Source organism: Methanocorpusculum vombati (genome assembly GCF_026891935.1).
GTDB classification, from domain to species: Archaea; Halobacteriota; Methanomicrobia; order Methanomicrobiales; family Methanocorpusculaceae; genus Methanocorpusculum; species Methanocorpusculum vombati.
The window spans coordinates 1-55,055 of the sequence record NZ_JAPTGC010000009.1; the positions used below are offsets into that span (position 1 = coordinate 1).

Consider the following 55,055-nt stretch of genomic DNA (forward strand, 5'->3'; position numbering starts at 1 on the left):
CGTCACCGGTGTGGTAGTCACCCTGGATGATCGGCCATCCGCTTGCTGGTGATTTTTTATCTGCCATGTAGCTCACATCCCAATTAATGCAAATGCAATCAGGCCGGCAATAAACAGTCCGACAGCCAGACCATACCAGAGTGAGGTAACGGAACCTGCATAGAGCAGGGTCTTCTCACGTCCGGGATAGCTGTTCAGGAAGTTTCCTTCTCCGGAAAGCATTCCGACGAGATCATCTGCAATCTTTTCAAGTTCAGCAACCTGATCAATGACCGGCTGGTAGGAAACACCTGCGGTCGTGACAATGCCTGCGATAGGGTCAGCTACGAGGCCAAATTCAGGTAATACTAATACATATCCCATTCTTGATTCCTCCGAAAGCTTATTCCTCCGCATCGCTGAACGGCTTTGCGTCGAGCCATGCTGCTGCATCGCGCTTGGATAAGGCGAAGTATTTCTTGTAGGACCAGTACCATCCGATGAGTGCAATGACCAGAGAGATCCAGGCTGCAACGAAGGAAACGAATGCAAAGGAAATAACTGCCATGACAATCATGGAAAGGAACCCGCACTCAATCGTGAGCATGTTGGTTCTGTCCTGTTTCTCTCCCGGACCAAGGCAGGCGTTGAACGGATGCTGAAGTGCAATTGCACCAAGCATGAACGAAACTGCAATGATACCGGTAGCGATATAGGAAAGAGTATGGAGCTCAAGCGTGAGTCCTAAGACCGGAATGGTATAGGTCGTAAGCTGGTCGAATCCGAGGCCGCCGATTGCAACAACGGTCAGACCCATAAGGGCGAGACAGCCGACTGCTGCAAGTTCTGCGATACTGCGGGTCATGACCGGGATCTTCATGTTCAGGACAGAGTTGGAGATCCATCCAAGAATGAGACCAACGATCAGTGCAATGATTAATCCTGCGATCGGCACGATGAACGGGCTGAACACAGCGAGCTTTGCGGCAAACAGCATAGCAATAACACCAGAACCGAACGCAAGCATACCTGCGGACGGAACTCCGGTACCGATACCGTAGCTGCAGAGTTTTTTGATTGTGCTGTTACCCCAGATCAGGGCACCAACAGCTGCAATTCCACCGAAGAATGCAAGGTAATCATAACCTGCATAGGATCCGGCGACTGCGATGTAAAGGGAAACCAGTGCAAGGACAAGACCAATAGCCATGACCTTGTTGTGTGGAATGCCATCGTGTGATGCTTCAACTTTTACTGACATTTTTTACACCTCAAAGAATTGCCACCGCCAGAAGTGCAACAAGACCGCAGATACCGCTTGCGCAGATAGCTGCAATGATTGCACGGGGGAAACGCTTGAACTTCGGGTCGTGCGGACCTTCAATGGTTCCGGTAATATTGTATGCAGAAAGCACTGCGATAACAAGGAACATACCGATTGCAAAGATGCCTGCAAGTCCCACTGCAAGAGAACTGAAATCCTCCATGTTGGCAGCCGAGAAGCTTGCGTTGTAGAACTCGAGAAGCTCAATGTAGATGAGTGTTCCGCCAAGACCACCGAACAGACCACCGATAACACCGCCAACGTAGGAGATGAACGGAAGTCCGTGACCTTCGGTTCCCTGGGATTTGTACTCAGCCTGAGAGTCACCGGTGATCGGGTCTTTTGCGACCTTACCGGATGCTGCGGGAATACCCATGCCATAGACATAGGAGATGTTCACCATCAGACAGGTGATTGCCATCATTAAACCGCCGCCGATTGCACCACCGGCGAGAGCGACTCCAAAGCCTAAACTTGCTGCCCATGCTCCTCCGAACAGTCCTGCGAGACCTGCACCGGTCGCAAGCATTGCGACACCGGTTGCAATACCCGGAGACTGTCCCATTGCTGCCGGCGCACCGCCGACCGGGACGAAGTGGACACCAAATGCAATCAGAGCTGCACCGACAATGATACCGACAAGCGTGGTAACCGGGAGCATTGCTCCGCCGGCAAGATAGCCGGAACTACCAAGGAAGTAGGCTGCGCCGATAAAGATGACTGCAAGGATGATTGCGATAACGGATGCAACAGGCTGGAATGCTCCGGCGTTGCCCGCTGGTTTTGCTGCAATTGCGCTCATAGTTAGGCCTCCGCAGTGTAGGGTCCGTAGTTCTTGCGTGCCCACTTCTCCACATAGCGGTCAATGAACGCGAAGACAAGGATAATGGCAACACCAACAGCGACTGCGCCCCATCCATTCAGGGTGTGCTCAAAGAGCACGGTACGCCACAGTTCAAAGAACACAATCAGACCAAAACACAGACCGGATGCCGGTCCGCCGAGTTTTGCGGTGAAGAAACCGTTGTCGATTGAACTTCTCTGACCAGCCTCTGCGTAACGAACAATGTTACCGGATGCAGAGATCGGGACACCAGCACCGAACTTCTGGTTCTGGTACTGACGCTCCTTACCATAGTACGGGTTTCCGGTTGCAGAACCTGCTGCACCAAGAGCAAGACCCCATACAATACCGAGAAGCGGAAGTGCGAACGGGTGGTTGAGCACAGTTGCCATCAGGTAACATGCAGTTACCGTGGTGAAAATTGCAACAAATGCGTGACCCATGGTCACAGTCGTTACTGACTTTAACACATCAATAAAGACCGGCTGTCCGAACTTGGAAAGACTTGCAGTTCTTCCAAGGTATGCAGTGGTAGCATAGATACCCTGCACAAAGGTTGCGAGAACTGTACCAAAGATGATTGCCAGTACTGCGTTGACATGCAACATAATGAATGCCCATGCAATACCGCAAGCAAGGGTTACCCACAGGGTGTATGCTGGGGGCTCACCGGATACTGCTTTGTTGTAGATACGGTGAGTATAGCCCATCTGAGGTGCAAGCTGGACCTGAGAGTTCGGGTCACCCTGTGATCCGATGTTGGACTCAGTATCCTCGGCTGCACCTGCAACCGCTGCGAGAGCTCCCGCAAGGGCAGTTACTCCAATGCCGATTATAATTTCTTGCATGTAAGATTCTCCCTTGAGTTTGCGTGCACAAGTTGTACAACTCGTGCTGCACCTGATCACCCCACGGTGTCAGGGCCAACGTTTCCTTTGCGGAAACGAAAGTATTGTTCCAGTGAATGCTGCCCCAAAGGGCATACAACGGACTGAAACGAAGGATGCGTCTCAAGTAGCCGCACGATTCATATCGTGCAGACGTCTCAGGAGTCATAGAAGACTCGTGGACAATTCACGATCATTCACACGTGAAATGACGTGAACGTTCGAATAACGTTACCACTCTAAAGAATGGAGTACAAAGTGTGGACAATTACTTGTTTGCAGGGGAGGTATATTAATGTATACGAAAATCGTCGAAGAGCTGTTCTTTGATCGATGATTTCAGCCTGATTTTAGGCCAATTGCACCAAATAATTTGCATTACAGACGACCCACTTTTCAAACACAAGTGAATGTTACCTCATCTAAAATTATCTGATGTCATAAGACCCCTATAAGACCTTTGTTGTCGGACAAAAACCCGGGGTGCGGCAGAAAAAGAAGCGGAAATGTACCGTTGGGATTATATAGATTGTGTTTCTCAGCCGAAAAACACCAGACCATTCGCGCGGTCGGATGAATTTTACAACAACGAAAAAAAAAGAAAATGGGTTTATCACCCTGGACAGATTTACTGTGCCGGGATGATGAGCGAGCGCTCGCCTGCTGGCATGAACTCGCGGATAGCTCCCTTTGCGAACTCCTTTCTCGGGTTTGCAAAGTCGAACTTGAGTGCCGGGTCTGCGAAGCAGATCTTGATAAGCGGGGACAGTGCCCATGCATCGCCGCGGCCAATGTGGGCAGATGCAACAATTGCTGCGTACTCGCCCTGGTGACCGACGTTCATTGCATAGTTCGGGTAGTTCGGTCCACGGAACTCACCAATACAACCCTCGTCAGGTCTGATGGAGAGCGAGTTTGCGGAACCGCACTGGTCCTGCAGATCGTAGCCGAAGAATCCAAGTCTGGACCATCCGTCCTTGTGCATAAGCATGGACAGATACCAGGCATTGAGACCAGCGTTGGAGTTACCGGTTGCAATGGAAGTGGTGGTACCGCATGCTGCTGCAAGAACTGCTGCACGCTGGGAACCGCCGAAGTGGTCTTCCATCATGGTCGGGAACTGCTCGTACTGCTCCATACCGTAGAGGTTGACTTCAGTACCGATGTCGTTAACGACTTCCTGGGTCGGCTTGACTTTGTCGTTTGCGTTCGGGTTCTTCACATCGACCTTGTACTTGTCGTGGATGTAGTCCATACCGTGGTAGACAAAGTCGTCGAGGATGTTATCGGTGTATGCTGCGGTTGCGTACTGGGTGAAACCGACACCACCGGACATGTAAGAACCAAGCCAGATCTGGTCGAACAGAACTGCTCCTGCACCGACAACTTCAAGGGTTGCCTTTGCCGGGTCGTTCGGGTTGACACGGTCTGCCTGAATCATATCGGCAAAGTTGCCGAACAGAATTCCTCCGGGCTCATTCGGACCACGTGCACGGCGTGCCGGCAGGTGGGATGCCATGTTGATAACACCAGCGTGCTTTGCTGCAAAGGACAGGTCAGCGACTGCTGCTTCACCAGCACACATGCGGTATGCTGCAATGAAGGACATACCGATCTGCATTGCAGACCAGCGGGAGGTTGTTCCACCATCGCAGGTACGACCAACGATGGTCGGCATGTGGACGCACTGCCACAGGGACTTGCCGACTGCTGCCTGAAGGGCTTCTGCCTGCTTCTTCGGGAAGAGCTTCTCAACGTCAATGACGTACTGGGACTCGATAGAGTCTGCAAGCTCCTGGTCACCGGTGAAGACACGGACGTAACAGTCATCGGTTAAAGCCGGGTGGGTCTCAACCATGTGTTCCTGAACGACTGCTCCTCCGGGCATTGCGTGGTTGACAATGTGGAGATACTCGGAGATAGTCTCCGGCGTAACTTCCTTGCCGAGACGCTTCTGCAGGGTGGAGTGTGCCATATCCATGGACACGATTACGGTTCTGCGGATATCATCCCAGAACTGCTGCATTGCTGCATTGTTTACGAAGTGCAGATCATCACCCTCAACGAAGGTTCCGGTTCCGGAAACTTCGTAGGTCATGAGCTGACGCTGACCCATCGGGACACCTGCAAGGTGGCAGTGGTCCGGGTCGTACATGGAGATTCCTCTCTTTGCAACGATTGCCTCGTTTTCTTTGAGGAATTCGGTCTTACGTGCAGACTGGTGAATACCGTTGAACTTGTAGAATTCAGTGGTGGTGGACTCAACATCCTGCTTGGGGAACTTCTGCTTGAGTGCTTCAAGGAAAAGTTTCTGGGTCTTCTCTACTTTTGCCATTGTATTCAGGCCTCCTTGGGCATAAATCCGTACTTGGTACGAAGTGCGTGGATACGCTGGACGTATTTAACGTACTCCTCATCACTGCGGAATGCAGTTCCGACAAGGGAGTGGAACATGGTGGTGTTCTCCTTGAGCCATGCTGCGTCCATCGGCTTGCCGACTGCAACCTTACGGTCGAGCGGGTTTCCGACCTGATCCTTCACGTACTTGACGATACCGTCAGTGTCAAGGATACAGCGCTGTACTGCATCGAACATCATGCCGTTCTCTGCGAGACGCAGGGAGTGGCCGTGCACAGTTGCACCGCGGATACCGCAGGTAGCCGGGTCAAAGAGGTTGGTCTCAACGAGCTCACGTGCGTATCCTTCAAGGTCACGCTCACGGCACTCGATGATCTGACGGCCGGACAGAGTTCCCGGGTCGATGCCGCGGAAGCGGTACATCTCAAGGTAGGTTCTCTGGTACGGCTGACACGGTGCGTTCAGCATCGAGTCTGCAAACTGGATGTAGCGGACACGGTCACCTGCTTTTGCTCCCTCAGTCGGTTTGACAATCTTTCTGATCGGGCAGTCAGGTTCTCCCTGCTCTGCAAGTGGCGGGTGTGCGGACGGGTATGCCTGTCCTGGTGCACGGTGTCCCATAATAAGGATGAGGTCCTCATCGGTGACGCTGCGAATCTTTTCGAGCTTCACGTTCGGGTTCATCTGATTGCGGCGGTTTGCTGCAACCTTGGACGTTCCCGGTCCATACTGTGGTGTATATGCCATAGTTTGTTCACCTTAATGTGTATGTTCCTGATACCGAGGATTCATGAGTTTCATGGACTCCCATCTCAGGATTTTTAATTATTCGTAGTACTTCATGAATGACATCAGCCATCGCAACACGACTCGGAGTCTGACCCCGGGTGATTCCGGTGACAATCCCCATGACGGTCCCTTTCGTTCTGATTTTATCAGGTTTTGGCATGACGTATGCGGTCTTCACACCTTCCCGTGCGAAATCCTCAAAATCAACCGGTGCCTGACAGACAACAACGGCGTTGACATTGCATTCCTGCAGGATCTTCCGGGATTTGTGGATGACGTGGGATCGGATGTTTCCGTGGTGAAGAACGGCAACTTTGTGACGTTCTATCTGTTCAATTTCGCGATCTAATATGCCGAAGTTGGAACCGAGTGCAACACCGCCGATTTCTGCGTCCGGCGGGACTCCGCTGCCTGCGTTCAGCACCAAGGTACTTACGCTGTATTCTATCCCCTGCTGCCGCAGTGCTGACGTGATATCGCAGACAGGTTTTGTTATATGTCTCCGGCCGGGAGACATTCCCACGATGATGACGTCAGGATTTTTACATTCAGAGATGGTTCCCCTCTGAGCAAGAGAGCCCCCCTTGCCCATACCCATACTCTGTCTGCAGTCGACCAGCTGTGTTACACGTCCAAGAGGCATTTATCTGTTCCCCTGAAGGATGATCGGGCGTTGTTTGCTCTTGGGATCGGCCATGCCGAGTATACGTTCGTCCTCGACAATACCATATTTTGCATAATCGGTTGTTGTCATATTAGAACGCATATAGATGCCCTCGGTGATCCCGTACGGGAATTTATCGGCAAAGACCTCATCACATACCGCTTTGATATCAGGAATCAGAGACGAATCTTCCAGTTCAAGGAGGATTGTTCCCACCTGAACACCGAGCATGTACTCTTCGCCGCAGACCTGAATGGACCTGCGGTAGGTGGTCGGATTGGCAGTGCCGCGGGCCGGACCATACGGTACGGTTGCGGGAATGCTCGGACCGTTTAAGACTAAACGGCGGATTCCGCCCACGTGAAAGAGCCTGTCAAGAAGAATCTCGACAGTCTCGGGATTCAGAAATCGCATCGGGACGATTCTCAGTTGTGGATATGTTGGTTCTGTCATTCTTTGACCTATCCGTCGTAACGGAAGTTTCTACAAGGCTTAAACTGCCTTTGCAATTGCCTGGATCGGGCGGGCGAACTCTTCGATCTGACCGAAGGTGTCACCGTAAACTTTTGCGGTGCCCTCCGGGGAGAACATCTGAGTACCTGCATCAAGTGCACATGCTGCAACGATACAGGGCATACCGACACCTGCTGCGTGACGGGTCACGACGTGGTTGCCGTTGAAGATACCCGGTCCGCCTCCACCGTAGATGGAGTGGCTGAAGAAGGAGAAACCGACTGCGACACCCATGGTTCTTCCGAAGTCAGAGCCCGGGAGACCGGTTTCGTGCTCAAGAAGGTCGTTGAAGTACAGCAGAGTCGAAGAGACTGCCTGTGCGAAACGTCCTGCACCACAGTTGACCATGGTTGCTGCGAGCGTTCCTGCGGATGCGTATGCATTCCACATCATCGGGTCCTTGGTTTCGTATGCTTTGAAGGTTGCGCTGCCAGCACCCTGGGTGATGACTTTGTCCTCAACTGCACGCTCGACAAGGGACTGGACGACGGTACCAACGGTTCCGGTCTGGCCGTTTGACTTGACAAGGTCGTAGACGATGTTGTTTGCATTCAGACCCTGGTAGGCGTAGAGCAGAAGCTGTGCACGCTCGAACGGGCCGATTGCGGATCCCATCTCGAACTGACCTGCCTGCTCGAAGGTGGAGGCGAGTGCTGCACCCTGCATTGCGTTGCGGTGGGTCATCATAACAGACTGGTTTGCCGGAATGTTACGAAGTGCGTATCCGAGAGACTCGTTGTTCTGCGGGATGGACATGATCATGGAGCAAGCTCCGCCTGCCATATCCATGGTAACCGGGTAGGAACCGAATGCTGCTGCCTTGACAGTGTTTGCGTTAAACATGTCGATGTTGAACTGCTCAACTACTGCGTAGGTGGTTGCTGCTGCAACGGAAGTAAGTGCTGCATCATAGGTTGCTGCACTTGCGATACGTGCGGACGGAACCTTGACTAAGAGAAGTTTTCCGCCGTTGAAGCGCTTGACCTCGGTGTCGTCGCCTGCGGTTACAGAGACGTACTCTTTGATCTTTGCTTCGATTGCATCAACGTTGCCGACGATGTCGAGGTCGAGTTCACGGCCGAGGATCTGCTGGTGTTTGCCGATCTTTCCGGTCTTGAGTCCGTCCTGCATGCCGCCGAGGTTGACTGCGACGGTTCTCTTGGTGTCGTCAATGATCTTCTTTACTGCCGGGTTGACCAGCGGGCTGATCTTCTCGAGTGCGACGTTGCTCTTGAGGAGCTTGCCGTTGTCGTCATAGAGATCAATGACATCCTTGTATTTTGCCATAATTTTTTCCTCTGAATAATGTTGTTCATTGGCTCTGCGCCGCATGGACTTCATGCGCCGCGTAATTTTCCGTTACTTTCACTGAATAACACTGGAAATTGCTAATAGAGAATTGTTGTTTGGGTCAGTGACGGTTGTTTTGGCACAATTGCGCAAACGGTTTTGAGTGTTACTCAAAGAACGTTCACACGTCCCCCTCTCGGGACATTGAAATGTATCTTTGTGTCTGGATATAAGTATTCTCTTTAACAGGAGAGAAGAACGGTATTCGCTTTGTTTGCGGTATTGGGGCAGTAATTTCGAAATTGGTAAATAGATTCAGAAATTTTTCGGGAAAGTTTTGGTCAAGTATGACGAGGAGTTGAGACAGGTAATACTTTGTGCGTTCAAGTGAGAGGGCAGTGATAACTCATGGTGCGCTCTCATGATTTGCGGTTTGTTTGACCGCGCACGGGAAAAAAGAGATTTATTTCCGGTACAGGACAAGTCCTGCAAGGAGGGACAGAGGAACAAGAAGAACCGGCAGGGGAGACTGGGTTGGAACAGGTGTCTGCGTCCCGGTGGTTGGTTCTGATGTTGTTTCGGTTGTTGCCGGAGTGGTTCCCGCAGTGGTCGGCGGGACAGTAGTCGCAACAGTGGTGACGGTAGTTGTAGGAGGAACGGTTGTTTTGGTCGGGGTCGGGTTGAAGGTGATGGTCAGTCCCGGGTCGGTGACATCAGTATAGTCCATCGTGATAGAGTTGGATTTTTGTGCGTAGTTGCGGAAGGATGCAGGTTCGCTCCACTCCGCATAGATGGTGGTGGTCTTGCCCAGATCTTTTGGCCGGAAGGACTGGGTTGTCAGAACCTGGGCACTATTGACAGGAATATCAGCAAAGTTGCTGCCCGAAACATACGTGGTCTCAGAACCGTCCGCACCCTGAAAAACGACGTTCACTTTGGCACCAAGACCGCTCGGACCAACATGCGGTGCATTGATCTTGACCTGATAATACTCCGTGTCAAGGAATCCCCACTGCTGCACAGAAGAGACACCGTCTTTTGCAAGAACAATGTCGATGGAGAGTTCCGGATAGTAGATCATGACCGTGCCGAGTTTGGTTCCCGAACTATCGACGGCATCCCACGAACCGGTATAACTGCCGACGGATGCGGCGAGCAGTTCAAAATTGGATGCATCCTGAACCACAATGGTGTTGAGAACGTTGTTGTTCGGATTGTACTGCAGCTGCGCGGTACCGACAAGATCACCAGTGAAGTTTATCCCGTTCTCGTACACAAAGAGCGTACTGCCGGAAGAAACACCGCGGGCTGCTGCCGGGGAAGCGACAAGGCTGACGGCAAGAAGACCAATCAGCAGGATCAGAAGAATGCGTTTTTGTTGCATGGAACATCCCTCAAAAGTATAGTGTGTATGTGGGTTGTAGGGACATAGATTGTTTGCGGAGAAAACGATCAGGTGAAGGAAATTTTATTCGCATAGATCAGCGTCTCGGCCCCGTCCTGAAAGTGGCCGGTGATCAGAATAAAATGCTGGCCGGTCACACCCTTGGCAAGACCGGCGTAGAGGAGAGAAGCAGACCTGTCCCCGACGGATACCTGGCGTGTATCCTGACCGGCAGGAATTTCGACACCATCAATGTGCAGCGTTACAGAAGTAAGAGACGCTGCATCGTACTCCGGGTAGATGCTGACAACAACATCATTTCCCGAGAGCATCATCTGAACGTTAACCTTCCTTTCGTCTTCAAGGGAAACAACGGTCTCCGTCAAAACATAGATGCCGACACCCACCAGAAGCAGAATAATGCAAATGACTGCCAGAATAACAAGAACTACAGATCCACCGCGGGAACCGGGAGACATATAATATGCCGCGGATGCAGCATGGTTTGTCATAGGAAAACCCCTGCAGAACTTACGAACCGCACAGCTGAATGACCCGTTTGACATCCGCACAGAGAAGAAGAGTACATGCACCAGCTCCTACCGTGCGGGAAAAAACAGTAATTCCACACCATTCATGCGAGGTCTGCGGGGGGGGGGGCAAAAACCAAAATTTGAGCTTTAAATTTAAAAAGAATGCACAATGTGACGATTTTTCATTTACACCCATCCACTGACAATATCTCTCGTACACCACATCGACCCCCCACACCGGACAGAAAAATCTGACAAGTAAGTCGTAGTATATATTCCGCTGGACTATCATTTAAAGAATAGTACTGTGACCGTGACGGGACCAGTACGGGCGAACGCCTTATGCCAACCAACAGCCAACATACATACTCACATGCTCCGGTTTGCAATCCTCGGCCATAAGGCCACAACATCTCCAGACTTTTCCTTAAACGACATGCCGGGAGGTGCAGGAAGAATGGATGTTTTATGCCGCTGCATCAACAGCTCCTTCTTCCTCAGTCACGATCTCCGCCGCAATACAGAATGCTATCTGATCCTCGAGGGAGCCGAGCCGCACAAGACGCTCCGGTTCTCCGGCGAAACGATCCGGTCGCTGAACCCTGATGAGCGGAGTGCTGGCGCACTGATTAAGAAAGGATTGAGTACTCCTGCAGAACCGGAGTTCCGGAAAGCCGCCGATGGAATTGCAATCCGATCAGGAGGGCTTGCGGAGCTTTTACAGGAGTTTTCGTTTGCGGTTCTTGATGAGAACGGCAAAGACATCCGCGATGCAGAGACATTACCGGAGAATTTTATCCTGAGCGATCACATGAACTTCACCGAGGACGAAGAAGCATTACTCAAAGATCTTCCACGTTACTCGGTCGGGCCCCGTGTGCTGCATGCAGACCACACCATTACGGTGATCTTAAATGAGTTTGATCGGAGGGAGAGATCATGACGGACATTCTTGAAACGGTTCATCAGATTCTGGAGTACGGCGACATCTGCGACCACTGTCTGGGAAGACTGTTCGCAAAACGATCGTTTGGTTTAACCAACGAACAGCGGGGACATGCACTGCGGGTTGCCCATGCGCTTGCCTACAACATTCCGTTTGTCCCCTACGAGAAAGGTACCTGCTGGATCTGCAACGATCTCTTCGACAGCGTCCCTGCATGGGCAGAAAAAGCAGCGGCCGCCATGCAGGATATTGAGTACTCCACATTTGTGATCGGTACCCGTGTCCCCCCGATGATGACAGAGTCCGAAGAGATGATCTGGTCGGACCTGTCCCTCGAACATCCCGAACCGATCAAATCCGAGATGAACCGTGAGGTCGGCAAAGCAGTATCCGCCCTTACCGGAAAAAAGGGAGACCCGAAAAATCCGGAACTCACCGCCGTGCTGAACATCGCCGATGACTGCGTGGAACTGCAAATTGCATCCGTCTACTTCTACGGCAGGTATCTCAAGTATGAACGGGGAATCCCGCAGACACACTGGGACTGCCGCGCATGCCGGGGAAAAGGCTGTGAAAAGTGTAACTTCACCGGCAAACAGTACCCGACCTCAGTCGAAGAACTGATTGCAGAGATGCCAAAACAGATGTTTGCCGCAGAAAACGGAGTCTTACACGGATCCGGCAGAGAAGACATTGATGCCCTGATGATCGGTACCGGCAGACCATTTGTTATGGAGATGCAGAATCCGAAAATCCGAAACATAGATCTGCGGGAACTGGAATCTGCGATTAATGCATCCGCCGCACCCCGTGTCCAGGTAAAACTGGAACGCTGGTCTGACAAAAAAACGGTGGAAATGCTTAAATCACACAAAGGGCATAAAACATACAGGATTCTGGTCGATATAGACGACAGTATCTCTCTTGAAACAGTCCGGAATGCGGTATCAAAGCTGAAAGGAGCTTTGATTCACCAGCGCACGCCTGAACGCGTAGCTCACCGCAGGGCGGATCTTGTCAGAGATAGAACAGTCGTTGATATCGAGTGTCTCGGAATAGAGGATTCCCTCTACCGCATCGAGGTTGTGGGAGAAGGCGGACTCTATATCAAAGAACTCGTATCAGGAGACGGGGGCCGAACAACCCCGAGTCTCGCTGAAATCCTCGCCGTCCCCGCCAAAGTTGTCGCGTTAGACGTGGTGCAGGTCGACGGAATTAATAACGGAGATGAGTAAAAATGGCAAAACATAACGGTATTAAGAAACGGACACGGTATAAGCTTCAGAAAGGTCTTCGTGAGCGCGGAATGCCGAACGTAACCTCGGTCATCCAGCACTTTGAAGAGGGGCAGAAGGTTCACATCGTCATTGAGCCAAGTGTGCAGAAGGGCATGCCGCACCCGCGTTTCCACGGCAAGACCGGCACGGTTCTTGGCCAGCGCGGTCGCGCCTGGCTTCTTGAGATCAAAGACGGCAATGCAACCAAAGTGGTCATCTCCCGTCCGCAGCACCTCAAGGCACAGAAATATTAACCCCCAAATACTAATTTTACATTTACTTCAGGAGTCACAGGCATGAAAGTGAAAAAAGTTATCAGCGAAGAAATGATGTCGCTGCCGGAGCTTCGCGAGGTGCTGATCTCAATTCGTGACCAGCGTGCCGGCGGAGACGGTGAGACGGAAACGTCTGCACGGACGATGTCGTACGAGCTGCGCAAGAGTATCGATCATGCCGACAGTCTCGGAAAGTGCGATCCTGCAACCGCAAACGTCATTATTGACGAGTTGAACGGTCTTGAGAAGATAAGACCGGAGATCGCCTACCGGATTGTCAATATCATGCCGGAAAGCCGCGACGAACTTCGCGCCATCTACGCAAAGGAACGGTACACGCTTCTTCCGGAAGATCTGGATCAGATCCTTGATATACTCCGCCAGCATGCGTGAGTGAGGTGCAAGTTATGCCTCCAAAAACCGAGAGAGCCGACAAAAAGGAAGTCGAAGCTGTTGTACTGGATTTTCTTCAGTGGGGATATGCGGATGACAAACGCCCCTTAAACCAGCGGGAGCCGATTATCCTCGCGGTCGGCACCGACCAGTTTAAACTGCTGGAGCTGATTCCCAAACGCAACTTTGCCATCAATCTGCATGACAAGGTGTACATCGGTGACGGCGAGCGGAAGATTGTCGAGCGGGTGAAGCGCCGGATCTCCTATGATGAACTGACCAATACCGCAAAAGGCGAACTTGAACCGGTGATCTCCATGATCATTGCAGAAAGTGAACCGCGGTTCGTGAAGTTCTATAACGAAGCAGTACCGATCAGTCTGAAACTGCACATGCTGAACCTTCTTCCGGGTTTTGGAAAGAAGACACTGACCGATACACTGACCGAGCGGCAGAAGAAACCGTTCGAAAGCTTTGAAGATATCCGTTCCCGGGTGAAGACACTTGCAAAACCGGAGAAGTTTATTCTTGAACGGATTATGCTGGAGCTGGAAAACCCGGACGAGAAGTATCACCTCTTCACGTCAAAATGAAGGCTCCCAAAGATCAACATTTTTTAGTAGATGCAGACGCCGTTGCGCTGATTGCAGATACCATTCCGGTAGCCGGCAGAAAGGTCCTTGAGATCGGCCCCGGCGGCGGAGTCTTAACCGCTGCACTGCTGGCACGCGGAGCAACGGTTCGTGCAGTGGAACTGGACGGATCGCTTTTGCCGAATCTTGAGCAGCGGTTTGCCGGACAGCTCGCATCCGGCCAGCTGCAGATAATCCGCGGTGATGCATCAAAGGTACCCCTGCCGGAGTTTGAGCTGGTGGTAGCAAACCTGCCGTACTCCATCTCTTCGAAGATTACGTTCCGGCTGCTGGAAACCGGTTTTGAATCAGCAGTACTGATGTACCAGCTGGAGTTCGGAAAGCGGATGATTGCACCGCCGGGAAACGGTGAGTATGGAAGACTCTCGGTGATGGCGCAGACGTATGCGGATGTGGAAATGATTCTGGAACTTCCGCCCGAAGCATTCTCACCGCCGCCGGAGGTGTGGTCAATTGTGGTAAAGATTACCCCTCATGAACCGCCGGTACCAATCAGAGATCGCAGTGTGCATGCCGTACTCGTCAGAGAACTCTTCTCCCACCGGAGAAAAACAATCCGGAACGGCCTTCGCGGTATGCAGAGCATCTACGGAACTGCCGTGATGACAAATCTCACCGAGGCACTGCCCGCAGAGCTGCTGGACAAACGACCGGAGATGTTGTCGGTAACAGATTTTATTGATCTTTCCAACCGGTTATCTGTTCTGAGAGTATGAAACCGGATACCACACAAATCTATTTTCCCGCAGAGGACACACATCTGCTGATCCGTGCGGCTCTTGCCGAAGTGAAGACCTCCGATCGTGTACTGGAAGTCGGGACCGGATCTGGAGCTGTTGCCAAAGCAGTAATGACAGTTGCGCCGCAGACAATGGCAACGGAGATCAATCCGCATGCAGCAGCGTATGCGACGGCGGAGGGGGTAGCGGTTGTCCGGGGAAATCTGCTGGATCCTCTGAAAGGGGAGTTTGATCTGATTTTGTTCAATGCACCCTATCTGCCGACGAGACCCGAAGAACGTATCAATGACTGGCTTGAGTTTGCGCTGGACGGAGGAGAGACCGGACGCGAGGTGATTGAACGGTTCCTGCCTGCGGCAGCAGATCGTCTTGCGAAGTTTGGACGGATTCTTCTGCTGGTTTCCTCAGCAACGGGACTTCCGGAACTGCTCGCACTGGGTAAACAGTACGGGATGATTAGCATCATTGCAGATTCGGAACAAATGGAAGACGGCGAGACATTATACGTCCTGCGCATCTCGCGGGATCTCTGCTGCATGGGAGATGACGGTAACCCGAACAGAAGAGATAAGACATCAGGAACACCATTGTGTTGGTATGACAACGCAGAAGATTGAATTTGGCGTTTCCGGTATGCACTGCGGAGGATGTTCCGGTCACCTGACAACGATGCTTGCGGAACTTCCGGGTGTTGCAGAGGTGAAGGTTGATCACGTTGCCGGGACAGCTTCGCTTTCGGTTGACTACGATCAGACAACATTTGAAGATATTACCGAATGTGTTCTGGATGCGGGCTTTGAAGTCGTACCCGGTTCATTGAAAAATTTCTGACCATTTCTTTTTTGTACCCTTGTGCCGAATCCGACAAGTAATTACGCGAGTATGGTAATAAAAATAGGATATGGCCAGAACACTTTCCGAGCATGACATTGCACTGCTGCTAAAACTGGCACCGGAGTGTGACACCCTGATCTGTAAGGGATCAGAGAATACATACCGATCTATTCTTCCGCCGGTGGCAAATCATTATGCAAAGGATGCAGACGATTTTGCAGTGCGGCTGAACCGTCTGACCGACGAGGAGTTGGTAACCCTCGTAGATATGATCCGGGAAGGAAAAGAGGGCATCAGCTGCATACCGGAGGAGTGTGCAGAAGTCTTGATCGAACAGGCACTTCGCCGCGTGGGGCCGGAGGCGGGAAACGAACTCTATGCTCTCTATGAGGCAGGAACCCAGTGCCTGTGAACCCATAGACTGAACGTATTTTTTGTGTACAAAAAAGATCATCGGAAAATATTCCTGCGGCAGCATTCACGCAACAAAAATAAAAAAATTTCCGGCAGGACGGTTCATCAGAACGGGTTAGTTCTTCTTTGAAACCATTGCCATAACAGATTCCGCAATGGCGATAACCTCTTCCTGATTGAATGTCTCGGAGTTGATAACGATATCGTACGGCGAAGGATCCGCGATATCAATCTCATAGTACTCCATATAACGTGCGGCCTCGCAGGCTTCCCGATCAACGGTGGCGGCGCAGGCCTCTTCAGAGGTAAGATTTTCCCGCTCGGCAATGCGTTCTGCACGACAGTCGGGGGATGCATAGAGCAGAATTTTCAGATCAGCGTTCTCCACCATCCATCCGGCAAGACGCCCTTCCAGAATGATGTTATCGCTTGCCTCGCCAATCTCTTTTTGCCGGGCATCGATTTTGAGATCGATCTCAGGATTTTCCTCCGCAAGTTTTCCAAAAGCGGCAAGGTCCATACCATGCTCCTTGGCAAGGCTGCGAAACACCTCACCGGCGGAAAGATACCGGAGACCATGTCTCTCGGCAAGCGCCTTGCCAAGAGAGGTGGTCCCCGAACCGGGTGATCCGCTGATCGTAATCCGCATTGGTTACATGCCTCCGATATTGAGGGCTTTTCTGATCACCTGAGTGATCACCAGAGAACAGAGCATATACCAGAGAATCCACAGCGGGAAGAACCCGAGATAGACATCAAAGTAACTGGACAGTCCTGCAAACGGGAGAATGATAGCATTGCTGAGGTCAGCGTGTGCCATGGTCAGATCAGTGGTCTGCGGAATGTGTTCAATCAGCCAGAAAAAGATCGGCACCGTCAGAACAAGGATATAAGCCATGGGCTTAAACTGCTGCTGACTCATTTCCATCTGTTCCGCCATCATTGCCTGCTGGCGTGCCTGCATCTTCTTGATGGCTTTCTCATCGCCGGAACGCTGTGCCTCGCGGAACAGGACGTTAAACTCCTTGAACTTTTCCTGATTTTCCCGCATCTTGTCGTAGTCGATGGTGTACTTCTGAATAAGGGAGGAGTACAGACCGGTACAGGTTGCAAGAATCAGTACAAGTGCAAAGAACGGAAGACCAAGTGCAGCGAAGGGACCGACAATAATATCGACCACACCTGAGATAACGGCACGGGCTTCAGGCCAGCCGTAGAGAAGCATCATGCCAAAGACTACGGCGAGCGCGATGTACATTCCGTACTTTTTGCCGATTTCCATTGAGATTACCTCAGGGTTGCGGTAAGTTCCTCGACGGCTTTGTCAAGGAGGAAGTCAGCGTTGACGATGATTTTGACGGTGCATCCGGTAAGCATTGCATAGGATGCGGCAAAGGCACGGTTCATTTCCTGGTGTTCCGCAATGGATTTTGCACCTTCCATATCACGGACACGGCTCTCGTCAGAAAGTCTGCGGACAAGAATCTGGTCATTGTCCGTCTCGACAAGAACAAGAACGTCCGGCATGATTGCAGTGATAACCCACTCGGGAAGACCTGCAAGATACCCGTTCGGTGTCTTGACAGAGGCGTGAGTATCGATGATGACATTGCCGTCAATTGCGGCGATCTTTTCTGCAGCAAGTTTCTGCAGGCGTTTCTGGACAGTACGATCCAGTTTTCTCATCTGATCGCGGTCCTGTACAAGACCTTCCGCAGCGGCAACTTCAAACATGAAACTGCCAAAGTTGATGTTCTGATACGGAGTTCCTTCCGCAGCGATTTTTTCCATTGCGGTGTTAATTACCGTCGTTTTGCCGACACCGGGCACACCGGTGATGATGACCTTTTTTCCTGCCATATTGGATCACTATTTCCCTATGTGAGAATCATTTAAAGTTTGGAGGGACAGGATAATAAATGTATTTTTAGGAAGGAGAACAGGATCGAAAGAGACGCACTGTCAGTTGGAAAAATCCTGCCGGTAACTATCCCCACCCAGGGATCTTTTTCTTCAGTATGCCAAAAAGAACGAGACACGATCAATGAAGAACATTGTCTGTTCCTAAGGGCATCACTATGAGTGCAAACACATATATACCTATTAGACACAGTGTTTGAACAATGCAAAAAAACACCCTCCTCCCTGTACTTATCGGAGTGGTAGTTGTCTGTTGTGTGCTTGTTGCCTGTGTTCTCCTCTTTACCGGCGGTGAAGGACAAACAACCTACATCGTCGGTATTGACGGGGACCATCTTCCTAGTACTGCTATCATCATCGAGGACCGCGAACGTATCCCAATCGGTTTTGATGTCGAGACAATCCAGTGGATTGCAGAAAAAGAACATTTCGCAATTACATTCAAAGAGGTTCCCTGGTCGATCATTCCCGAACTCATTGAGAGAGGAGATATCGATATGTTCTACTCAGGGTACAGTATAACTCCGGAACGTGCGGAGCGGCTGGACTTCTCTCAGCCCTATTATAAAACCGATATCGCCATTGCCGTCCGAAAGGACAGCGGCGTAACCAGGGAGATGTTTGACAATGGCGAGATACGCATAGGTTCCCAGCAGGGGATCACCTCGGTTGACAAACTCAAAGAGATCTTCGGCATTGAACGGTATGATGAGATGGTCTCCGAAGGAAAGATTGTACTGTTCTCTGCGGGGACTGCAGGATTTGGCGAGTCACTCAAATATCTCGATACCGGAGAAATCGATGCCATCATTTACAATAAAATAACGCTGGAGGGCTATCTGCCAGACTGGAAAAACCTCACCATTCTGGACACGATTCCCACCGGTGAAGAATATGGTATCGCCGTCAAAAAAGGAAATACCAAACTGATCAGCATACTCAACAAAGGCCTTGAAAACTTCCGCGCCTCAGGCAAACGTGCCGAACTTCTGGAAAAATATCATATGAGCGAGACGCTGGCATAATCTCCCTACGTTTTTTGAATAATTTTGAGATGACCGGCGGCGTTATCCATAAACATTTTTGAGTACCACAAATCACAATTCTCAGGGATTGATCCCGTACCCGGGAAAACACTGAGCGCAGGCCGAAGGCCGTACGTCCAGTATTTTTACGGGAAACAGGACCTTATGAACATACCCGAAGATTTATGCAAATCTTAATCTGGTGTACCCAAGAACTTCCCGTTTCCCGTCCATAAATAATCCTTCCGTAATAACCGTCTGCCAGCCCATGAGTTCTTTGGCCATCCCTGTACACCGCATTGGCTCCATAATCTTTACCGGTGTAAAGGAGTACCGTAGATCCTCACGACCGTAGAAGTACACATCCACTGAAGAAAGTGATGCAGCCTGATCACCGCCCACAACCACGGCAACCACATCGTCACCCGAAATCCGCACCATCAGATCCACTCCATTCACAGAAAACTCCGTTTCCACCAGGTTTTCCACCATGAAACTGCCGATAAACACCAGCATGCAGACAACCGCAATCACCAGAACAACCACGATAGCAATGGAGCCTGGAGAACCATGACCGGCATCTGCTGTATCCTTCACGGCATCAACTCCTGCGGATCAGCACGCGACGTGATATCCAGTTCCGTACCGGCAAGAACAAACCACTTGTCATCCACCGCTTCCAAGTATATCAGCCGGACGCTTTGCTGTGTCGGATCATTTGGGATGGGCAGCACATTATATGTCAGACCACCGCCGTCCATAACAGACAACACGTACTGCCGGCCAAATGATGCACCATTTGCGTCGGTAAACGAGAAAATATTCTTTCCGACATCCCCGGGAACAAAAGCATTGGCCAAAACAATTCCCTGCATATCGATTGCAGCAAAATCGGTAATGTTCCCGGACGCCGCGGCAAGAAGCTTTGAGGAGCCACTGTTAATATCAGCAAGTATCGCTTCTTTTCCATATTCCCATGCATACAGAGTTGTATTCCGGACAAGAGTAGTAACGGTACTGACAGCATGCGGGATCATCGGTGATACTTCGGACTCCGCCGGCATCCGAATCGTGATAAACCAGGAATCATCAACGGGCATCACATAAATCAGAAGCAGCAGTGCGTCAGTAGGAATCTCACCAACCGATGCGGATTCATACTTCTGCAGATATCCGCCGCCCTGCTGGGCAAGATAGATCATATGCCGGACTGTCGAAACATCATAGGCATCATGCAAATTGATCCAGCTGGTTATACTGGAACGCTGGGTCCCGCTGGACATTGCAAGAACATTTCCTTCCATATCATAGGCAACCAGAGGATATGTCGACACCTTGTTTCTAATATATTCCAGGGTCTTTTCCTTGGAATGGGATCTGGCATACTGGAAAGCTTCCAGCGTTTCTTTCGTCATTTCGCCGGCATCCGGGGTAAACTGTACATCGGCGGGAACCGACCACGGGGAAACCGGACGATTAACCATCAGACGGACATCCGTTCCAAAAAGGTTCACCGTCACCGTTTTCCAGACATTGATCTTCTCATATTTTCCCAGATACAGCGGTGTATATGCAGGGTACTTGATTACACCTTCCGGTAGTACCACCAGCGTATTATAATCCACCTCATGATCGATCACGAAATCCAGTGACCCTCCGCTGATATCCCACCCGATGTACTCCGTGGCCGTACAGTAGAGAACCCATCCATCCGGCAGGACAACAGATATCGCATACTCCGACAGTTCCGGAACACCTTCAGCAAAGGTATGAAACAGCATGCCCGAATCAAAGAAGAAACTGACGTAACCACGGTACGTTCCATCCGGAGAGTAAACCGGCAGACTCACTTCCGCCACATATCCGTACTCGGAAATATAGAACGGTCTGGTCCACAACGTATGTGAACCCGTAAAATCCGACTCATTGTGATGATGCGTAATTGCCGCTCTCAGATGCGAGAACGCCGCTGGTACAAACATTCCCTCAGTACTGTTCTCCGGATAATAGGCCAGGAGTGCCATCCATGGTTTTTCTGCGTAATACTTCAGAAGAAGATCGACAATTTCCGAATCATTTCCGGAAACCCTGCCGATATCATCAGCAAGGACCCGGGAGTCGACCTCAAGTTCCGTAAAGCCCGAGACAACAACATCCGCATACCGATCCAGAACCAGAACCATATCCTCCGGAGCTTCCAGAGTATAATTTTCCGGAGTCACCGATGGCTGAACACATCCGGCGCAGCCAAGCATCAGACACACTGTACACAAAACCGCGCACAGCATAAAGAATACACAACACCATTTTTTTCGCATAGTACTTACACACCACACACGTAATGAAAATCACTCAGTATGTTGGCGGGAAAAACGCATAAACCCTTTGAATGGGACAATAAAAATCAGAAAAAGAAAAAATGGGGATTATTCTTTGCCGCCGAAGAAGCCCCGCATAAACGGGTACATCTCCATGATCTGCTCGTTTGCAATCTGTTCATACAGACGGTAAACGATCGAGACCGTAAGCAGAAGACCGGTACCTCCCACAAACCCGATGATACCCAGCATGTTTGCAAGAATACTAAGTACTCCGATAAACACGCCACCAATCACCGTGACACGCGGAATGTATCTGTCCAGATACCGCTCCAGCACCGCAGGGCTGCGGCGATAACCCGGAATCTGCATACCTGAATTCTGAATCTGGCGGGCAACATGTTTCGAGTCAAGACCTGCTGTCTTCACCCAGAAGATTGCGAACAGAGCACCTCCAACAATCATCACGATTGCATCAATACCCACACGGAGCGCAACCTCCCATGCTGCATGGCCGGCACCCGTAAACTGCGGGAGCCACCACATCCAGTCCTGCGGCTGGTTAATCGGTGCAAGATACCACATCAGACCATTGATCGGCGTAGAACCGTTGAACTCTCCAAAGATGTTGATACCAACACTGGAAAGGAACATACCAATCATCTGAACGTTTGCCTGCAGCACACGCACCAGAATCATCGGAAGAACACTTGCATACACAAGTTTCACCGGGAACCGCGCACGGGCACCGCGCACATTCGCGTGGGCAAGCGGAATCTCCACACGGGTCGCCTCAACATACACAATAAGGAAGAACAACCCTATTGTCGTAAACAGTGCGAGCAGCTCAAGACCAAAGTACTCGATAAAGTTCGCACCGGAACCTATAACCTCAAACAGCCGGGGGAAGAAACCCACCGCAAACTGATCCGTCGTAGATTCCCAGTTGAAGAAACCGTTTACGAGACCCTGGGCAACTCCTGCAACGATGAAGAGACCGACACCAGAACCAATACCCCACTTCGACACGACCTCATCCATGAACACAACCAGCAGACCGCCTAAACAGATCTGCAGGAAGATCAGGACCATCACAGCCGTCGTATTGCCGCCAAACATTGCAGCAACCGTCATGTCAGGGCTCATCCATCCGCCCAGCACGTTTGGCAGGGCTTCCAGAATGATCATCACAAAGATCAGCAGTTTCTGCAGACCCATGTAAATAACCTGACCGCGCTCATCGGAAGTATTGATCTTAATCAGGTCAGCACCACGAAGCAGCTGCAGTACGATAGATGCGGTCACAATCGGTCCGATACCAAGGTGAAGAATCGTTCCGGATGCACCGGCGAGCAACGCACGGTAATATTGGAAAACATCCAGAGAAGTTTCACTCAGACCAAAAACCGGAATGTTCGTCAGTATAAAATACAACAGCAGCACCGCGGCGGTCCACATCAGCTTGTTTTTGAAGTGAACGTGACCCTCCGGTGGCCGAACGGCCGGCATTTTTGCCAGCAGTGGTTCCATTCGATCCAGCAGTTCTCCCATGAGTGATACACCAAAAATTTAAATTTAGGGGGTCAGCACCTGACCGCCCTGTTCCTGAACTTTCGCGACAGCACGCTCGGAGAAGCTCTCTGCAGTAATCTCAAGCTTGTGGGTAACGCGACCACCGCCGAGAACCTTCTCAACACCAATCTGTGCGGCGTCAAGAATAATAACATCTCCGTTTTGTGTGGCAATACCGCGGGCAACAAGATCCGGAATCATCTGATCGATATCACCGATATCGAGGACTTCATAGGTAACGGAGGTCTTGCAGACAAATCCATGTTTACCCTCAGTCTTTCCGAGCAGATAGAACCGGGTGAAATTGTGGTCACGCCATCCTGCCTGTCCACGACCTCCGCGATTACCTGCACCACGGCGGTTTTTGTGGGTTCCCCCACCACAGGTGCGGGTTCCCCGGAACTTTGAACGCTTGTTGACTGGCATACTTTTTACCTCATCTTGATCAGAAGGTCATTAATTTCCTTCCCGTAGTATCCCAGGGCACCGCCCTGATTGAACGTACGCTTCGTGGTCTTGTATCCCTTTCTCGGCGGGTGCATACGCAGCACCGGCTTGAGCTCGGGGACATCCTTCATCCGGATCTGACCTGCTGCAAGAGCAGCCGCAAGTTCGGCAATACTTCCAAAGGAAGTTGCCTCCTTCACGTACTCCTCCGTCAGCGGCTTGTTACCGGTAAGTCTTCCACGGGTGGTAAGAATCGTCTCAAGCGTGGCTGCATCAACTTCACCAAACGCAATGAAGTCCTTTGCCTTCCGGATCATACCGAGGTACTCCGGAGTCTCCGGCACAAGGACACAGTGGTTGATGTGATGAAGACGCAGCATCTTTAAGGTCTCCTTAATGTCGCGGCGGGTATTTACCACTCCGCGAACCTGCACAACTGCATACATTACTTCCGACCTCCGATACGAATCAGATTCGTTTCGCGAAGTGCATTGTAGGTAGCCTTTGCGAAGTTAAGGGTCGTTCTCGTGTTACCACTCGTGTTGACCCACACATCGCGGATACCGGCAAGTGCCAGTACTTTCTTACCGACATCACCGGTCACCAGACCGATTCCCTTCGGGGCGGGCTTGAGAGTAACGGTAACAGAACCTGCCTTACCGGTAACTTCCATCGGCACAGAGTGCTTCTGACCGCAGCCGCATTCCCAGGAACCGCATCCACGGCGAACCTTCACAATGTTCAGCTTCGCATTTACGATTGCCTTCTTGATCGCAGTTCCCACCTGAACATCTCTGCCCTGGCCAAAACCGATGTAACCATCCTTGTTGCCGACAACAACGACCGCTCTGAACTTAATACGGCGACCAGAGTCAGTCATACGCTGCATCATATCAATGCAGAGGACTTCGTCAACAAGGTCGGGAAGCATTGCATCAACAATGCCTGCTTCCTTAATAGGGAATCCGCTTGCAAGAATCTCATCGAAGCTTGCAAAGTCCCCGGCCATGACCTTCTTGCCAAGACCGGTGATAGGGACCCACTCTTCCTGTTCGTACGCCATATTATTCCAGCTCCTTCATGATTGCATCCTTTGCAGCCTCGACACAAGAGACGAGATCTGCATAGCGGTCATCATATTCTGCAATGTGGGCACCGTTGCAGCGATCCTCGTCCGGGAGGATCTCCTCACCGACCGGAACATCGAAACCTGCATCGACTGCTCCTTTCACTGCGGCGAACACACGGGCACCCGTAGATGCAACCTGCAGACCGATATCTGCAATTGCACCCTCGTATCCTGCCTTCTGGGCACGGACCGCGAACAGCATACCGGTCAGATATGCCGCAGGGGTGTTTCCAAGGTAACCCTTGTACCCGTAGTTCACCAGTTCTCTGCTGTTCACATGAACAAGCGTATAATCGCCGTCCATCTGTGCAGCAATGAGCTGGATGATGATGTGACGGTTCGTCTTCCGGACAACCATACGGTTTCTGCCGGAAACAATCAGCCGCTGGCGCTGGTAGTAATCAGTCTTTCCTTCACGGCGTCTGCGGAACTGAACAAAGTATCTTCCATTCGTAGCCATTGCTTAGTCCCTCCGGGAAGTAACGATCTCAATCTGCGTTTTCAGGTGAGCAACGTTACGGAACTGACCACCGGCTGCACGGCGGTAGAGTCTGCGGTATTCGGTTCTCGTAATGGAACCTGCCTCACGCTGGGCACGAAGCTCCTTACGCTGTGCCCGGATCTTCTTGATCCACTGGGTCTTGGACGGAGTGCGTGCACCCTTTGCACCGCTGCGGCGTCCCGGACCTTTACAGTGTCCGTATGCGCGCTTTGCGATACGTGCCCGTGCACGTCCGCGGGAGATACCTTTCTTCTGGTGGGAAGAGATGGCACCCTCCTCAATCAGATTGCGGATATCCTCCCGGGACATTGCATTCTGAACATCGGAAAGTTTCTCCGGATTGATCCAGACACGGTTTTCACCGCAACCGAGAACAGCTGCCGCAAGGCGGCGCTGGGAAGCAAGATCACTCATTGGACTTCGCCTCCTCGGTCACTGGTGCTGCAACAACTGCCTTTGTCTCTTTCGGGTTCAAAACCTTAATGCCAAGGGCTGCTGCCTTTGTCTGGATAGCTGCACGCTTCTGTCCGCCAACGGATGCACCGATACGGACAGCAGTTGCTGCGGCATCAATCTCTTCAAGATCAGCCGGTCTGAACACAAGGACCTCACGGTAGCCGCTCGGGTGGAATCCGCGGATTGCTGCCGGAGCTCCGAATCCTGCTTCGGGGTGTGCACCCTTTGCACGGAAATCCTTGCGCTGTTTGCTGTGCAGACCGCGCGGTCTGCGCCAGGTGTCAGCCAGCTTTACCTTTGCACAGAGGCACTGGCGGGAGAATCTGGCCTTCTTTGCAGCACGTGCACGAATCAGTTTCTTAATTTCACTCGCCATATTAGTTACCTCTGCTGGTAATGTAGATACCATCCTGGAACACACGGGGATCCCTGTTGCGGACCCGGCATGCCTGCTCAACATTTGCAGCGGTGTTTCCGATCTTTTCACGGTCAATGCCGTTTAAGACCAGTTCATCGCCCTGGACTTTTACCTTCACGCCCTCAACAATCTTTGCGTAGCGTGCCTGTTTCTCGCCAAGGAAGTTGGCGATCTCAACGCGGTCACCTGCAACCTTCACCTGAATCGGGAAGTGGTTGTAGACAACCTTCATGTGGTACTCGTACCCCTCGACAACGCCTTTTGCCATCACATGGAGAAGGGCATTGTAGGTACCGACCAGAGCATAGACACGGCGTCTGGTGGACTCGGTAGAGATCTTCACTGCACCCTCTTCCACAACAATCTCAATTGACGGGTGGTGCATAATACGGGAAAGAGAACCTTTGGAACCTTTCACCGTCAGGAGGTCTCCCTCTTTGGTAATGGTTACACCTTCCGGGATGTGGAAAATCATTTCATGCATAATGTTCCTCTCCTTAGAAGACGTATCCTAACAGCTCGCCACCAATACCGAGCTTACGTGCCTGTTCGTGGGACATAACACCTTGGGAAGTGGTCAGAATAATAATTCCGAAACCCTTTCCCGGCAGGTATCTGGTTTCCCAAGACTCAAGGTCTGCAACCTTTACCGAGAAACGGGGGGTGATAACACCGCACTTGTTGATGCCGCCGGTAAGAGAAATCGTGTACTGACCTCCTCTGCCGTCGTCAACCTTCTCGAAACCGCTGATATATCCGTATTCCTGCATGACGGTAAGCATGTCACCAAAGAGGCGGCTGGCCGGCTCAACGGTCACTGCAAGTTTACCGGTGTCGCCGGCATTCTTGATAGCGCTCATTGCGTCTGCAATCGGATTCTGTTTTGTCATTCTCCGTCACCTCTTTAGTTCATCTTCTTAAAGCCCATCGTGGGTGCCCACTCACGGAAGCACTGACGGCAGAAGTAAATGTTGTATCTGCGCACAAGTCCCTGCTTGCGTCCGCAAAGCTGGCACTGGTTTGCACCACGACCATACTTTTTCTGCTGGACTTTGCCGTTGTCTTTTGCTGCCATATTACTCCACCTCAATGCCGAAGGTCTCGGTCACAAATGCCATGGACTCCTCACGGGTCACGTGCAGTTTGGTGTTGAGCTTCTTCTGCTGGATCTTTCTGCGTGCCGTTCTCGTACCTTTCTTCTCGATAACTGCGATAATATCCATACCGTAGATACCGATCTTCGGGTCATATGCCTGACCCGGAAAGTCCGTGTGTTCCTCAATACCGAAACCGAAGTTACCGGTAGCATCAAACTGGCGTGCGTGAAGAACATTCTCCACCGCATACGTCTTTAATGCCGTTGCAAGGAACGTCGTAGCCTTTTCGCCGCGAAGGGTAACCTTGCAGCCGATCGGCTGACCACGGCGAACACCGAAAGCCGGAAGCGTATTCTTTGCATAAGAACGAATCGGCTTGGAACCCTGGGTAAGGTCTGCCATGATGTTTTCCGCGTTGACAAGCCGCTCGCCTGCCTCGCCGACACCCATGTGCACAACAACCTTTGCCACAAACGGTTTCTGCATGTCGCTCATGCGTCAACACCCCAGGTGGAAAGGAAAGACTCGGTGGTTCCGATCATATAGACATAGTCTTCAATGGTCTCGAACTTCTCACCGTTTGCATCCTCAAGGATGACACGGTTCGAAAGAGATGACTGCTGAATCTGAATCTCAACGATCTTTCCGGTCTTCATCGTGTGCTGACCGCCAATGATGACGGCCATGTTACCGACTGCGAACGGGAAGTGCTGCTGCACAACAAATCTGTCATCGCCAGCAAGACCGATAACAAGGGAGTCCTTGCCTTTGTAGGTGTTGTCACCAATGAAGTTTGCTCCACTGGTCAGATTGATCTGCGTCTTGCCGCCGACAAGAGTTGTCTTGTTTGCGACTTTGACCAGCTGGATCTTTGCTGCATCGGAGGAGATCTCATACTCAGTGTGGCGTCCCTTTGCATCGACAAGAATCATGTAATGCTTATCGATCTTCGGGAAGCTGATGATGTCAAAGACATCAATACCGATGTGCTCATCGGTCACCACGTTGCCGTTCAGAACAACACTGCGATCGTGAAGGATCTTCTTGACCTCTTTCGTGTTCTGGGCGAGGTGCATGTGGTCGCGAATCCAGATGCCGATCGGAAGAGCGGATGCATCGTGCGGACCGTGTGCCGGGCTCACGACGTACTTGCTTTCCTTGCGGGCGATCTGCCATGCGTCCGGTGCTGTCATACGTTTTGTACGAGTCATTATGCCTTCACCTCAAGACGTGCAACGCGCTTTGCGTCCTTCAGATTCAGTTTGGTGATCATCACTTTGGAAGGATCAATCGGTCTTGGAACATCCTCGCCGTTTGCCTTCTTCACTGCAACACCGTGAACAAGAACCTTAGTGTTTTTCACATCGACCTTGTCAACAACAGCTTCGGTGCCTGCGAACTCGCCGCGGAGCACTTTTACGGTGTCACCGGTGACAACACGGAAACTGCGCTTGCCATATTTCTTACGGAGATCATCAGCGAGAGTTGCGTGTAAGAACGCTCCACGAACGTGGATAGGTGCGTTATACCGGAACTTTCTCTGTTTTCTCGGCTGAATGCTTGCAATACGTGCCATGTTTTTCACCTTAGATAATGATCGTTGCCATCGATCCGACCTTCGGGAACCGCTCTGCAACTTCACGTGCAACCGGTCCCTTGATATCGGTACCACGCGGGTCACCATTATCATTTAAGAGGATCATTGCGTTCTCTTCAAAGGAAACACGCAGGCCGTTCGGGCGGCGGAACTCCTTCTTCTGACGGACAACAACTGCTTTTACAAGCTTTCTCTTCATATCAGGAGTTCCCTTCTTCACAGATACTGTGGCAAGGTCTCCGATACCCATCTTCGGCTGCCGGTTCTTCACACCGTGGTATCCGAAAACGGAAACAATCTGAACAACACGGGCGCCCGTGTTGTCTGCACAAACCATCTTGGAGCCGGTCTGAAGTGCGCGCGGGATCTTGGACGTTAAGCCTCTCATGCCCGGGTCACCTCAACAACAACATAGGAGGTTGTCTTGTTCAATGGTCTGCACTCTGCAATCTTGACCTCGTCGCCGATTCTGGCGTCGAGGCACGGGGCCATGTGTGCGTGGATCTTGGAACTGCGCTTCTCATATCTGTCATATTTCTTGACGAAGTGAAGGTAGTTCCGCTCGACGACAACGGTCCCCTGCATGCGCTCACTCACGACCTTACCGGTAATCACCTGGCCGCGTACCGGTAAGCTGCCGTGGAATGGGCAGTTTACATCGTCACAGTCCTTCTCTGGGACTGCAACATTTAAGCCGATATTTTTTGCCATATTTAACCCTCATCTTACGCGCATAGCTCGCACGTCACGCACCCGGTAAACGGGACATAACGGTCTCGCTGCTCTGGGCTTACGCCCTCGCTTTAACACGTCGCGCTGGAGAAACAGACAAGCCTGAGCAGTCTATTACAACTTCAACACTATCCGGGAGGGTTACCCGGAGTAACATATATTGTTTCTCCAAGCACTTAATCCCATTCCCTGACCGGAGGGAAAGAGTGTTTTTGGTTTCATCGACGATGAAACCACACATTCCCTCCTGTGTTTTGTTGCGTGACCGCACCACAACCGCATATAATCCAATCAGCTCATGCTGCAGGATCGATTGTGGTGTGATCATAAGACAACTTATGCCTGACGCTTGGTCTGTTCAGTCTTAATGCGTGCGATAGTTCTGCGAACTTCCCGGATCTTTCCGGGGTTTTCCGGTGCACCACCGGCGCTGACTTTTCCGTACTGCTGAATTAACTCATTCCTGAGTTTCTGCTCGTTTTCTACAAGCTCAGCATCGGAAAACTGGGCGACTTCCTTTGCTCTGAAGATTGCCATGATGTTCAGGCCTCCTCGTGGAACTCAGGTTCAAGTTCCGGCTCGCTTGCAAGTTCTGCATCGAACTCTTCAAACACATCAGCCTCAACAACCTGTGCCGGAGCCGGATTTGCATCGGGACGGATCTCAAAGTGATCCGGAAGAACTGCTCCAGGAGGAACGATTTTTACCTGGACACCAATGATACCGAGCTTCTTGACAGCGGTTGCATAACCGCTCTCAACGATGGACTCGGCCGGTTCACCGGAGTGTTTGATGTAGCCTTCAACGAACTTCTGCACACGTGCACGGGCACCGGTCAGCTTACCTGCGATGATAACTTCACAGCCAAGTGCGCCGGAGTCCATAACACGGCGGATAACGGAGGAACCTGCCTTCCGGAAGTACCATCCGCGTTCCAGTGCATTTGCAAGGCGCTCTGCCATGATCTGGGCGTTCAGGTTTGGATTTCCAACCTGCTGAACCTCAACCTGCGGAGAGTCGATACCATAGATCGAAGTCAGGTCGGACGTGATCTGGCGAACCAGTCTGCCGCCCTTACCGATGACAATACCGGGCTTCTCTGCAAAGATCGTAACCTGCGTACCGACCGGGGTGCGGACAATGTCCATACCGCCGTATCCGGCACGCTTGAGTTCCTTGTTAAGGTACTGCTCGACACGGACCTTGCGGACACCGTCGGCAACGAACTTCTTCTCGATAGTCATACTTACTGCACCTCACGGAGGATTAACTCAATGTTCACGGTATCTCTGTGCTTGGGGGTTGCTCTGCCCATTGCACGGGGGAAGATTGCCTTCATGCACCGGCCTTTGTTTGCTGCGGCGTGGACGATAACCATCTTTTCCGGAGCAAGACCTGCGTACTCGGCATTCTTCTGTGCGGAACGGATTAACCGGATATACTCTGCGGCTGCCTTGACCGGATATCTTCCGGCTGCAGTGCCGAAGGTCTTGCCGTTTAAGCTCTTCTGGTGACCAACGTTTCTTGCATAGCGGTGGAACGGAACTGCTCTCTTCAGATCAATAACCTGTTCAAGGTATGCAACTGCGTCGTCTGCCATCATGTTACGGACGAGGTGGGCAATCTCCACTGCGTGCTTCGGAGAGCATCCAAGCTCGTTAGCCTTTGCACGGGCGATGTTGTCGCCGGTAAGTTTGTTACTGTATTCTGTTCTTGCCATGACAATCACTTCAACGGGACATACTTACTCGACCTAGTTGCACCAATACCGGCGCTACCGTGGCTGACCTTCTTGCGGGTAAGAGCGAACTCACCAAAGTAGTGGAACACGCCCTCAACCGGGATTTCAACGTTCACGAACTCTTTTCCGGAGTAGATGGCAACATTCTTGCCAACCATTTCCGGAAGGATGATCATTGAGCGGATATGGGTTCTCACACCGTCACCGGCTGCGATCTTCGCGCGAACATCCTCTTCATCGCGGGTAAATCCGCGAAGAACCTTACGGCGTGCTGCTGACGGCATAATCGGAAGAAGCTCTTCCATGGACATGGCTTTGAGCTGCTCGATGTTGTAGCCGTGGTAGGTATACTCCTCTCGCCGCTTTGGCATTCTCTTAGTAGTTTTCTTTGCCATTTACGTTCACCTCCGGCATCCGGTTCTCCGTGCTGCGACATGTCCGACTTTCTTACCGGCCGGGGTTCCGCGTGCAACGGTCTTTGGCTTACCTGGGTGCTGGTGTCCTCCACCACCGAACGGGTGGTCGATAACGTTCATAGCGACACCGCGAACACGCGGCCAGCGGGTTGCCGAGGTCTTCATCTTGTGATACTGTTTACCTGCTTTCAGGACCGGTTTGTCTCCGCGTCCTCCACCGGCTACGAGGCCGATGGTTGCAAGACAGTGCTCGTGGAACCACTTCGGTTTACCGGACGGCATGCGGACGCCGACTTTACCCTCGGATTTACCGATGACAATAGCCTGAACGCCGCTTGCACGGACGAACTTGCCGCCGTCTCCCGGGCGGGCCTCAATATTGCAGACGGCCATACCGGTCGGGATTGCTGCAAGCGGAAGGGTGTTACCGTTCTCGATCTTTGCCTCAGGTCCCCATGCAATTTCATGGCCAACACCGACGCCCTCGGTGATGAGTACGTACTCCTTTTTGCCGTTGATCTTTACCACTGCAATCGGAGTGTGGCGTGCTGGGTCGTGTTCAATGTCAACAACGGTTGCGGTGACAGTTTCGGTAAAAGAACCGAAGTGTTTCAGCTCTGCCTTATACTGGTGCGACGGGGCGCGGTAGGTTGAACCTCCCTTTCCACGTGCCTGTGTACTGATTCTGTGTCCCATGTTGACTCACCTTACACAATTCCCAGCTGAGAGAGAATCTCTTCAGCAGCGTTCTTCTCTTCGAAGGTAATGATTGCCTTCTTGGCTCCCTTGGTGGTCATCATGGTGCTGATGGATGCGACCTTCTTACCGAAGTTCTTCTCCATGGCGGCCTTGACGGATGCCTTGGTTGCGTCCTTTCTTACGATGAAGGAAAGCTGATTGGCATTTTCCAGGAGAACCATTGCCTTTTCTGTAACAAGCGGGTGTGCGAGTGCCATCGTTTATGCCTCCCCGAGCTTCTTGACAGCGGCCTCAGTCCAGACAGTAAGTCTGCCTGCGTGAGTTCCGGGTGCCAGAACATTTGCGTTCAGAGAAGTGACCGGCATGACATCGACACCTGCAAGGTTTGCACCGGCGGTAAAACCGGGAACTGCGGTGACGATTAAGACGGACTTTGCCTGCTTGTACTTGCGTCCGCGTGTCTTTCCGCGGCCTGCACGGATTGCACGGGAGTTCTTTGCACGCTCAAGGTCTGCACCAAGTCCGAGGGCGATTAATGCCTTCTTGACTTCTGCGGTCTTTGCGAGTGCTTCAAATGCATCCTCAACAACAATTGCTGCGTCGCCTTCGAATTTGTGACCGCGGGCGGTAACGAGTTCGGTGTTGACGGTTGCTGCAATTGCAGAGCGGATTGCCTTTGCCTTCTCTTTCTTGTTGATCTTCTCAACAAGGATCTTTTCGACTTTGGGTGCGTGTGCCGGGTGACCGCCTTTGGTCTGCGGAACTTTTGCACCGCGGGATCCGTTCTTGATACGCGGAATCTTTGATTCGCCGCGCTTGGAACCCCAGCCCTCTGCAGAGGTCCTCATACCTGCATACGGGTTTGCACCGTACGGCTGGTACTGCTCGCTCTGGAATGCGAGGACAGCTCTCTTGATGAGGTCCGGACGGAACTCTTCGTTGAAGACTGCCGGAAGCTCGATCTCGTGGAGAACTAAACCGTTAATTGCTTTTACATTTGCTTTCATCGGTCAGGTCACCCCTGCTTGCTCTGGAGACTCACAAACTCAACAACAGGAGTCTGGATGGTCTTCTGTTCACCCATGCGGGTTGCGGGACGAATACGAATCAGGCGTTTTGCCGGACCCGGAATGGAACCTTTAATCAGGACGTAGTTTCCGCGGACAAGACCGTAGTGGAGGAATCCACCTGCGGGGTTGATGTCGTCAGGGTTGTCACCGAGTTTAATGATTCTCTTGTTGAACTCCGTGCGCTGCTGGAATCCCATCTGACCGGGCATCGGAACCTGCCAGCGAACGTGGTGCGGAGTCCACGGACCAAGAGTACCAATGTGCCGTACTTTCTTGGTTCTTGCGTGTTTTCTCTTTCTGAGGCAGATACCGAATCTTTTGACAGCTCCCTGGAATCCCTTTCCTTTGGTGATTCCGGTAATGTCAGCAAACTGACCCTCGGAGAGAATGGAGTTCATCTCAACGCTGGTGCCAAGAAGAGAAAGTGCATAGTCAAAGCGTTCCTGTGCGCTGCCGCCGGCAACACGGATTTCCATTAAATCAGGAACCTTTTTCGGGACACCGGTGATAGTATCCGGCTGGGTGTACATCAGAACCATAACTTCGACAACATCGGCCATCGCAGCGTTGATTTTTTCAGTTGCTGCAGCGGCGTTGTGTGCCTTTGCTTTGGTGATTCTACCGGAAAGTGCGGCAACATCCTCAGACCAGACTTCGGTAAGCGGGTGTTTGCCGTAGGTGTCTTTGACATAGACGCGGATTGCGGCAACTTTCATTGCCGGGATCTCGATGACGGTCACCGGGACCATAATTTCCTTGCCTTCTGTCGGGCTCTTTTTGTGATCGTCAATCATAATGACGTGGGTCATGCCGGCCTTGTAGCCTGCAAATCCCTGAAGCGTGGGCTGCCCGTTATACTCCGGCCAGGATTGGTACTTTGGTACAATACTCTTGGCCCTCTTGCGAGGATAGTATGCGAGGGAACCGGCACGCGGTCTCACAGTTCTCATGTGTTAATCAGTCCTTAATACTGTAGTCATTTCATTCCCGCGGGAACGAAAGACGTCTGCTGTGGTTGTCAATTATAAACAACCGTTCTTTCACCATTAGCCTGCGATGTTACAGATCGCCTTCGACCATGGGACGTACATTCTTGTGTCGGTCTCAGCTTTCTGTGCAGATGCACAGATGCTTAGAAGACGGAAAGACGGGTAGCAATTGATCCATTAGGATATCCGCATGAACGACAACGTCTTGTCTGTTCTTGTGGTTTATGCCCGAATGACGCATGTAGTATGCGCGCCGCACGGTTGCGGCTTCCAAGTCTCACGTAAGAGAACCTGACAGTTCACGCGCTCTTTGGTTTTCACAAAGAATGGGCTCGTCCTGCTGACGTTCGCCCGGCGCGCTTCATCAGACCTATTGAGGTCTTAATCCTTTACGGGATCATTCCCGCGAAAGGGTTACACGATAATGAAAACAACGGCAGAATCTGCGTGCTTTCAAACCAACTGGATATCCACGATACACAGCAGCTATGCTGATATCAGCCTATAAAGGCTTCAATATTATTGGAGGAGTGAGATAATAAAGGTAATGGGGAGAATGAGCGACAAAAAATAAGAGAGGTTATCCAAAGTAGAGATCGCCGTCAGTGTTGAGATATACCCGGATGTCTTCTCTGACATGCCGGCCTTTGATTTTTTCAGGCATGTAGGAGCTGATGCGGTTGATTAAGGAGATGCTGTCATACCGGATTTTTATGTTCAGAGGGGCTGCTGCCTGATAGATGAGATGCGGAGCCTCCATGAGATCGGTACCTGCGGCAAGGACACAAAGGTCTGCAGCATCGAGAGTGTAGAGAAATTCGAGGGTTTCTTTGGCACGCCGGATATTTTCGTTGGCAGATTTTTCGATAGTACAGATGTTTGCTTTTGATGTCCCGAGACGATCGGCGATCTGCTGCTGGGTCATTCCTTGCTTGCGATATCTGATAACTTCCTTCTGACGATCGGTAAGGAGAGTATCTTTCATGGTTATTAATATAAGTCTGTTAACTATAAACATATTTGGTTAAAGTAGTGTACTTTTCCGGGACAGAAATGAGTCGACCAAATACGTCCGGGAAATTTGTCTCACGCTTTACGCGCATGAATCTGCAGAGATTTTGCTAGATTTTTTGGCAAGACAAATAAAGAATCTAAGAAATGTGTCTCGTATGAGTCTGTGAACTGAATATTCCTGATTGGGATTCATTCTGATATATCCAGATTTGAGGAGGTTTTCCTATAATCTCAAATATATCACCGTATTTTCGGGATCGGTACTATCAATTCACAAACCTTATATTGGTTCTCGTCGATAATCTGATGTTCTCATTGAAAATGAGAGGTGTAATAAATATGGTAGTTAAGGTAGGAGTTGCAAAGCTCGGTAACATCGCATCCGGTGTTATGGCAGAGCTTCTTTTAGATGAGCGTGCAGACCGTGAAGACATGATGACCTTCATGGCAACCTCTGGAACGAAACTGCAGAAGGAAGATGTTGACCGTGTCGTCACCAACCTGAAAGCATGGCAGCCGGACTTCGCAATTGTCGTATCCCCGAACGGAGTTCTCGAGGGACCGACCGGTGCACGTGAGGACCTTGCAGCAGCAGGTATCCCCACAATCGTCATTACTGATGATGTAACCACCAAGAAAGAGCAGTTTGCAGCACTGAAGGAGTCCAAGTTCGGATACATCATTGTGAAGGCAGATTCCATGATTGGTGCACGCCGTGAGTTCCTCGACCCGATTGAGATGGCAGACTACAACGGCAACCTTGTAAAAGTTCTCGCAGTTACCGGTGCATTCCGCAAGCTCCAGACCGAGCTTGACAAAGTCATTGACCAGGTAAAGGCAGGAAAGAAGGGCGACGAGATCGTTCTCCCGAAGATTGTCCTGAACTCTGACAACTCCACCAAGGGTGAGTTCAACAACCCCTATGCACTTGCAAAGGCACGGGCAGCATACGAAGTTGCACAGGCTGTTGCAGGCGTCAATGTGAAGGGCTGTTTCATGACCAAAGAGTGGACAGACTATGTCCCAATCGTTGCATCTGCACATGAAATGATGCGTGTTGCAGCAATGCTCTGCGATGAGGCACGTGAGCTTGAGAAGGCAGGCGACTCTGTCATCCGCAAGCCGCACAAGAAGACCGGTGAGATCGTCTCCAAGGTCGCTCTTATCAGCAAGCCTGAGTAAGTATATTCAGGAAAAATATTTTTTTTCTTTTTTGATGTTCGGCGCATTCATTGCACTCGCAGGACTTGGTGCAGTCGCACTTCTCGTACTCCGCCGCAACTAAGCAGCGTGAAACAAAAAGAGATGAGATCTGAAGCTCAGGAAAAATCCTGAGACACAATAACTCTCTCTTTTCAGAAAAAATCTCAAAGCTCTTTTCCAACCACACCCTCACGTAATCCAACGAACACGTGAACGTCCGCAACAAATCTGTCCGGCACAACCGTAAATCCCGACCAATCCCCCCTCATCATCCCAAAAAGAATAGCAGACCTACCTACGTTCCATCTTCAGCAGAAATACCAAAAACCCGGCCCATCACATGAACCCGGAACAACCCAAACTTTCACATACCGCGCACGCTTTTTTTCTATCATTACCTGCACCAACAGAACACAACAAAACATCCCGACAGGATTTTAAAAAATCCGTAAAAAATCACAACAGAAAAAACAAAAAAAATATGGAAAATCGGAACGAGCCGATTTACATAATCTTGCCGAGCAGGCGGATAGAATTCGTCATGTCCGGTCCAAGCGGAGAACCGAAGATGATCTGCGTAACACCTGCTTTCGTCAGGTCTTCACACTTCTGGCGGATAATGTCAGGAGTACCGCAGATGGTAAATGCTTCAATTTCTTTGTCCGTAACGAGGCCGCCGACTGCACCGAAGTCGAAGCGTGCAAGTGCGTCCTTAATCTTTGCAACGTTTGCAAGATCAAGACCATGGCGCTGGAGCAGTGCCTCCGGAGATCCTGCTGCAATGAATGCTGCAACGATCTTTGCTGCTTTCTTTGCTTTCTTCTCGTCCTTGTCGATGGACAGAGCAGTGTATGCACCAACATCAAAGTTCTTCTTACCAACCTTCTCGGTTGCCGCCTTAATAATTGGGATAGCAACATCGAAGTCCTTCGGGTTGGATGCATTGATAAGTGCTCCATCTCCCTTCAGACCTGCAAGCTCAAGGACTTTCGGACCCTGTGCACCAACATAGACCGGAATACCCTTCTTACCTGGGAGAGTAACACCCGTCAGTTTTGCACCATCGTAGTCGAAGAACTGCAGACCGGACTTCTTCACTTCTGCACCGCTGCAGAGTGCACGAATCTGATCAATTGCCTCACCGAGTCTTGCAACCGGCTTTACGGGGTCAATTGCAAGTTTCGGAAGGGTGGACAGATCGCCCGGGCCAATACCAAGAACTGCACGACCATCGGAGATCTCATTCAGCGTGCAGGCAAAGGATGCCATACCTGCCGGAGTATCCGTAAAGGAGTTCATGATACCCGGACCCATCTTCAGGGTCGTAGTTGCCTGGGCAACTGCGGTCAGAACCGGATAGCAGTGGCGGTTGTTGTAGTGGTTGGTGATCCATGCGTAGTCAATGTCCTTGCTCTCTGCAAGCTTACAGTAGTTAACTACCTGCTTAACATTAACGTTTCCCGGAACAAACTCAATTCCATAAGTCAAAGTTCTTTACACCTCAATTCTAAGTTAATCCCCTCTGCATAAATAGATTCTGCTTTGAAGATAATCATTCCGGCAAAATCCGGAGGATTTCACCATCGACGCCTAAATGAGGGAAAAATCAGGGGTTTTTGTATGCGCTTTTCAAATAATTGCTGGTATCTGGGAAAACACCCGCATCTTATAAAAGAATATATGGTTATAAAAGGAATAATAGAAGCAGAATGCATTCTTCCGGGGATGCGGGTGAACCACAATGAGAGCATTACTCATCGGACTGGGCGGAGCAGGCTGTCGTATCGTCGATACACTCAACCAGCATGACGAGCGGAGCGGTGTCCGGAGTGTGCGATCCTTTGTGTTTGACGCAGACCAGAAAACCATCTCTGAAATGCAGACCATCCCGCAGGAAGACCGGTTCGTTCTCACGCCGGTCGATCCGATCAAAGAACACAACAACCGCGGAACCGATTTTGAAGTGGGAAACCTTGCAAGCTGTTTTCAGCGTGATGGCATCGAAGAGATTGACGCAGTATTCGTCTGCGCAGGCCTTGGCGGAAGAATGGCCGAACTGGTACCGACCATCGTATCCCAGCTCAACGACGCCTTCCCCGACCCGGTCTTCACCATTCTCACACTCCCCGGACGAAACGAAGGAGTAAAAGTATCTGCCCGGGCATCCGAAACGCTTGCAGAGATCCGCAGCGTATCTCAGGCAACCATTCTCTTCGACAACGAAACATGGTTCAAACGTACCGAAGATGAGGACAGCATCAAAAATGTGGAAGAGGCAAAACACAAAGCCACCATCTACGAAATGTTCCCGGTCCTCAATGAGATGCTTGCACGCCGGGTCGGCCTCCTGCTTCGTGCCGGAGAATTCAACCATAAAGGCGTTGAAGCCGCAGAAGTAGTATTGGATGCAGGAGAAGTGCTCAATACCCTCAAAGAAATGGACCTCGTTGCAATCGGCTACGCAACCGAAAAACTTCCCACCACTTGGACCAACAACATGATGAAACGCATCCGGGTGGAAAAATATCTGCTGGAAGAAAATCAGGCACGGACCTCCCGCATCGTTGAACTGGCAAAACAGGCGGTGTACCGGGAAGTATCCGTCCCCTGTGACCTCACATCCTCGGAAAAAGCCCTGGTGCTGATTGCAGGTCCCTCTGATGAACTGTCCATGAAAGGATTCCAGACGGTCCGCAAATGGATTGATCGCAGCATCAAAGGCCTTGAGATGCGGGCCGGAGATTATCCGGTCAAGTCGACCCAGTATGTCGGCGTGATTATTGTTCTTGCCGGTCTGGAAAATGTACCGCGGGTGAAGGAGTTGGACGAAATTCGAACCATTTACGAAAACGAACAGAACAAAGAGTACGAAGAAGAAGAAAAAACCGAGAAGGTCCCAACCATTCAGGTTGCAAACGACGAAGTTCTGTTCGAGGACGAGATGGTGATGCCGATAGGAATTAATCCCGCGCCCGCCCCGGAAGAGAGCGGAAATGACATCTTTGAACTGGAGGATTTCTCCGAACCGGAAAACGAAGAAGATATCTTTCAGGAAGAACCGCAGATAACGCAGTCCCCCTCCTATTCACCGGACGACGTGTTTGAAGAAGAGGATACGTACAGCATCCCGCAGCAGGAAGAGGATGTGTTTGAAGACGAAATCATGGTTCAGCCCCAGCAGCAGTATATCCAGTATCCTGCCCCTGCGGGTGACGATGACGTCTTTGAGGATGTGGTCCGGAGAGTCGTCCCACCCCCCCCGCCTCAGCAGCAGTACATGTATCCTCCCCAGTATGCCCCACAGTACATTCAACAGCCGCAGCCGGCAACAATCTTTGACGACTCTCAGCCCGAAATTCGGCCGGTGATCCCCAAGGAAAAACCCAAACCAAAAGAGATGCCGAAGATCACCATTGCCGGGCCGAAAAAACAACCACAGATGACCGGCAGTACGATCATGATGCCGAAACGGCAGAAAAAAGTGGACAACGTACTTGCAGGGATGGCAGATGTCGGCGGCAAAGACAAACCAAAAGACTCGGACAGTGTGCTTTCCGGAAAAGCAAATGTCGGTGGAAACGGCCGGCCGAAAGAAACGATAACAACCGGTGTTCTGGAAGGATCAGTCACGGTAGGATACCAGAGACCCAAAGAAACTGACGGGGGCGTCCGCATGTCCGGCGGTCAGCGTCCAAAAGAGACGATGGTCCCGGGCATTCTTGAAGGATCGGTGCGTATTGGTACGCAGCGGCCAAAAGAGACGGACGGGCATATCAGAATGTCCGGAAGTCAGAAGCCGAAGGAAACCGATGGACACATCAGAATGGCAGGTTCCCAACGTCCGAAAGAGACGGACGGAGTTGTGCGCGGCGGCTCAACACAGCGGCCAAAAGAGATCGGGGAATCTGCAAAAGTGCGTGACGCACAAAAACCCCGCGAAGTGAACAAAGGCATTCGGGTAACGTCGATCCCTCTGCCAAAAAATCCGGCGGTCAAAGAGATCGCAAAAAAAAGTGAGAAGGACAAGTGGCTGTAACAGCCGCTTATATTTTTGATTGTACCACACCGTAGCTGTCCTGGTAGTTGCCGTTATACGCATTTACCACATCTCCAAGGACAGGGTGAATAAGCATCTGTACAATGCGGGTGCCTTTCTCAACCGGAATATCCTCCGGTCCCATGTTTACCATGCAGAGCGTGAGGTTTCCCCGGAATCCCGGATCGATGTACCCGGCACCGAGCAGCACTCCTTTCCGGCCAAAGGAGGAGCGACCGCGAAGCGTTGCGGCGAGATCGGCGGGAAGGCTGACAAACTCCATTGTCGCGATAAGGGACAGCTCGCCCGCTTTCATAACAGTATCATCTGCGGCTCGGAGGTCATAGGATGCTGGCTGGAGCGATTCTTCGGCAAACGGTGTTATACCAAGTGTTCCGTCAGCGATGCGTGCACGAATTACGGAGGATGAGAGCAACATCTCTTTTGTGTTGGTTTCTGCGGCAATTGTACTTTGTGCTCCGGCTCGCCCGGCACATACGATAGAATATAAAAGGGATAAAGAGAGATGAATATATCAAGTGGATCTGTAGGGTAGTGGATATCCTTCCGGGCTTCGAACCCGGAGATCTGGGTTCGATCCCCAGCAGGTCCGTGCAGTTTTTTTTTGAAAAAATGTTAGAAGGATCCTCTTCTGCCGCGGTTGCCGGATTTTCCTTTTCCTTTCACAAGGAATACAACGACTACGACAATGATGATCACTACAATGACTCCTCCGACCAGTGCGACCGGGAAGTTCTGGGAAATCGGTATTGTGACGGTGTTGGTCTGACCGGCTGTTATGGACCAGGAGACACTCTGTGTGGTGTATCCGTCTTTGGATGCGGTTATCAGAATGGTTTTTCCCGGTTCCATGTCTTTGGTGAACTTTCCGGTTGCGTCAGTGATGCCGGTAACAAGGTTGTCAATGTAGATCGCAGCTCCGGTAACCGGGTTGTTTCCGTCAACAACGAGAACGGTCAGCGGGACGATTGCATACGTGAGTTCGACGATGACATCAGCGGAGTCTTCGGTGAAGGTCACTTCTTTTTTGTAGGAGTTGTAGTTTGGTTTGGTGACTTCCAGTGTGTAGGTTCCTGCGGTGAAGTCCTTGAGGGTTGCTCTTCCGTACTCATCGGTGGTTCCTATGGTTTTTCCGTCAATGATGATGGTTGCAAGGGAGACCGGTTTCATGCCGTTGTCCTTATCATAGACGAGGATTCTCGGGGAGAAGTAGGATTTGGAAAGAGTGACGGTAAGCGAGGTCTGGTCCGTTTCGATGTACTGTGAGGATGAGTAGGTTTCGTAGGAGTCGGCTGTTACCTGAATGTTGTGATACACACCTTTTTCCATGGATACATGGAGAATTCCTGCGCTGTTAGTGGTTCCCATTCTGAGTCCGTCAATGGAGATGGCGGCACCTGCAACCGGTGTTGATTTGTCGGGATTGAGAACTTTGATCTGAACCAGATTCGATTTCTGGAGATAGACGGTGTACTCTTTTTCCATCGAGTTGACATTGATGGAGAATTTCTGGTCGTCAAATCCATCCTTGGTGACGGTTACACTATAGGTGGACTTGTATTCGACTGAGGCGAACTTTGCGATTCCATCAACGGTGGTGTACAGGGTCTGTTCCAGGCTTGTTCCGCTTTTGACGATGACGACCTTTGCATCTTTGACGGGATCGTGTGATGCGCTGTTGTCATAGACGTTGATGGTAAGGCTTGTGGCTTCTGCTGCGGCTATTCCACAGAGTAACAGGGATGCCAGCAGAAGGATAGCAACCAGATGTTTTATTGACATAGATATATTCATTTTTGGGGGTGATCGGGTATTATTTATTCGGTCGGGTAGACGGGGTTGGGGTACGTGATCTTTGGCCATACTAGTATGGTGGGTGGAGGTTGTTTGTATGCTTTGTCGTGGGGCGGGGTTTTGTGGGATTTTTGGTTTGGTAGGATTCAAAGTTTGTTTGCGGGGAAGGATTCAATTTCGTATGGTTTGCTTTGTGGTACTTTGTTCTTTGTTTTCTTTTGATTTTTGTTATCTTGTTGGATGGTCTTCGTCGATCGGTGAAGTGTGTTTGGTGTAAAATTCGCGAGAATTTGGCGTATTTTTGGATCGAATTTGGTAGGATGTTTAATGGGAGTTTTTTGGAGTTGCATTTTTCGGAATTTTTGGAGGGTGCTTTTGCGGTTTTTCGAGATTTTCTCGTATAATTATTTTTCATGATTGAATCCTCATTTAGGAGGAATTACACTTGAAAAACACAAAGACTATGGCAGTTCTCGTTGTTCTGCTTGCAGCAGCGCTCTTTATCGGAGCAGCATCTGCAGCAGCTATTGGTGATGCGGACTTTAAAAATGTCACTGCAAATGCCACGACACTCACTGCCGCAACTGGAATCCAGACCTCGGATATCCTGATCTATAATACATCTGTATCCGTTGATTTAAATAACAACAAGGATATGTGGATCAACTGGGGTGACGATAGCACCCTTACTGCAGCAAACCTTAATGCTGCGCAGGGAACAGGCAGTTACAACCTGACTGTAAGCCACACCTACAATGCTCCAGGTAGCTATGTAGTTACTCTGTACAATGCATCCACTATTACTGCAACCACTGAGTCCAAGAGAATTGCAACCATCACTGTAGTTGACGCCAAGAAAATCGCTGCTGGTGAAGATGCATTCGTCTACGAATACATCTACGTCGCAAGTGCAACCAAACTGACAAAATACTCTGAAGGTACAAACCCAACCGCACTCAACCAGATTGCTGGAAAGAATGGAGTATTCTACCTGACTGAATCTGTTGTGAACAGTCAGTATGGTGCATACTACTACAATGGTATCCCATCGTCCAGTAACACTGATTTCATCTACATCTGGTACCCAGAACTGAGCATCCAGGCAGAACTCACCGATCCGGCAAATGTTTGGGGATCAACTGCTGGTGACTCCATTGAAGGTAAGACCATCAACAAGAACACCAACGTTACGTTCCTGCTCAACACACCAATGGTCGGCCCGGCAAATGTTAATAACAGATTTGGTAGCCTGTCCGCAAAGATTGTCTTCACCACTCCTGTTGGAGGTAAGACCACGGTCTTTGGTACCTATGACAACGGTCAGCCGGCAAACTACAACAACATCGCACTGACTGCAACTCAGAACATTGTTGGTTCCGCAATTCCGGGCAATGATGCAGCTGCAGGTACCTACACCGCACAGGCTGAGTTTACCAACTACAAGCCGTTCTCGGACAACGCAAAGAAATCCAACACGATCTCGTTCACCGTTCAGAGTACCTCTCTGTCCCTGACAGCAGGTAAGGATTCTGTCGTCCGCAGCAACCCGTTCACTACAACGATTCAGGGTGACGCAAACACTCTGTACTTCATCTATGTTGAAGGAACGGATGAAAACCAGCCTTACCTTCTTCCAGGTCAGTCTGGGTTTAAACCAGCATATACCGTTATCCCAGTGACCAGCTCCGGTGCTCCGATCTCTCCGGCTGTCAACAACAACCCGGTCGATGTCAGTGGCACTCCCTACTACTCGTACGGTTACTTTGAAACCGATGCATCCGGTAAGAGAACTGTTCAGTTCAATACCCAGGATAACACCGATGATAAGACCTACACCATCAGAATAATTACCATTGCAGGATCCTACCCATCCTTTACAAAAGGCGATGACTACGACACAGTCAAAGTCAAAGTCGAGAAGGGCTCAGTTACCATCTCCGCATCCGGTGACGGTTCCTACTACCTCGGTGACGAGATCAAACTGACCGGTACCAACACCGACAGTTCTTACGTCTTCCTGTTCATCGACGGCCCGAACCTTGGCTACTCAGATGGTGTCGTCCTTAAGAACCTCCCCGACCAGTTCCCGGCCTACAACGCAACCAATCCGATTGACGTCAAGACCGACAACACTTGGGAGTACAAGTGGGACACCTCGAACATTGCACTCGACACTGGTGCATACACCATCTATGCAACCAGCAAGCTTACCAACGGAAAAGCATCCTCTGCAATGAAACTCACTGCAGACCTGAACTCCAAGTACAACGTGTATGGAACAGTCCTTGATGTAAAGTACCCGAATGACTACTACGCAGTCAAGCTCTCCGATGCTGAGTACGCAACTGTGTCTGTCTCTCTGAAACAACCATTCCTGTCGGCAAACCCGTCCGGAACTGTTGTTGCAAAGGGTGACAAGATCTACATCCGCGGTAACGCAGAAGGAAACCCGAACTCTCTCTATCTCTACATGTTCGGTCCGAACTACTACGAGAAGTACTCCGTCTCCGTTGAGACTGACGGAAGCTACGAGAAGAAGATCGAGATCCCGAGCAGCCTTGCATCCAACCAGTACTTCGTCGTTGTCCAGCATCCGATGTACAACGGCCAGTTTGATGCATACGAAGAAAACGGCGTATTCAAGATCCGTAACACCACCACCGGCGGTTCCCAGCAGGGTTCCTTCGTGGTGACCGGTGCAAACAAGCTCCAGGGCTCCCAGGCAGCAGATGCACTGACCAAGATGATTGACTCCTCAAACATCGATGATATCTACACCAAGCTCACCTTCAACGTTGAAGAGGCATGGATCAGAATCAACGCCGTCGGTGACCAGGCAACAGGAACGAAATTCACCATTTCCGGTACCACCAACCTTGCGGTTGATGATCAGGTCCTGGTAGAAGTCAAGTCCTCCAGCTTCGACGTTACAGACAAATCCTCCACCTCCATGACTTCCGGTGTCTCTCAGGCAGTCAAAGTCGTGAAGGGTGACGGAACTGACAACGTATGGTCTGTTGAGATCGACTCGACCAACTGGAAACTTGATGAGTACACGGTGATTGCATCCGGTATTGAGGCAGATGTTTCCACAACGCAGAACTTCAACCTCGTTGAGAAAGTCGTGACCCCGACTCCGACCGCAACTGCAACCGGAGCAACTCCGACCACCACCACTGCACCTGCAACGACTACTCCGACCCAGACTCCGGGATTCGGCGCATTTGTTGCACTCGCAGGACTTGGTGCAGTCGCACTTCTCGTACTCCGCCGCAACTAAGTAGCGTGAAACAAAAAGAGATGAGATCTAAAGCTCAGGAGAAATCCTGAGACAAACAAACTCTCTCTTTTCCCAAGAAAAAATCTCAAGCTCTTTTCAAAAAAATTCAAACACAAAAACATCCCGCACAAAAAAGAAAAAATTATTTCGCCAGCAAATGATTTGCCACCTTAATAAACAAGCACTCCCCCGTCCCCAGCTCATAAAACGTGTCCGCCTTCTTATCGATCTTCGCATCCGCACGCCAGAACTTACACTCTTTACCCATACATCTTTCCTGAGTCAACGGACAAATAATTCCCATGAAACCACCTTTTCTGAAAATATCGAATCACAAAAATAAATCACTTTCGTTTCGCCAAACAAAAAAAGAAAAAAATTAGAAACTGATCATCGACGCCGTGATCATCGTCCCGACCCCATCATCCGTAAACAGCTCCAGAAGCAGATTATGCTCCGCATTCCCGTTCACCACATGCGCACCCTCCACCCCGTGACGGACCGCATTCACACTCGCCTCAAGTTTCGGAATCATCCCGCCGGAGATCGTCCCATCCGCCATCAGAGCATCCACATTCTTCAGCGTCAACCGGTGGAACACCTGCGTCCGCTCCTTATCCATCACACCATCCACATCCGTCAGCGAAATCAGTTTAAACGCCTTCAGCGCCACCGCAATCTCTCCCGCCATCGTATCTGCATTGATATTCAGATCATTCCCTTTCCGATCAATTGCCAGCGGTGACACCACCGGAATATACCCCGCATCCAGAAGCGTCTCCAGAAGCTTCGAATTGATCTCGCGAATCTCTCCAACAAACCCAAGATCAACCTCCTCCTCATGACCGCCCACCATCACCTTCTTCAGCGGCATCTTCTCCGCGATCACCAGACCACCATCATTACCGGAAACACCCACACCATGAGCACCGTTCTTCGCAATCAGGCTCACAATCGCACTACTGATCTTCCCGGCAAGAACCATCTGGGCAATCTCCAGCGTCTCCGCATCCGTCACCCGCAGACCGCCGATAAACTTCGGCTCCTTCCCCAGAGCCTGCATCTTCTGCGTAATCTCAGGGCCGCCGCCGTGCACCAGCACAACACGCATCCCCACATAATGAAGAAGCACCGCATCCTCAATAACCGTATTCATAATCCTCGGATCAACCATCGCATGGCCGCCGAGCTTAATCACAATTGTCCGTCCGTGGAACTTCCGGATGTACGGAAGCGCCTCCATTAACACACTCTGTCGATTCATGTTGTATACTTCCCGTTAATTTCCACATACTTTTCCGTCAGATCGCAGCCCCATGCAACTGCCTCCTTCCTGCCGGACTCAAGCGTAATCGTAAACACCACATGCTTACCCGTCATCGCTGCCTTTGCCTTCACAAGATCCGCCGTGATCTCGCCCTTCTGCACAAGCGGCGTCTCACTCTCTCCCTCACCGATCGAAAGCGACAACTCATCAATCGCGAACTCAACACCGGAATATCCTGCGGCACAGACAACTCTGCCCCAGTTCGGATCCTCACCGTACACCGCACTCTTCACCAGCGGTGACGTGATCACCGCCCGGGCAATTCTCTCCGCATCCTTCTCGCGGCGTGCACCCTTCACCCGGACCTCAAGCATCTTCGTCGCACCTTCCCCATCGGCTGCGATCTGTTTCGCAAGCGAAATGCAGCACTCTTCAAGGGCAGATGCAAACTCCTTCTTCGGCACGTGACCGGCTGCACCGGTTGCCGTACAGAAGAGGGAATCGTTCGTGCTCTCATCGCCGTCCACAACCACCCGGTTCAGACTCCGCTGCACCGCGGTCTTCAGGGCATCGTGGAGATGTTCAGCTGAGATCTCCGCATCGGTGTATACAAAGGAAAGCATCGTACCCATGTTCGGTGCAATCATACCGGACCCTTTGCAGATTCCCGCAACCGTAAATCCTTCACGCTGCACCAGAGCATGCTTCTGCACCGTATCGGTCGTCATGATGGCGGCAGCCGCCGCCATCTCCGCATCGGCAGAGTGGGCAAGCTTTCCCGCAACATCTGTACTCTGGCGGCGGATGAGATCCAGATCAAGATATCTGCCGATAACACCGGTACTCGCAACCCCTGTCTCCTTCTCGGAGATTCCCAGAGCCTCCGCACCGATGGCCGCCATCATTTTTGCATCCTCATATCCGCGTTTGCCGGTGTATGCGTTGGCGCATCCGCTGTTCACAATAACACCTGCAAGCTTCCCGCGCCGGGTACGTTCCGCCATGAGGTTAACAACCGGCGCACGAACCTTGTTGCTGGTAAAAACAGCGGCTCCCGTTCCGGATGCTTTGATAAGTGCAAGGCCGTATTTTCCTTCTTTTACGCCCCATGCGGTGACGCCTTCAACAGCACAGATACTTTGCATATGGATTCCTGTGTACTATATTTGTTCTGAGTATCTTGAATGTTCTTACGGAAACATTCCGGGCATCCGCAGACCCTCGGTTTCCGCGTATCCGCACATGATGTTCATGTTCTGAACTGCCTGACCTGCAGCACCTTTGACGAGGTTGTCGATTGCAGAGACGGCAACGAGCCGGGTACCGTCAGCTTCGAGTTCGAAGTTGATGTCACAGAAGTTTGAACCGCGAACCCCGCCGAGTTTTGCGGTCTGGAGACGGACGAAGGCTTCGTCTTTATAGAAGGATTCATACCGCTTCTTCACCTCCTCTAGGGTTACCGGTTCGTTGAAGAGGATGTGGGCTGTAGTGATGATTCCCCGGATTGCCGGAAGCAGGTGGGGGGTGAAGTAAATCTTCGCGGAAGAACCGAGGAATGCTGCTTCCTGTTTCATCTCCGGCAGATGGCGATGCGTGGTGATTTTGTACGGAGCGATGTTTTCATCGACGTTGGGGTAATGGGTTGTCTCGGAGACGGAGTCACCTGCACCAGAAACACCGCTCTTTGAGTCGTAGATGATTGTGGCAGCAAGATCAGCAACGGGTGCTGCGGCCAGTGTTGCACCGGTCGGGAAACAGCCGGGGTTTGCGACGAAGTCCGCACCGCGGACTTCGTCACGGTGCAGTTCGGGGATACCGTACGGGGCTTTGAAGTATGCGGTATGTTTGACACCGTAGGTTTTTTCGTAGATGTCCTGCGGAAGCCGGTAGTCGGCGGACAGATCAACGGTTTTGATGCCGCGTTCGCGAAGCTGCAATGCATACTGCATTGCGGCGGTATGCGGGACGGCAAGGAAGGCGAAGTCTGCATCGATGTCGTTGACGTCCGGGTTGGTGTAATCGAGGTCGATGAGATTTTTTAAGTGTATGTGGTCTTTGGTTACGGGTGTTCCGGCAAGTTTGCGGGAGGTGGCACAGACGATGTTTGCTTGTGCGTGGGTGAGAAGCAGTCTGATGAGGTCTCCTCCGGCATAGCCGGATGCGCCGACGATCGCGATGTCCATGACTACAGTATGGGTTGCGGAAGAGATTAAATTCTGTTATGGGACGGGAAAAAGAGATGGGTTATTCGGGTTCCCAGCCGGAGTCGTAGATGCTTTCGGGTTCTTCCTGCGGTTTGGTTTCAGCGGGTTTTTCGGAGGAAGGTTGTTCAGGTTTTTGAGGATTGAGGAGTTTTTCTGCGAGGGTTTCAAATTCACCTTTCCGTTCCAGCTGAGCAATGAGCTCCTGTGGGAGTGCGGTGATGCCGTAGCGGGCACCGGTGAATGCTCCGCAGAGGAGGGTGAGGGTGTCGGCGTTGCCGCCGCAGGCGGATGCGTAGGCGAGGAGTTCGTCGGGGATGTTGTAGCGTTTGCAGAGGAATATTGCGAGGGGGAGGGTATGGTAGACAGAGGAGGAGTTGCCGATTGCTGCAAGGGCGTCGTCGATCGGCATGCCGGTTCCTTCGATGCGGATGGCGTTGTTGAGCCGGGCGGTCAGATCCTGATCCATGTTCTGAGCGGCGGTGAGGAGGGCCTGATATGCGGCGGCAATGCTTCCGGTTTCGATGAGTGTATTGAGCAGAAGAGCAAAGCCGAGTGTTGCGGCGTATACGCCGGGGTGGGTGTGGGTGATGCTGCAGGCTTCGAGGAGTTTGGGTGCCATTTCTTTGCGGTCTTTGTAGGCGAGAGCAAAGGGGATGGCGAGAGCAACACATCCGGCGCTGTCGGAGTATACGCCGGATCCGATGAGGTCATCGGTTGTTTTCATGCGTTTGCATGCGGCGTAGGTGGTTCCGTCGGGGTAGCGGAATTTGTTGAGGTTGTAGGTGCGGAGGAGTTCTTTTGCGTAGGTTTCCGGGTCCCAGCTTGCTTCGGCAAGGAGACGGGAGGCAATGAGTATGAGTTGGGAGTCGTCGGTGTACTGGCCCGGGAGCAGGTCGTGATTGGGGTGGCCTTTGTATGCACGTTTGAATCCGAGGGTGACTCCGATGAACCGGCTTACGGTGGTTTCGCCGGGCATGCCAAGGGCGTCGCCGAGTACTGCGCCGAGGAGGCATCCCTTGTATTTGTTCAGCATATATTATTTTATTGGGGTGAAGGGGGTTAATTGTTATGGTGTGTGATTTTTTTTGCAGTTTTTTGTTTGGTAGGATTCAATGTTTGTCAATGGGGAAGGATTCAATTTGTCAGGTTGTTGTTTGTTGTACTTTGTTTGTATGTTTCGGTGAGATTCTGTTATTGCGGGGACAGGCTTCGTTGATCGGTGAAATGGTTTCGTAGTGAAATTCACGAGAATTTGGCGTATTTTTGGATCGAATTTGGTAGGAAGTTTAATGGGAATTTTTTGGAGTTACATTTTTTGGAATTTTTGGATAGTGCTTTTGCGGTTTTTCGAGATTTTCTCGTATAATTATTTTTCATGATTGAATCCTCATTTAGGAGGAATTACATTTGAAAAACATGAAAATAATGGCAGTTCTCGCCGTTCTGCTCGCAGCAGCGCTCTTTGTCGGAGCAGCAGCTGCAGCAGCACCCACTGAGGGCGACAAGACTGTTAACATCACCTATCTTAATGGTAGTGTTGATACACCAATCCCAGCCGATGGCCTGAGTGTCACTGTTGGTGAGAAGGTTACCTTCAATGTGACACAGAACGCATCAGCAGGTGTCAATGTTGACTGGTCTAAGATCACGCTGAACTATACCACAACAGAGGGTTACTGGGATGATGGAATGACCATTAAGAGTGCATTTAGTGCTGCATCCATCGCTCCATTCACCTTCACTGAAGTAGGAACGTATTGGATCGCCGCAGTGAACAGCACTGATTCGAAGTTTAACTCATCCATTGTGAAAGTTATCGTCAGTGATGTTCCGGCAGCAAAGTCTTACGGCCCTGTCTTCGTTAACCAGATGATCAATGCATCAATGTTTGGCCAGAACTCTGACGTAATTCTCTACAAATTAAGCGGAGATGCAAACCCAGCAGTTCTTGACACAATTAAAGTAACAGTCGCTGACATGCGTCTGCTCTCCGAACAGGTCGGCAGCAATACTGGTGTCTGGTACATTGGAAATCCATCCAACAAAGGAGACTATGTTGCAATCTGGTATCCGGAAATCTCTCTGAAAGCAGAGCTGACCACCGGTGCAGACGGTGCAACCTCCGGTGACTCCATTGACGGCAAGACCATCAACAAGAACACTCAGATCTCCTTCATCATTGAAGCAGCCAAACTCGGCGGCGTAAATGTTGGCGGTGCGGGAGAAGCTGGTGTTGCTCAGGCAAAGATCATCTTCAGTACCCCTGTCAGTGGTAAGACCACAACCTTTGGTGTGTACGGCACACCCTCATCAGAGGCAAACTTCATTGGTCTCAATATAACTGATGCTCGGAACATTGCACTCAAGACTGGTGTTTCCGCAGGTCAGAACGCAGCTGCAGGAACCTGGACTGCTCAGGCAGAGTTTACCAGCCCCGGCACATTCTCTGACTACGCAAAGAAATCCAACATGGTATCCTTCACGATTCAGAGCACTACGCTGACCATCACCGCTGCAAAAGACTCTGTCATTCGCAGCAACCCGTTCACCGTAACGATTCAGGGTGACAGCAAGACCAACTACTCTGTCTACATCGACTCTCCGGCAATCAACGAGGTCAACCCGACCCTCCAGCCCGGACAGAGTGGATTCCAGAGCGGATTCGCACCGAGTGAGCTGACGTTTGACACTAACTACAAGATCCTGAACGGTCAGATCAACTACAGCAACTACGCATACCCAATCGGTGGAGTCTTCCAGACTGATGCAAGCGGACAGAGAACAGTCCAGTTCAACACCGCAGACAACACCGAAGACAAGACCTACACGATCAAAGTCTCAGGATTTAATGAAACTGAAAAAGCATGGGATTCTTCCAACTATGACAAAGTAAAGGTCAAAGTCGAGAAGGGAGCAGTAACCATCGCCGCATCCGGTGACGGTTCCTACTACATCGGTGACGAAATCAAACTCACCGGTACCAACACTGACAGTGACACCATCTTCCTGTTCGTAACCGGACAGAACCTCAAACAGAACGGTGTTATTCTCAAAGCACTCCCAAGCATGCGCGAAGCATATACCGCAACGAGCGGTGACACCGTAGCTGTCAAGACCGACGACACGTGGGAATACAAGTGGGACACCACCAGAATTGGTGTTGACACTGGCGCATACACTATCTATGCAACCAGCAGACTCACCAACGGTAAATCCTCTGACCCGATCGTGACGACCAGTCCTCTGGGAACAGCATGGGATGCATCCTTTGGTGTTGGAACGATCAATGATAAGTACGTCGCAGTCAAACTTTCCGACTCCGAGTATGCAACCATCTCTGTTAACCTGAAGCAGCCGTTCCTCTCCGCAGTCCCGTCCAGCACGGTCATTGCACAGGGCGACAAACTCTACATCACCGGAACAGCAGAAGGAAACCCGAGCACTCTGAAGATGTTCATCTTCGGCCCGAACTACTTCGCGGATGAATCCATCACCGTGAATGACGATGGATCCTACGAGAAGAAATTCGATATTCCGTCGGATCTTTCCTCGAACCAGTACTTCGTCGTCGTTCAGCACCCGATGTACAACGGTCTCTTCGATGTAGAACTGAAGGACGCGGGAGACTACACGTACTTCTACATTAACAACAAAACCACTGGTAACCTTGCAGGTACCCAGGGTTCCTTCATCGTAAAGGGAGATAACAAGCTCCAGGGCTCTCAGGCAGCTGATGCTCTGACCAAGATGATCGATGATGCAAACATCGATGATATCTACACGAAGCTCACGTTCACCGTTGCAGCACCGTGGATCAGAATCAACAACCCGGGAGACCAGGCAATGGGATCCAAATTCACGATTACGGGTACCACCAACCTCGCAATCAATGACCAGATCCTTGTTGAAGTGATGTCCTCATCCTTCACCGCAGTTGACAAGACCTCTACCTCCACCACCTCCGGTGTCTCACAGGCAACGAAGGTTGTTGCAGGTGACGGTACTGAAAATGTATGGTCCATCGAAGTCGACTCCACCAACTGGAAGCTTGACGAGTACACCATCAAAGTCAACGGTATCGAAGTCGATGTCTCTACCACGACCAACTTCAACCTCGTTGAGAAAGTTGTGACCACGACTCCGACCACCGCTGTACCGACCGGTGCAACCCCGACTGCAACCACTGCAAAGCCGACCGAGACCCCGAAGACTCCGGGATTCGGCGCATTCATTGCACTCGCAGGACTTGGTGCAGTAGCACTCCTCGTACTCCGCAGAAACTAACTGCGTGAAACAAAAAGAGATGGGATGTAAAACATCTCAGGAGAAATCCTGAGACACAACAACTCTCTCTTTTCAGAAAAAAACACAGACCTCTTTTGCTCTCTTGTACGAACTCTCTCCTCTCGTACAATATCATCCTGTACTACCATCCAGTACCCCACCATATCCAATATGCCGTGTTAAATATACACAACGTCAAAAAATTACCTATATAACAGTCTTAAAGTATCTCTAAAAGAACAATATCGGGGAATAATTATAACTCAAGACAACCTATCAGAAAGAGATGACACAAAGTACCTCTCCTTCCATACAAACCCTCACCATACTCCCCGGCACCACCCGCACCGGAGACCCCGAAAACTTCACCGAGATCACCATCCGTCCGGGGGACACCATCTCCATCGTCGGACCGACCGGCTCCGGCAAAACCGCATTCATCAACGACATCGAAGTCTTCGCACAGGGCGACACCATCACCAAACGAAAAATCCTCGTCAACGGATCAGAACCCGCCGACGACCTCGTCCGTGACCCCGCCAAAAAACCCATTGCCATGATCACCCAGAACACCAAATGCCTCGCCGACCTCACCGTCGAAGAATTTCTCACCATGCACCTGCGTTCCCGCAAAATGGAAAACATCGGCATCGTCGACGACGCAATCGATCTCGCCAACCAGTTCACCGGCGAAAAAATCGCCGGATGCATGCGCATGAGCTCCCTCTCCGGCGGTCAGACCCGCAGCCTCTTCGTCGCCGACGCTGTCAGCATCTCCGACACCCCGATTATTTTACTTGATGAAGTCGAAAACGCCGGCATCTTCAAAGACCGCGTCATCGAAATCCTGCGGGAAAAACACAAAGCCATCATCTTCGTCACCCACGACCCCTACGTCGCCCTCCTCACCGAAAAACGGATCGTCATGAAAGGCGGCGCCGTCGAAAAAATTCTCACCCCGGGTGACGAAGAACGGGACGCACTCACGCAGATAGCAAAGATGGACGCCGACATGATGAAACTGCGGGAACGCATCCGCTCCGGGGAGCTCCTCAGTGCCCGGAGAGTCGAAGCATGAACGTCCGGCTCATCGCAATCGCCGGACCGCCGAGTGCCGGCAAGACCGCGGTTGTCAAACAGATCATCCGGAACCTCGGCCCCGCAAAAATCGCCTACCTCAAGATCGACGTCGTACAGGCATGGGAAGACGAAGAACTTGCCGCAGAGTTCGGCATCCCCACCAAAAAAGTGTACTCCGGTGACATGTGCCCCGACCACATGGGTATCATGGTCATCCGCGACGCCCTCCTCTGGGCGGACAAACTCGGCGCCGAATACCTCCTCTACGAAAGTGCCGGCCTCTGTCTGCGATGTACTCCGTACACCGTCAACTCCCTTGGAATCTGTGTTCTTTCCGCCGTCTCCGGTACTCATGCCCCACTGAAAATGGCGCCCATGATCGCCCTCGCCGACGTTGCCGTCGTCACCAAAATTGATCTCGTATCCCAGGCCGAGAAGGAAGTCTTCCGCGAAGGAATCCGTCAGGTAGCCCCCAAGATCGACATCGTCGAAACCAACGCCATCCAGGGAACGGGCATGCGCTACCTCATGCAGGTCATCGAACAGATGGAACCTGCAAAAAGTGAAAAAGACACCCTTCGCGGAGTTCCGCCGCTCGGCGTCTGCACCATCTGCATTGGCAAAAAAGAAACCGGCTGGCAAGAACA

The 55,055-nt window shown here is 51.2% G+C and carries 64 protein-coding genes and 1 tRNA gene (1 of these 65 running past the window's edge); 17 read left to right on the forward strand and 48 right to left on the reverse strand.

The window, feature by feature from the left end; genetic code table 11:
* Positions 1–72: 72 nt before the first annotated feature.
* The 11 genes from mtrB to O0S09_RS07325 form a co-directional block, all read right to left on the reverse strand.
* Entirely contained in the window at positions 73–363 is a 291-nt protein-coding gene (mtrB, locus tag O0S09_RS07275; RefSeq protein ID WP_268923306.1) for a tetrahydromethanopterin S-methyltransferase subunit MtrB, read from the reverse strand.
* Between the two features lie 19 nt (positions 364–382).
* The gene (gene mtrC / locus O0S09_RS07280) at positions 383–1,240 is read right to left on the reverse strand and encodes a tetrahydromethanopterin S-methyltransferase subunit MtrC (protein WP_268923307.1); all 858 of its coding nucleotides are present in this window, start codon (positions 1,238–1,240) and stop codon (positions 383–385) included.
* A 10-nt stretch (positions 1,241–1,250) separates the two neighbouring features.
* Entirely contained in the window at positions 1,251–2,105 is an 855-nt protein-coding gene (gene mtrD / locus O0S09_RS07285; RefSeq protein ID WP_268923308.1) for a tetrahydromethanopterin S-methyltransferase subunit D, read from the reverse strand.
* Between the two features lie 2 nt (positions 2,106–2,107).
* Entirely contained in the window at positions 2,108–2,995 is an 888-nt protein-coding gene (mtrE, locus tag O0S09_RS07290; protein WP_268923309.1) for a tetrahydromethanopterin S-methyltransferase subunit E, read from the reverse strand.
* 667 nt (positions 2,996–3,662) lie between these two features.
* Positions 3,663–5,369: a coenzyme-B sulfoethylthiotransferase subunit alpha gene (gene mcrA / locus O0S09_RS07295; RefSeq protein WP_268923310.1), complete on the reverse strand. Its 1,707-nt coding sequence runs from the start codon at positions 5,367–5,369 to the stop codon at positions 3,663–3,665.
* A 5-nt stretch (positions 5,370–5,374) separates the two neighbouring features.
* The gene (gene mcrG / locus O0S09_RS07300) at positions 5,375–6,139 is read right to left on the reverse strand and encodes a coenzyme-B sulfoethylthiotransferase subunit gamma (protein WP_268923311.1); all 765 of its coding nucleotides are present in this window, start codon (positions 6,137–6,139) and stop codon (positions 5,375–5,377) included.
* A 7-nt stretch (positions 6,140–6,146) separates the two neighbouring features.
* Positions 6,147–6,824, reverse strand: coding sequence for a methyl-coenzyme M reductase I operon protein C (gene mcrC, locus O0S09_RS07305; RefSeq protein WP_268923312.1), 678 nt, complete (start codon positions 6,822–6,824; stop codon positions 6,147–6,149).
* Complete coding sequence (mcrD, locus tag O0S09_RS07310) at positions 6,825–7,298, reverse strand: methyl-coenzyme M reductase operon protein D (RefSeq protein WP_268923313.1); 474 nt, start codon at positions 7,296–7,298, stop codon at positions 6,825–6,827.
* 39 nt (positions 7,299–7,337) lie between these two features.
* A complete protein-coding gene (mcrB, locus tag O0S09_RS07315) occupies positions 7,338–8,645 on the reverse strand; it encodes a coenzyme-B sulfoethylthiotransferase subunit beta (protein ID WP_268923314.1) in 1,308 nt (435 codons plus the stop codon).
* Positions 8,646–9,111: 466 nt separating this feature from the next.
* Entirely contained in the window at positions 9,112–10,032 is a 921-nt protein-coding gene (locus O0S09_RS07320) for a hypothetical protein (RefSeq protein ID WP_268923315.1), read from the reverse strand.
* Positions 10,033–10,100: 68 nt separating this feature from the next.
* On the reverse strand, positions 10,101–10,544 hold the full coding sequence (locus O0S09_RS07325; RefSeq protein ID WP_268923316.1) for a hypothetical protein: 444 nt from the start codon (positions 10,542–10,544) through the stop codon (positions 10,101–10,103).
* Between the two features lie 394 nt (positions 10,545–10,938).
* Here O0S09_RS07325 and trmY point away from each other — a divergent pair, with 394 nt between their 5' ends.
* The 9 genes from trmY (at position 10,939) to O0S09_RS07370 (ending at position 16,095) form a co-directional block, all read left to right on the forward strand.
* On the forward strand, positions 10,939–11,508 hold the full coding sequence (trmY, locus tag O0S09_RS07330; protein ID WP_268923317.1) for a tRNA (pseudouridine(54)-N(1))-methyltransferase TrmY: 570 nt from the start codon (positions 10,939–10,941) through the stop codon (positions 11,506–11,508).
* Positions 11,505–12,746 (forward strand): tRNA pseudouridine(54/55) synthase Pus10, encoded by a 1,242-nt coding sequence (locus tag O0S09_RS07335; protein ID WP_268923318.1) that lies wholly within the window; start codon positions 11,505–11,507, stop codon positions 12,744–12,746. Before trmY ends, O0S09_RS07335 begins: the two co-directional genes overlap by 4 nt.
* A gap of 2 nt (positions 12,747–12,748) precedes the next feature.
* Positions 12,749–13,042, forward strand: a complete 294-nt coding sequence (locus O0S09_RS07340; RefSeq protein WP_268923319.1) for a 50S ribosomal protein L21e — start codon at positions 12,749–12,751, stop codon at positions 13,040–13,042.
* A gap of 42 nt (positions 13,043–13,084) precedes the next feature.
* Positions 13,085–13,456: an RNA polymerase Rpb4 family protein gene (locus O0S09_RS07345; RefSeq protein WP_268923320.1), complete on the forward strand. Its 372-nt coding sequence runs from the start codon at positions 13,085–13,087 to the stop codon at positions 13,454–13,456.
* Positions 13,457–13,470: 14 nt separating this feature from the next.
* Positions 13,471–14,049 (forward strand): DUF655 domain-containing protein, encoded by a 579-nt coding sequence (locus tag O0S09_RS07350; protein WP_268923321.1) that lies wholly within the window; start codon positions 13,471–13,473, stop codon positions 14,047–14,049.
* Complete coding sequence (gene rsmA / locus O0S09_RS07355; protein ID WP_268923322.1) at positions 14,046–14,825, forward strand: 16S rRNA (adenine(1518)-N(6)/adenine(1519)-N(6))-dimethyltransferase RsmA; 780 nt, start codon at positions 14,046–14,048, stop codon at positions 14,823–14,825. The genes O0S09_RS07350 and rsmA overlap by 4 nt, the downstream gene beginning before the upstream one ends.
* Positions 14,822–15,466, forward strand: coding sequence for a HemK2/MTQ2 family protein methyltransferase (locus O0S09_RS07360; RefSeq protein ID WP_268923323.1), 645 nt, complete (start codon positions 14,822–14,824; stop codon positions 15,464–15,466). The genes rsmA and O0S09_RS07360 overlap by 4 nt, the downstream gene beginning before the upstream one ends.
* The gene (locus O0S09_RS07365) at positions 15,447–15,680 is read left to right on the forward strand and encodes a heavy-metal-associated domain-containing protein (protein ID WP_268923324.1); all 234 of its coding nucleotides are present in this window, start codon (positions 15,447–15,449) and stop codon (positions 15,678–15,680) included. Before O0S09_RS07360 ends, O0S09_RS07365 begins: the two co-directional genes overlap by 20 nt.
* A 70-nt stretch (positions 15,681–15,750) precedes the next feature.
* Entirely contained in the window at positions 15,751–16,095 is a 345-nt protein-coding gene (locus O0S09_RS07370; RefSeq protein WP_268923325.1) for a hypothetical protein, read from the forward strand.
* 117 nt (positions 16,096–16,212) lie between these two features.
* Here the strand turns inward: O0S09_RS07370 and cmk are convergent, their stop codons facing one another.
* The 3 genes from cmk to O0S09_RS07385 are packed head-to-tail and all read right to left on the reverse strand — an operon-like array spanning position 16,213 to position 17,957.
* The gene (gene cmk, locus O0S09_RS07375) at positions 16,213–16,746 is read right to left on the reverse strand and encodes a (d)CMP kinase (protein WP_268923326.1); all 534 of its coding nucleotides are present in this window, start codon (positions 16,744–16,746) and stop codon (positions 16,213–16,215) included.
* Between the two features lie 3 nt (positions 16,747–16,749).
* Positions 16,750–17,379, reverse strand: a complete 630-nt coding sequence (locus O0S09_RS07380) for a DUF106 domain-containing protein (protein WP_268923327.1) — start codon at positions 17,377–17,379, stop codon at positions 16,750–16,752.
* 5 nt (positions 17,380–17,384) lie between these two features.
* Positions 17,385–17,957, reverse strand: a complete 573-nt coding sequence (locus O0S09_RS07385) for an adenylate kinase (protein WP_268923328.1) — start codon at positions 17,955–17,957, stop codon at positions 17,385–17,387.
* A 263-nt stretch (positions 17,958–18,220) separates the two neighbouring features.
* Here O0S09_RS07385 and O0S09_RS07390 point away from each other — a divergent pair, with 263 nt between their 5' ends.
* A complete protein-coding gene (locus O0S09_RS07390) occupies positions 18,221–19,042 on the forward strand; it encodes an ABC transporter substrate-binding protein (protein WP_268923329.1) in 822 nt (273 codons plus the stop codon).
* Positions 19,043–19,225: 183 nt separating this feature from the next.
* On the opposite strand, the gene O0S09_RS07395 is transcribed toward O0S09_RS07390, so the two are convergent.
* The 27 genes from O0S09_RS07395 to O0S09_RS07520 all read right to left on the reverse strand — a co-directional run bounded on the left by O0S09_RS07395 (position 19,226) and on the right by O0S09_RS07520 (position 35,210).
* Entirely contained in the window at positions 19,226–19,639 is a 414-nt protein-coding gene (locus O0S09_RS07395; protein ID WP_268923330.1) for a hypothetical protein, read from the reverse strand.
* Positions 19,636–21,297, reverse strand: coding sequence for a hypothetical protein (locus O0S09_RS07400; protein WP_268923331.1), 1,662 nt, complete (start codon positions 21,295–21,297; stop codon positions 19,636–19,638). Before O0S09_RS07400 ends, O0S09_RS07395 begins: the two co-directional genes overlap by 4 nt.
* A 171-nt stretch (positions 21,298–21,468) precedes the next feature.
* Entirely contained in the window at positions 21,469–22,911 is a 1,443-nt protein-coding gene (secY, locus tag O0S09_RS07405; protein ID WP_268923332.1) for a preprotein translocase subunit SecY, read from the reverse strand.
* 24 nt (positions 22,912–22,935) lie between these two features.
* On the reverse strand, positions 22,936–23,358 hold the full coding sequence (locus O0S09_RS07410; RefSeq protein ID WP_268923333.1) for an uL15m family ribosomal protein: 423 nt from the start codon (positions 23,356–23,358) through the stop codon (positions 22,936–22,938).
* Positions 23,359–23,363: 5 nt separating this feature from the next.
* On the reverse strand, positions 23,364–23,825 hold the full coding sequence (locus tag O0S09_RS07415; protein WP_268923334.1) for a 50S ribosomal protein L30: 462 nt from the start codon (positions 23,823–23,825) through the stop codon (positions 23,364–23,366).
* A complete protein-coding gene (locus O0S09_RS07420; RefSeq protein ID WP_268923335.1) occupies positions 23,825–24,442 on the reverse strand; it encodes a 30S ribosomal protein S5 in 618 nt (205 codons plus the stop codon). The genes O0S09_RS07415 and O0S09_RS07420 overlap by 1 nt, the downstream gene beginning before the upstream one ends.
* A 1-nt stretch (position 24,443) precedes the next feature.
* Positions 24,444–24,968 (reverse strand): 50S ribosomal protein L18, encoded by a 525-nt coding sequence (locus O0S09_RS07425; protein ID WP_268923336.1) that lies wholly within the window; start codon positions 24,966–24,968, stop codon positions 24,444–24,446.
* 3 nt (positions 24,969–24,971) lie between these two features.
* Complete coding sequence (locus tag O0S09_RS07430; protein ID WP_268923337.1) at positions 24,972–25,424, reverse strand: 50S ribosomal protein L19e; 453 nt, start codon at positions 25,422–25,424, stop codon at positions 24,972–24,974.
* Positions 25,417–25,842 carry a 50S ribosomal protein L32e gene (locus O0S09_RS07435; RefSeq protein WP_268923338.1) on the reverse strand — a complete coding sequence of 142 codons (426 nt, stop codon included), beginning with the start codon at positions 25,840–25,842 and terminating at the stop codon, positions 25,417–25,419. Before O0S09_RS07435 ends, O0S09_RS07430 begins: the two co-directional genes overlap by 8 nt.
* 1 nt (position 25,843) lies before the next feature.
* Entirely contained in the window at positions 25,844–26,368 is a 525-nt protein-coding gene (rpl6p, locus tag O0S09_RS07440; RefSeq protein ID WP_268923339.1) for a 50S ribosomal protein L6, read from the reverse strand.
* 13 nt (positions 26,369–26,381) lie between these two features.
* Positions 26,382–26,774 (reverse strand): 30S ribosomal protein S8, encoded by a 393-nt coding sequence (locus O0S09_RS07445; protein WP_268923340.1) that lies wholly within the window; start codon positions 26,772–26,774, stop codon positions 26,382–26,384.
* 14 nt (positions 26,775–26,788) lie between these two features.
* Positions 26,789–26,959, reverse strand: a complete 171-nt coding sequence (locus O0S09_RS07450; RefSeq protein WP_011832473.1) for a 30S ribosomal protein S14 — start codon at positions 26,957–26,959, stop codon at positions 26,789–26,791.
* A gap of 1 nt (position 26,960) precedes the next feature.
* Complete coding sequence (locus tag O0S09_RS07455) at positions 26,961–27,476, reverse strand: 50S ribosomal protein L5 (protein ID WP_268923341.1); 516 nt, start codon at positions 27,474–27,476, stop codon at positions 26,961–26,963.
* Positions 27,473–28,192: a 30S ribosomal protein S4e gene (locus O0S09_RS07460; protein WP_268923342.1), complete on the reverse strand. Its 720-nt coding sequence runs from the start codon at positions 28,190–28,192 to the stop codon at positions 27,473–27,475. The genes O0S09_RS07455 and O0S09_RS07460 overlap by 4 nt, the downstream gene beginning before the upstream one ends.
* Positions 28,192–28,557, reverse strand: coding sequence for a 50S ribosomal protein L24 (gene rplX / locus O0S09_RS07465; protein ID WP_268923343.1), 366 nt, complete (start codon positions 28,555–28,557; stop codon positions 28,192–28,194). Before rplX ends, O0S09_RS07460 begins: the two co-directional genes overlap by 1 nt.
* 10 nt (positions 28,558–28,567) lie before the next feature.
* On the reverse strand, positions 28,568–28,966 hold the full coding sequence (locus O0S09_RS07470; protein ID WP_268923344.1) for a 50S ribosomal protein L14: 399 nt from the start codon (positions 28,964–28,966) through the stop codon (positions 28,568–28,570).
* Complete coding sequence (locus O0S09_RS07475) at positions 28,963–29,289, reverse strand: 30S ribosomal protein S17 (protein ID WP_268923345.1); 327 nt, start codon at positions 29,287–29,289, stop codon at positions 28,963–28,965. Before O0S09_RS07475 ends, O0S09_RS07470 begins: the two co-directional genes overlap by 4 nt.
* A gap of 79 nt (positions 29,290–29,368) precedes the next feature.
* Positions 29,369–29,638 carry a ribonuclease P protein component 1 gene (locus O0S09_RS10050; RefSeq protein ID WP_425438241.1) on the reverse strand — a complete coding sequence of 90 codons (270 nt, stop codon included), beginning with the start codon at positions 29,636–29,638 and terminating at the stop codon, positions 29,369–29,371.
* 8 nt (positions 29,639–29,646) lie between these two features.
* The gene (rpmC, locus tag O0S09_RS07480; RefSeq protein ID WP_268923346.1) at positions 29,647–29,847 is read right to left on the reverse strand and encodes a 50S ribosomal protein L29; all 201 of its coding nucleotides are present in this window, start codon (positions 29,845–29,847) and stop codon (positions 29,647–29,649) included.
* A gap of 5 nt (positions 29,848–29,852) precedes the next feature.
* Positions 29,853–30,554, reverse strand: coding sequence for a 30S ribosomal protein S3 (locus O0S09_RS07485; RefSeq protein WP_268923347.1), 702 nt, complete (start codon positions 30,552–30,554; stop codon positions 29,853–29,855).
* A gap of 2 nt (positions 30,555–30,556) precedes the next feature.
* Entirely contained in the window at positions 30,557–31,030 is a 474-nt protein-coding gene (locus O0S09_RS07490) for a 50S ribosomal protein L22 (RefSeq protein ID WP_268923348.1), read from the reverse strand.
* 5 nt (positions 31,031–31,035) lie between these two features.
* Complete coding sequence (locus O0S09_RS07495; protein WP_268923349.1) at positions 31,036–31,446, reverse strand: 30S ribosomal protein S19; 411 nt, start codon at positions 31,444–31,446, stop codon at positions 31,036–31,038.
* Positions 31,447–31,452: 6 nt separating this feature from the next.
* Complete coding sequence (locus O0S09_RS07500) at positions 31,453–32,163, reverse strand: 50S ribosomal protein L2 (RefSeq protein WP_268923350.1); 711 nt, start codon at positions 32,161–32,163, stop codon at positions 31,453–31,455.
* Positions 32,164–32,174: 11 nt separating this feature from the next.
* On the reverse strand, positions 32,175–32,423 hold the full coding sequence (locus O0S09_RS07505) for a 50S ribosomal protein L23 (RefSeq protein ID WP_268923351.1): 249 nt from the start codon (positions 32,421–32,423) through the stop codon (positions 32,175–32,177).
* A 3-nt stretch (positions 32,424–32,426) separates the two neighbouring features.
* Positions 32,427–33,173: a 50S ribosomal protein L4 gene (rpl4p, locus tag O0S09_RS07510; RefSeq protein WP_268923352.1), complete on the reverse strand. Its 747-nt coding sequence runs from the start codon at positions 33,171–33,173 to the stop codon at positions 32,427–32,429.
* Between the two features lie 8 nt (positions 33,174–33,181).
* Positions 33,182–34,186: a 50S ribosomal protein L3 gene (locus tag O0S09_RS07515; RefSeq protein ID WP_268923353.1), complete on the reverse strand. Its 1,005-nt coding sequence runs from the start codon at positions 34,184–34,186 to the stop codon at positions 33,182–33,184.
* Between the two features lie 619 nt (positions 34,187–34,805).
* Positions 34,806–35,210: a Tfx family DNA-binding protein gene (locus O0S09_RS07520; RefSeq protein ID WP_268923354.1), complete on the reverse strand. Its 405-nt coding sequence runs from the start codon at positions 35,208–35,210 to the stop codon at positions 34,806–34,808.
* 368 nt (positions 35,211–35,578) lie between these two features.
* Between O0S09_RS07520 and O0S09_RS07525 the strand changes: the two genes are divergently transcribed.
* Entirely contained in the window at positions 35,579–36,421 is an 843-nt protein-coding gene (locus O0S09_RS07525) for a F420-dependent methylenetetrahydromethanopterin dehydrogenase (RefSeq protein ID WP_268923355.1), read from the forward strand.
* 525 nt (positions 36,422–36,946) lie between these two features.
* Here the strand turns inward: O0S09_RS07525 and O0S09_RS07530 are convergent.
* Positions 36,947–37,930 carry a 5,10-methylenetetrahydromethanopterin reductase gene (locus tag O0S09_RS07530; RefSeq protein ID WP_268923356.1) on the reverse strand — a complete coding sequence of 328 codons (984 nt, stop codon included), beginning with the start codon at positions 37,928–37,930 and terminating at the stop codon, positions 36,947–36,949.
* A 253-nt stretch (positions 37,931–38,183) separates the two neighbouring features.
* Here O0S09_RS07530 and O0S09_RS07535 point away from each other — a divergent pair, with 253 nt between their 5' ends.
* The gene (locus tag O0S09_RS07535; protein ID WP_268923357.1) at positions 38,184–40,478 is read left to right on the forward strand and encodes a tubulin/FtsZ family protein; all 2,295 of its coding nucleotides are present in this window, start codon (positions 38,184–38,186) and stop codon (positions 40,476–40,478) included.
* A gap of 7 nt (positions 40,479–40,485) precedes the next feature.
* Here the strand turns inward: O0S09_RS07535 and dcd are convergent, their stop codons facing one another.
* On the reverse strand, positions 40,486–40,917 hold the full coding sequence (dcd, locus tag O0S09_RS07540) for a dCTP deaminase (protein ID WP_268923358.1): 432 nt from the start codon (positions 40,915–40,917) through the stop codon (positions 40,486–40,488).
* A 102-nt stretch (positions 40,918–41,019) separates the two neighbouring features.
* Between dcd and O0S09_RS07545 the strand changes: the two genes are divergently transcribed.
* Positions 41,020–41,091, forward strand: a tRNA-Arg gene (locus O0S09_RS07545).
* A 23-nt stretch (positions 41,092–41,114) separates the two neighbouring features.
* Here the strand turns inward: O0S09_RS07545 and O0S09_RS07550 are convergent.
* Entirely contained in the window at positions 41,115–42,281 is a 1,167-nt protein-coding gene (locus O0S09_RS07550) for a carboxypeptidase regulatory-like domain-containing protein (protein ID WP_268923359.1), read from the reverse strand.
* Positions 42,282–42,756: 475 nt separating this feature from the next.
* Here O0S09_RS07550 and O0S09_RS07555 point away from each other — a divergent pair, with 475 nt between their 5' ends.
* Positions 42,757–45,573 (forward strand): MEMAR_RS02690 family S-layer glycoprotein, encoded by a 2,817-nt coding sequence (locus tag O0S09_RS07555; protein ID WP_268923360.1) that lies wholly within the window; start codon positions 42,757–42,759, stop codon positions 45,571–45,573.
* Positions 45,574–45,952: 379 nt separating this feature from the next.
* Here the strand turns inward: O0S09_RS07555 and argB are convergent, their stop codons facing one another.
* From argB to O0S09_RS07575, 4 genes are all read right to left on the reverse strand, one after another.
* Positions 45,953–46,837 (reverse strand): acetylglutamate kinase, encoded by an 885-nt coding sequence (gene argB / locus O0S09_RS07560; RefSeq protein WP_268923361.1) that lies wholly within the window; start codon positions 46,835–46,837, stop codon positions 45,953–45,955.
* Positions 46,834–47,985 (reverse strand): bifunctional ornithine acetyltransferase/N-acetylglutamate synthase, encoded by a 1,152-nt coding sequence (argJ, locus tag O0S09_RS07565; protein ID WP_268923362.1) that lies wholly within the window; start codon positions 47,983–47,985, stop codon positions 46,834–46,836. The genes argB and argJ overlap by 4 nt, the downstream gene beginning before the upstream one ends.
* A gap of 45 nt (positions 47,986–48,030) precedes the next feature.
* Positions 48,031–49,023 carry an N-acetyl-gamma-glutamyl-phosphate reductase gene (gene argC / locus O0S09_RS07570; protein ID WP_268923363.1) on the reverse strand — a complete coding sequence of 331 codons (993 nt, stop codon included), beginning with the start codon at positions 49,021–49,023 and terminating at the stop codon, positions 48,031–48,033.
* Positions 49,024–49,084: 61 nt separating this feature from the next.
* A complete protein-coding gene (locus O0S09_RS07575) occupies positions 49,085–50,077 on the reverse strand; it encodes an ADP-ribosylglycohydrolase family protein (protein ID WP_268923364.1) in 993 nt (330 codons plus the stop codon).
* Between the two features lie 383 nt (positions 50,078–50,460).
* Here O0S09_RS07575 and O0S09_RS07580 point away from each other — a divergent pair, with 383 nt between their 5' ends.
* From O0S09_RS07580 to O0S09_RS07590, 3 genes are all read left to right on the forward strand, one after another.
* A complete protein-coding gene (locus tag O0S09_RS07580; protein WP_268923365.1) occupies positions 50,461–53,328 on the forward strand; it encodes an MEMAR_RS02690 family S-layer glycoprotein in 2,868 nt (955 codons plus the stop codon).
* A gap of 286 nt (positions 53,329–53,614) precedes the next feature.
* Positions 53,615–54,406, forward strand: a complete 792-nt coding sequence (locus tag O0S09_RS07585; RefSeq protein ID WP_268923366.1) for an ATP-binding cassette domain-containing protein — start codon at positions 53,615–53,617, stop codon at positions 54,404–54,406.
* A protein-coding gene (locus tag O0S09_RS07590) for a GTP-binding protein (protein ID WP_268923367.1) crosses the window boundary here: on the forward strand, positions 54,403–55,055 show its 5' portion. It continues 55 nt past the right edge of the window; the window shows 653 of its 708 coding nt (coding positions 1–653); the start codon lies at positions 54,403–54,405; its stop codon lies beyond the right edge, outside the window. Before O0S09_RS07585 ends, O0S09_RS07590 begins: the two co-directional genes overlap by 4 nt.

Bases quoted from the DNA above. Each gene is read 5' to 3' on its own strand.
- mtrB (WP_268923306.1), bottom strand. From the start codon at position 363: ATGGGATATGTATTAGTATTACCTGAATTTGGCCTCGTAGCTGACCCT.
- mtrC (WP_268923307.1), bottom strand. From the start codon at position 1,240: ATGTCAGTAAAAGTTGAAGCATCACACGATGGCATTCCACACAACAAG.
- mtrD (WP_268923308.1), bottom strand. From the start codon at position 2,105: ATGAGCGCAATTGCAGCAAAACCAGCGGGCAACGCCGGAGCATTCCAG.
- mtrE (WP_268923309.1), bottom strand. From the start codon at position 2,995: ATGCAAGAAATTATAATCGGCATTGGAGTAACTGCCCTTGCGGGAGCT.
- mcrA (WP_268923310.1), bottom strand. From the start codon at position 5,369: ATGGCAAAAGTAGAGAAGACCCAGAAACTTTTCCTTGAAGCACTCAAG.
- mcrG (WP_268923311.1), bottom strand. From the start codon at position 6,139: ATGGCATATACACCACAGTATGGACCGGGAACGTCCAAGGTTGCAGCA.
- mcrC (WP_268923312.1), bottom strand. From the start codon at position 6,824: ATGCCTCTTGGACGTGTAACACAGCTGGTCGACTGCAGACAGAGTATG.
- mcrD (WP_268923313.1), bottom strand. From the start codon at position 7,298: ATGACAGAACCAACATATCCACAACTGAGAATCGTCCCGATGCGATTT.
- mcrB (WP_268923314.1), bottom strand. From the start codon at position 8,645: ATGGCAAAATACAAGGATGTCATTGATCTCTATGACGACAACGGCAAG.
- O0S09_RS07320 (WP_268923315.1), bottom strand. From the start codon at position 10,032: ATGCAACAAAAACGCATTCTTCTGATCCTGCTGATTGGTCTTCTTGCC.
- O0S09_RS07325 (WP_268923316.1), bottom strand. From the start codon at position 10,544: ATGACAAACCATGCTGCATCCGCGGCATATTATATGTCTCCCGGTTCC.
- trmY (WP_268923317.1), top strand. From the start codon at position 10,939: ATGCTCCGGTTTGCAATCCTCGGCCATAAGGCCACAACATCTCCAGAC.
- O0S09_RS07335 (WP_268923318.1), top strand. From the start codon at position 11,505: ATGACGGACATTCTTGAAACGGTTCATCAGATTCTGGAGTACGGCGAC.
- O0S09_RS07340 (WP_268923319.1), top strand. From the start codon at position 12,749: ATGGCAAAACATAACGGTATTAAGAAACGGACACGGTATAAGCTTCAG.
- O0S09_RS07345 (WP_268923320.1), top strand. From the start codon at position 13,085: ATGAAAGTGAAAAAAGTTATCAGCGAAGAAATGATGTCGCTGCCGGAG.
- O0S09_RS07350 (WP_268923321.1), top strand. From the start codon at position 13,471: ATGCCTCCAAAAACCGAGAGAGCCGACAAAAAGGAAGTCGAAGCTGTT.
- rsmA (WP_268923322.1), top strand. From the start codon at position 14,046: ATGAAGGCTCCCAAAGATCAACATTTTTTAGTAGATGCAGACGCCGTT.
- O0S09_RS07360 (WP_268923323.1), top strand. From the start codon at position 14,822: ATGAAACCGGATACCACACAAATCTATTTTCCCGCAGAGGACACACAT.
- O0S09_RS07365 (WP_268923324.1), top strand. From the start codon at position 15,447: ATGACAACGCAGAAGATTGAATTTGGCGTTTCCGGTATGCACTGCGGA.
- O0S09_RS07370 (WP_268923325.1), top strand. From the start codon at position 15,751: ATGGCCAGAACACTTTCCGAGCATGACATTGCACTGCTGCTAAAACTG.
- cmk (WP_268923326.1), bottom strand. From the start codon at position 16,746: ATGCGGATTACGATCAGCGGATCACCCGGTTCGGGGACCACCTCTCTT.
- O0S09_RS07380 (WP_268923327.1), bottom strand. From the start codon at position 17,379: ATGGAAATCGGCAAAAAGTACGGAATGTACATCGCGCTCGCCGTAGTC.
- O0S09_RS07385 (WP_268923328.1), bottom strand. From the start codon at position 17,957: ATGGCAGGAAAAAAGGTCATCATCACCGGTGTGCCCGGTGTCGGCAAA.
- O0S09_RS07390 (WP_268923329.1), top strand. From the start codon at position 18,221: ATGCAAAAAAACACCCTCCTCCCTGTACTTATCGGAGTGGTAGTTGTC.
- O0S09_RS07400 (WP_268923331.1), bottom strand. From the start codon at position 21,297: ATGCTTGGCTGCGCCGGATGTGTTCAGCCATCGGTGACTCCGGAAAAT.
- secY (WP_268923332.1), bottom strand. From the start codon at position 22,911: ATGGGAGAACTGCTGGATCGAATGGAACCACTGCTGGCAAAAATGCCG.
- O0S09_RS07410 (WP_268923333.1), bottom strand. From the start codon at position 23,358: ATGCCAGTCAACAAGCGTTCAAAGTTCCGGGGAACCCGCACCTGTGGT.
- O0S09_RS07415 (WP_268923334.1), bottom strand. From the start codon at position 23,825: ATGTATGCAGTTGTGCAGGTTCGCGGAGTGGTAAATACCCGCCGCGAC.
- O0S09_RS07420 (WP_268923335.1), bottom strand. From the start codon at position 24,442: ATGGCGTACGAACAGGAAGAGTGGGTCCCTATCACCGGTCTTGGCAAG.
- O0S09_RS07425 (WP_268923336.1), bottom strand. From the start codon at position 24,968: ATGGCTACGAATGGAAGATACTTTGTTCAGTTCCGCAGACGCCGTGAA.
- O0S09_RS07430 (WP_268923337.1), bottom strand. From the start codon at position 25,424: ATGAGTGATCTTGCTTCCCAGCGCCGCCTTGCGGCAGCTGTTCTCGGT.
- O0S09_RS07435 (WP_268923338.1), bottom strand. From the start codon at position 25,842: ATGGCGAGTGAAATTAAGAAACTGATTCGTGCACGTGCTGCAAAGAAG.
- rpl6p (WP_268923339.1), bottom strand. From the start codon at position 26,368: ATGCATGAAATGATTTTCCACATCCCGGAAGGTGTAACCATTACCAAA.
- O0S09_RS07445 (WP_268923340.1), bottom strand. From the start codon at position 26,774: ATGACAAAACAGAATCCGATTGCAGACGCAATGAGCGCTATCAAGAAT.
- O0S09_RS07450 (WP_011832473.1), bottom strand. From the start codon at position 26,959: ATGGCAGCAAAAGACAACGGCAAAGTCCAGCAGAAAAAGTATGGTCGT.
- O0S09_RS07455 (WP_268923341.1), bottom strand. From the start codon at position 27,476: ATGAGCGACATGCAGAAACCGTTTGTGGCAAAGGTTGTTGTGCACATG.
- O0S09_RS07460 (WP_268923342.1), bottom strand. From the start codon at position 28,192: ATGACTCGTACAAAACGTATGACAGCACCGGACGCATGGCAGATCGCC.
- rplX (WP_268923343.1), bottom strand. From the start codon at position 28,557: ATGGCACGTATTGCAAGCATTCAGCCGAGAAAACAGAGAAAGTTCCGG.
- O0S09_RS07470 (WP_268923344.1), bottom strand. From the start codon at position 28,966: ATGAGAGGCTTAACGTCCAAGATCCCGCGCGCACTTCAGACCGGCTCC.
- O0S09_RS07475 (WP_268923345.1), bottom strand. From the start codon at position 29,289: ATGGCAAAAAATATCGGCTTAAATGTTGCAGTCCCAGAGAAGGACTGT.
- O0S09_RS10050 (WP_425438241.1), bottom strand. From the start codon at position 29,638: ATGATCACACCACAATCGATCCTGCAGCATGAGCTGATTGGATTATAT.
- rpmC (WP_268923346.1), bottom strand. From the start codon at position 29,847: ATGGCAATCTTCAGAGCAAAGGAAGTCGCCCAGTTTTCCGATGCTGAG.
- O0S09_RS07485 (WP_268923347.1), bottom strand. From the start codon at position 30,554: ATGACTATCGAGAAGAAGTTCGTTGCCGACGGTGTCCGCAAGGTCCGT.
- O0S09_RS07490 (WP_268923348.1), bottom strand. From the start codon at position 31,030: ATGGCAAGAACAGAATACAGTAACAAACTTACCGGCGACAACATCGCC.
- O0S09_RS07495 (WP_268923349.1), bottom strand. From the start codon at position 31,446: ATGGCAAAGAAAACTACTAAGAGAATGCCAAAGCGGCGAGAGGAGTAT.
- O0S09_RS07500 (WP_268923350.1), bottom strand. From the start codon at position 32,163: ATGGGACACAGAATCAGTACACAGGCACGTGGAAAGGGAGGTTCAACC.
- O0S09_RS07505 (WP_268923351.1), bottom strand. From the start codon at position 32,423: ATGGCACTCGCACACCCGCTTGTTACAGAAAAGGCAATGGTTCTCCTG.
- rpl4p (WP_268923352.1), bottom strand. From the start codon at position 33,173: ATGAAAGCAAATGTAAAAGCAATTAACGGTTTAGTTCTCCACGAGATC.
- O0S09_RS07515 (WP_268923353.1), bottom strand. From the start codon at position 34,186: ATGAGAACTGTGAGACCGCGTGCCGGTTCCCTCGCATACTATCCTCGC.
- O0S09_RS07520 (WP_268923354.1), bottom strand. From the start codon at position 35,210: ATGAAAGATACTCTCCTTACCGATCGTCAGAAGGAAGTTATCAGATAT.
- O0S09_RS07525 (WP_268923355.1), top strand. From the start codon at position 35,579: ATGGTAGTTAAGGTAGGAGTTGCAAAGCTCGGTAACATCGCATCCGGT.
- O0S09_RS07535 (WP_268923357.1), top strand. From the start codon at position 38,184: ATGAGAGCATTACTCATCGGACTGGGCGGAGCAGGCTGTCGTATCGTC.
- dcd (WP_268923358.1), bottom strand. From the start codon at position 40,917: ATGTTGCTCTCATCCTCCGTAATTCGTGCACGCATCGCTGACGGAACA.
- O0S09_RS07550 (WP_268923359.1), bottom strand. From the start codon at position 42,281: ATGTCAATAAAACATCTGGTTGCTATCCTTCTGCTGGCATCCCTGTTA.
- O0S09_RS07555 (WP_268923360.1), top strand. From the start codon at position 42,757: ATGGCAGTTCTCGTTGTTCTGCTTGCAGCAGCGCTCTTTATCGGAGCA.
- argB (WP_268923361.1), bottom strand. From the start codon at position 46,837: ATGAATCGACAGAGTGTGTTAATGGAGGCGCTTCCGTACATCCGGAAG.
- argJ (WP_268923362.1), bottom strand. From the start codon at position 47,985: ATGCAAAGTATCTGTGCTGTTGAAGGCGTCACCGCATGGGGCGTAAAA.
- argC (WP_268923363.1), bottom strand. From the start codon at position 49,023: ATGGACATCGCGATCGTCGGCGCATCCGGCTATGCCGGAGGAGACCTC.
- O0S09_RS07575 (WP_268923364.1), bottom strand. From the start codon at position 50,077: ATGCTGAACAAATACAAGGGATGCCTCCTCGGCGCAGTACTCGGCGAC.
- O0S09_RS07580 (WP_268923365.1), top strand. From the start codon at position 50,461: ATGAAAATAATGGCAGTTCTCGCCGTTCTGCTCGCAGCAGCGCTCTTT.
- O0S09_RS07585 (WP_268923366.1), top strand. From the start codon at position 53,615: ATGACACAAAGTACCTCTCCTTCCATACAAACCCTCACCATACTCCCC.